57 protein-coding genes (2 of these 57 only partly in view) are annotated in these 57,671 nt (G+C 45.9%); all 57 read right to left on the bottom strand.

All coding sequences use genetic code 11. The features are described 5' to 3' along the window. A protein-coding gene (gene rny / locus MKY66_RS11500) for a ribonuclease Y (protein ID WP_036670418.1) crosses the window boundary here: on the bottom strand, positions 1-415 show its start. The gene continues 1,127 nt to the left of window position 1, outside the view; only the first 415 of its 1,542 coding nucleotides appear in the window; its start codon is at positions 413-415; its stop codon lies off the left edge, out of view. A gap of 310 nt (positions 416-725) precedes the next feature. Beyond that, entirely contained in the window at positions 726-1,463 is a 738-nt protein-coding gene (locus tag MKY66_RS11495) for a regulatory protein RecX (protein ID WP_076208863.1), read from the bottom strand. Positions 1,464-1,742: 279 nt separating this feature from the next. Then, positions 1,743-2,807: a recombinase RecA gene (gene recA / locus MKY66_RS11490; protein ID WP_036609261.1), complete on the bottom strand. Its 1,065-nt coding sequence runs from the start codon at positions 2,805-2,807 to the stop codon at positions 1,743-1,745. Between the two features lie 243 nt (positions 2,808-3,050). Then, positions 3,051-4,307: a competence/damage-inducible protein A gene (locus MKY66_RS11485; protein ID WP_036670416.1), complete on the bottom strand. Its 1,257-nt coding sequence runs from the start codon at positions 4,305-4,307 to the stop codon at positions 3,051-3,053. A 107-nt stretch (positions 4,308-4,414) separates the two neighbouring features. Next, positions 4,415-5,002, bottom strand: a complete 588-nt coding sequence (gene pgsA / locus MKY66_RS11480; protein WP_076209484.1) for a CDP-diacylglycerol--glycerol-3-phosphate 3-phosphatidyltransferase — start codon at positions 5,000-5,002, stop codon at positions 4,415-4,417. A 320-nt stretch (positions 5,003-5,322) separates the two neighbouring features. Beyond that, the gene (locus MKY66_RS11475) at positions 5,323-5,814 is read right to left on the bottom strand and encodes a YajQ family cyclic di-GMP-binding protein (protein WP_017689115.1); all 492 of its coding nucleotides are present in this window, start codon (positions 5,812-5,814) and stop codon (positions 5,323-5,325) included. A 156-nt stretch (positions 5,815-5,970) separates the two neighbouring features. Continuing rightward, positions 5,971-6,135: a hypothetical protein gene (locus MKY66_RS11470; protein ID WP_167350848.1), complete on the bottom strand. Its 165-nt coding sequence runs from the start codon at positions 6,133-6,135 to the stop codon at positions 5,971-5,973. Positions 6,136-6,208: 73 nt separating this feature from the next. Next, positions 6,209-7,270: a RodZ domain-containing protein gene (locus MKY66_RS11465; protein WP_076208864.1), complete on the bottom strand. Its 1,062-nt coding sequence runs from the start codon at positions 7,268-7,270 to the stop codon at positions 6,209-6,211. Between the two features lie 66 nt (positions 7,271-7,336). Next, on the bottom strand, positions 7,337-8,104 hold the full coding sequence (locus MKY66_RS11460; RefSeq protein WP_053783847.1) for a DUF3388 domain-containing protein: 768 nt from the start codon (positions 8,102-8,104) through the stop codon (positions 7,337-7,339). A 197-nt stretch (positions 8,105-8,301) separates the two neighbouring features. Further along, entirely contained in the window at positions 8,302-8,565 is a 264-nt protein-coding gene (locus tag MKY66_RS11455; RefSeq protein WP_076208865.1) for a DUF3243 domain-containing protein, read from the bottom strand. A gap of 161 nt (positions 8,566-8,726) precedes the next feature. Further along, positions 8,727-9,497 carry a 3-oxoacyl-ACP reductase FabG gene (gene fabG / locus MKY66_RS11450; protein WP_026081137.1) on the bottom strand — a complete coding sequence of 257 codons (771 nt, stop codon included), beginning with the start codon at positions 9,495-9,497 and terminating at the stop codon, positions 8,727-8,729. Between the two features lies 1 nt (position 9,498). Then, a complete protein-coding gene (locus MKY66_RS11445; RefSeq protein ID WP_076208866.1) occupies positions 9,499-10,779 on the bottom strand; it encodes a pitrilysin family protein in 1,281 nt (426 codons plus the stop codon). A gap of 3 nt (positions 10,780-10,782) precedes the next feature. Then, positions 10,783-12,063, bottom strand: coding sequence for a pitrilysin family protein (locus tag MKY66_RS11440; RefSeq protein ID WP_074094590.1), 1,281 nt, complete (start codon positions 12,061-12,063; stop codon positions 10,783-10,785). A 126-nt stretch (positions 12,064-12,189) separates the two neighbouring features. After that, positions 12,190-13,017 carry a spore cortex-lytic enzyme gene (gene sleB, locus MKY66_RS11435; protein ID WP_076208867.1) on the bottom strand — a complete coding sequence of 276 codons (828 nt, stop codon included), beginning with the start codon at positions 13,015-13,017 and terminating at the stop codon, positions 12,190-12,192. A 198-nt stretch (positions 13,018-13,215) separates the two neighbouring features. Beyond that, positions 13,216-15,954: a DNA translocase FtsK gene (locus MKY66_RS11430; protein ID WP_076208868.1), complete on the bottom strand. Its 2,739-nt coding sequence runs from the start codon at positions 15,952-15,954 to the stop codon at positions 13,216-13,218. Positions 15,955-16,044: 90 nt separating this feature from the next. After that, complete coding sequence (locus MKY66_RS11425; protein ID WP_076208869.1) at positions 16,045-16,275, bottom strand: YlzJ-like family protein; 231 nt, start codon at positions 16,273-16,275, stop codon at positions 16,045-16,047. Further along, positions 16,272-17,045 (bottom strand): ATP-dependent Clp protease proteolytic subunit, encoded by a 774-nt coding sequence (locus MKY66_RS11420; protein ID WP_256704107.1) that lies wholly within the window; start codon positions 17,043-17,045, stop codon positions 16,272-16,274. Before MKY66_RS11420 ends, MKY66_RS11425 begins: the two co-directional genes overlap by 4 nt. A gap of 221 nt (positions 17,046-17,266) precedes the next feature. Then, entirely contained in the window at positions 17,267-18,946 is a 1,680-nt protein-coding gene (locus tag MKY66_RS11415) for a ribonuclease J (protein WP_076208870.1), read from the bottom strand. A 476-nt stretch (positions 18,947-19,422) separates the two neighbouring features. Then, the gene (gene dapA / locus MKY66_RS11410) at positions 19,423-20,301 is read right to left on the bottom strand and encodes a 4-hydroxy-tetrahydrodipicolinate synthase (RefSeq protein WP_076208871.1); all 879 of its coding nucleotides are present in this window, start codon (positions 20,299-20,301) and stop codon (positions 19,423-19,425) included. Positions 20,302-20,348: 47 nt separating this feature from the next. Further along, the gene (gene dapG, locus MKY66_RS11405) at positions 20,349-21,569 is read right to left on the bottom strand and encodes an aspartate kinase (RefSeq protein WP_036670402.1); all 1,221 of its coding nucleotides are present in this window, start codon (positions 21,567-21,569) and stop codon (positions 20,349-20,351) included. 303 nt (positions 21,570-21,872) lie between these two features. Then, positions 21,873-22,469, bottom strand: coding sequence for a dipicolinate synthase subunit B (locus MKY66_RS11400; protein ID WP_076208872.1), 597 nt, complete (start codon positions 22,467-22,469; stop codon positions 21,873-21,875). Then, positions 22,466-23,365 (bottom strand): dipicolinate synthase subunit DpsA, encoded by a 900-nt coding sequence (gene dpsA / locus MKY66_RS11395; RefSeq protein ID WP_076208873.1) that lies wholly within the window; start codon positions 23,363-23,365, stop codon positions 22,466-22,468. Before dpsA ends, MKY66_RS11400 begins: the two co-directional genes overlap by 4 nt. Before the next feature lie 157 nt (positions 23,366-23,522). Further along, the gene (dut, locus tag MKY66_RS11390) at positions 23,523-23,969 is read right to left on the bottom strand and encodes a dUTP diphosphatase (protein WP_017689132.1); all 447 of its coding nucleotides are present in this window, start codon (positions 23,967-23,969) and stop codon (positions 23,523-23,525) included. Beyond that, positions 23,929-25,212: a pitrilysin family protein gene (locus tag MKY66_RS11385; RefSeq protein ID WP_062833834.1), complete on the bottom strand. Its 1,284-nt coding sequence runs from the start codon at positions 25,210-25,212 to the stop codon at positions 23,929-23,931. Before MKY66_RS11385 ends, dut begins: the two co-directional genes overlap by 41 nt. 99 nt (positions 25,213-25,311) lie before the next feature. Next, a complete protein-coding gene (locus MKY66_RS11380) occupies positions 25,312-26,307 on the bottom strand; it encodes a polysaccharide deacetylase family protein (RefSeq protein ID WP_076208874.1) in 996 nt (331 codons plus the stop codon). 175 nt (positions 26,308-26,482) lie between these two features. Further along, complete coding sequence (gene pnp / locus MKY66_RS11375) at positions 26,483-28,585, bottom strand: polyribonucleotide nucleotidyltransferase (protein ID WP_036670397.1); 2,103 nt, start codon at positions 28,583-28,585, stop codon at positions 26,483-26,485. A gap of 259 nt (positions 28,586-28,844) precedes the next feature. Continuing rightward, positions 28,845-29,114, bottom strand: coding sequence for a 30S ribosomal protein S15 (gene rpsO / locus MKY66_RS11370; protein WP_036609297.1), 270 nt, complete (start codon positions 29,112-29,114; stop codon positions 28,845-28,847). After that, a complete protein-coding gene (locus MKY66_RS11365; protein ID WP_268745224.1) occupies positions 29,092-29,226 on the bottom strand; it encodes a hypothetical protein in 135 nt (44 codons plus the stop codon). Before MKY66_RS11365 ends, rpsO begins: the two co-directional genes overlap by 23 nt. 47 nt (positions 29,227-29,273) lie before the next feature. Further along, complete coding sequence (locus tag MKY66_RS11360) at positions 29,274-30,200, bottom strand: bifunctional riboflavin kinase/FAD synthetase (protein WP_143760269.1); 927 nt, start codon at positions 30,198-30,200, stop codon at positions 29,274-29,276. An 82-nt stretch (positions 30,201-30,282) separates the two neighbouring features. Next, a complete protein-coding gene (gene truB / locus MKY66_RS11355; RefSeq protein WP_076208875.1) occupies positions 30,283-31,206 on the bottom strand; it encodes a tRNA pseudouridine(55) synthase TruB in 924 nt (307 codons plus the stop codon). Continuing rightward, positions 31,200-32,177, bottom strand: coding sequence for a bifunctional oligoribonuclease/PAP phosphatase NrnA (locus MKY66_RS11350; protein ID WP_076208876.1), 978 nt, complete (start codon positions 32,175-32,177; stop codon positions 31,200-31,202). The genes truB and MKY66_RS11350 overlap by 7 nt, the downstream gene beginning before the upstream one ends. Before the next feature lie 19 nt (positions 32,178-32,196). Beyond that, entirely contained in the window at positions 32,197-32,556 is a 360-nt protein-coding gene (gene rbfA, locus MKY66_RS11345) for a 30S ribosome-binding factor RbfA (protein WP_017689140.1), read from the bottom strand. 25 nt (positions 32,557-32,581) lie between these two features. Beyond that, positions 32,582-35,167, bottom strand: a complete 2,586-nt coding sequence (gene infB, locus MKY66_RS11340) for a translation initiation factor IF-2 (protein WP_076208877.1) — start codon at positions 35,165-35,167, stop codon at positions 32,582-32,584. Beyond that, positions 35,160-35,489, bottom strand: coding sequence for a ribosomal L7Ae/L30e/S12e/Gadd45 family protein (locus MKY66_RS11335; RefSeq protein ID WP_017689142.1), 330 nt, complete (start codon positions 35,487-35,489; stop codon positions 35,160-35,162). Before MKY66_RS11335 ends, infB begins: the two co-directional genes overlap by 8 nt. Further along, complete coding sequence (locus tag MKY66_RS11330; protein WP_017689143.1) at positions 35,482-35,787, bottom strand: YlxR family protein; 306 nt, start codon at positions 35,785-35,787, stop codon at positions 35,482-35,484. Before MKY66_RS11330 ends, MKY66_RS11335 begins: the two co-directional genes overlap by 8 nt. 25 nt (positions 35,788-35,812) lie before the next feature. Further along, complete coding sequence (gene nusA / locus MKY66_RS11325; RefSeq protein ID WP_062833827.1) at positions 35,813-36,910, bottom strand: transcription termination factor NusA; 1,098 nt, start codon at positions 36,908-36,910, stop codon at positions 35,813-35,815. A gap of 123 nt (positions 36,911-37,033) precedes the next feature. Next, the gene (gene rimP / locus MKY66_RS11320) at positions 37,034-37,495 is read right to left on the bottom strand and encodes a ribosome maturation factor RimP (RefSeq protein ID WP_047842499.1); all 462 of its coding nucleotides are present in this window, start codon (positions 37,493-37,495) and stop codon (positions 37,034-37,036) included. A gap of 256 nt (positions 37,496-37,751) precedes the next feature. Beyond that, entirely contained in the window at positions 37,752-42,071 is a 4,320-nt protein-coding gene (locus MKY66_RS11315) for a PolC-type DNA polymerase III (RefSeq protein ID WP_076208878.1), read from the bottom strand. Positions 42,072-42,414: 343 nt separating this feature from the next. Further along, positions 42,415-43,869, bottom strand: coding sequence for a proline--tRNA ligase (proS, locus tag MKY66_RS11310; protein ID WP_076208879.1), 1,455 nt, complete (start codon positions 43,867-43,869; stop codon positions 42,415-42,417). A gap of 62 nt (positions 43,870-43,931) precedes the next feature. Continuing rightward, positions 43,932-45,203 (bottom strand): RIP metalloprotease RseP, encoded by a 1,272-nt coding sequence (gene rseP / locus MKY66_RS11305; protein ID WP_076208880.1) that lies wholly within the window; start codon positions 45,201-45,203, stop codon positions 43,932-43,934. 113 nt (positions 45,204-45,316) lie between these two features. Further along, entirely contained in the window at positions 45,317-46,456 is a 1,140-nt protein-coding gene (locus MKY66_RS11300; protein ID WP_076208881.1) for a 1-deoxy-D-xylulose-5-phosphate reductoisomerase, read from the bottom strand. Positions 46,457-46,526: 70 nt separating this feature from the next. Beyond that, positions 46,527-47,321 (bottom strand): phosphatidate cytidylyltransferase, encoded by a 795-nt coding sequence (locus MKY66_RS11295; RefSeq protein WP_076208882.1) that lies wholly within the window; start codon positions 47,319-47,321, stop codon positions 46,527-46,529. A gap of 16 nt (positions 47,322-47,337) precedes the next feature. Further along, positions 47,338-48,105, bottom strand: a complete 768-nt coding sequence (locus tag MKY66_RS11290; protein WP_017689151.1) for an isoprenyl transferase — start codon at positions 48,103-48,105, stop codon at positions 47,338-47,340. 89 nt (positions 48,106-48,194) lie between these two features. After that, a complete protein-coding gene (gene frr, locus MKY66_RS11285) occupies positions 48,195-48,749 on the bottom strand; it encodes a ribosome recycling factor (protein WP_017689152.1) in 555 nt (184 codons plus the stop codon). Beyond that, positions 48,749-49,477, bottom strand: coding sequence for a UMP kinase (gene pyrH / locus MKY66_RS11280; RefSeq protein ID WP_076208883.1), 729 nt, complete (start codon positions 49,475-49,477; stop codon positions 48,749-48,751). The genes frr and pyrH overlap by 1 nt, the downstream gene beginning before the upstream one ends. 232 nt (positions 49,478-49,709) lie before the next feature. After that, the gene (gene tsf / locus MKY66_RS11275) at positions 49,710-50,360 is read right to left on the bottom strand and encodes a translation elongation factor Ts (protein WP_036609326.1); all 651 of its coding nucleotides are present in this window, start codon (positions 50,358-50,360) and stop codon (positions 49,710-49,712) included. 115 nt (positions 50,361-50,475) lie between these two features. Further along, positions 50,476-51,174, bottom strand: a complete 699-nt coding sequence (gene rpsB, locus MKY66_RS11270) for a 30S ribosomal protein S2 (protein WP_017689155.1) — start codon at positions 51,172-51,174, stop codon at positions 50,476-50,478. A 296-nt stretch (positions 51,175-51,470) separates the two neighbouring features. Then, positions 51,471-52,097 carry an endolytic transglycosylase MltG gene (locus tag MKY66_RS11265; protein ID WP_076208884.1) on the bottom strand — a complete coding sequence of 209 codons (627 nt, stop codon included), beginning with the start codon at positions 52,095-52,097 and terminating at the stop codon, positions 51,471-51,473. Between the two features lie 3 nt (positions 52,098-52,100). Next, positions 52,101-52,685 carry a hypothetical protein gene (locus MKY66_RS11260; protein WP_076208885.1) on the bottom strand — a complete coding sequence of 195 codons (585 nt, stop codon included), beginning with the start codon at positions 52,683-52,685 and terminating at the stop codon, positions 52,101-52,103. Positions 52,686-52,750: 65 nt separating this feature from the next. Beyond that, complete coding sequence (locus MKY66_RS11255; RefSeq protein ID WP_076208886.1) at positions 52,751-53,065, bottom strand: hypothetical protein; 315 nt, start codon at positions 53,063-53,065, stop codon at positions 52,751-52,753. A gap of 52 nt (positions 53,066-53,117) precedes the next feature. Then, complete coding sequence (locus MKY66_RS11250; protein ID WP_076208887.1) at positions 53,118-54,527, bottom strand: FapA family protein; 1,410 nt, start codon at positions 54,525-54,527, stop codon at positions 53,118-53,120. A 62-nt stretch (positions 54,528-54,589) separates the two neighbouring features. Next, positions 54,590-55,378, bottom strand: a complete 789-nt coding sequence (locus MKY66_RS11245) for a FliA/WhiG family RNA polymerase sigma factor (protein ID WP_017689160.1) — start codon at positions 55,376-55,378, stop codon at positions 54,590-54,592. Positions 55,379-55,393: 15 nt separating this feature from the next. After that, the gene (locus MKY66_RS11240) at positions 55,394-55,837 is read right to left on the bottom strand and encodes a hypothetical protein (protein WP_076208888.1); all 444 of its coding nucleotides are present in this window, start codon (positions 55,835-55,837) and stop codon (positions 55,394-55,396) included. 4 nt (positions 55,838-55,841) lie between these two features. Then, the gene (locus MKY66_RS11235) at positions 55,842-56,339 is read right to left on the bottom strand and encodes a chemotaxis protein CheD (RefSeq protein ID WP_017689162.1); all 498 of its coding nucleotides are present in this window, start codon (positions 56,337-56,339) and stop codon (positions 55,842-55,844) included. Continuing rightward, on the bottom strand, positions 56,332-56,952 hold the full coding sequence (locus MKY66_RS11230) for a chemotaxis protein CheC (RefSeq protein ID WP_091034987.1): 621 nt from the start codon (positions 56,950-56,952) through the stop codon (positions 56,332-56,334). The genes MKY66_RS11235 and MKY66_RS11230 overlap by 8 nt, the downstream gene beginning before the upstream one ends. A gap of 10 nt (positions 56,953-56,962) precedes the next feature. Further along, on the bottom strand, positions 56,963-57,424 hold the full coding sequence (locus tag MKY66_RS11225; RefSeq protein ID WP_036609340.1) for a chemotaxis protein CheW: 462 nt from the start codon (positions 57,422-57,424) through the stop codon (positions 56,963-56,965). Positions 57,425-57,465: 41 nt separating this feature from the next. Then, positions 57,466-57,671, bottom strand: partial view of a chemotaxis protein CheA gene (locus MKY66_RS11220; protein ID WP_076208889.1) — the 3' end only. It continues 1,867 nt past the right edge of the window; 206 of the gene's 2,073 nt are visible here — the last part of the coding sequence; its start codon lies beyond the right edge, outside the window — the gene reads right to left on this strand; it ends in the stop codon at positions 57,466-57,468.

Genomic DNA, 57,671 nt, shown 5'->3' with positions numbered 1-57,671 from the left:
GTTCCAACTCTGTCACCTGGTTTTTGTAAATCATTTCGATCTGCTGCTGAGTCTCATCAATTCGTTTCTCTTTGTTAGCCACTTGCTCTTCTTTACGTTCGAGTGATTCCAATTTTTTATCCAGCGACTCTTCTTTTTGCAACAATCGTCTTTCTTGTCGTTGAATTTCATTCCGACGTTCACGAGTGTCTTTTTCAGCTTCAGCGCGAATGCGATGGATTTCATCCTTCGCCTCCAGCACCGTTTCTTTCTTCAGTGCTTCTGCCTCTTTCTTCGCGTTCTCCACGATTTGTACGGCAGCTTGTTCCGCACTAGAGATTTTAGCCTCTGCAAGAGATTTGCGAATAAAATATCCTACTCCGAACCCAATGAATAGCGCGGCTGCAACGAGAGCGATCGTGATTGCAATTTCCATACTGTTCACCTCCTCGTTGGTTCCTCCAAGGCATTCCTTGGGTCAATTTGCAGTTTTCAAACCTTACATATGTTTGGGAATAACGAATACTCACGGCGATCCCCCGCCGATTTTCATTTCACATGTACATGTTTCCACGTACTATTCACTGTTTCCAGCGAACCCATAATTAAGAATGGTATAAATCTTAAGAAACCGAAACCGCTTTTTTGGAAGGAAAAAGGGTTGTCCATTTCTTACAGACTCATGTCCATTTTAGTATTTGACGAAAGAAATTGTCAAGAGAATGCAGTATAGAGACTCTAGTCTGCTAATCCCATAACAACGCTTCGTCATCTTCAGGGTCCCCAGCCTCATCTTCTTCAATTAAACAATTCACGACCCGGCGCACCATATCCATTGAAAAACCACGTCTCATTAGGAAGGGAAGCGTTTTATTTTTCTTCTCTTTGACGTCCCCTTTGACCTGATTCCATTTTTTGCGTCCTGCACTCAAGGCAGTCTCAAATTCCGCATCTGTACTGATCCCTTCTAGTGCCTCAACAATGAGATCATTGGCAATGCCCTTTTGCCGCAGCTCTTGCCTTATCCACAGTTTTCCCTTCCGCTTGCCCTCCATACGCTGTCTTGTCCATTCCTTCGCAAATAGATCGTCATCCACCAGGTTCTCCCGCTCAAGCCGATCCAGCGCCTCTTCAATCAAAGGTGCAGCAAACTCCTTCTGACGAAGTTTCTGACTTAATTCATGGCGTGTGCGCGGTTTATGCTCCAAAAAACGCAGAGACTGTGCATACGTCCGCTGTCGCTCGTCAGCTACAATGATTTCCTCCAGATCCTTCTTCATAAACGTATTACCTTGAGTCATCCTGTATTTAATCATCACATCTTCAAGAACCGTAATGGAGTGGATGCCAAAAGTGATTCGATAACGAGCTTGCCTGCTCTTCGTTCGTTCTACACGTGTAATAATAAGTTCTTCGTTGTCCGGAAATTGGGATAGGCCGTCCTGTTCTGCTTCTTCATATAAATCCTCGTCATGTTGATCCATTCTGGTCTCCCCTTTCATAACATTTTCATTCTGACTACGCCAAGCACACCTTCACATAGACAAAGAACACCAATAACACAAAAGACCGGGAACTCTGCCCGGCCTTTACTCCACAGTTAGCGTGCTAACAGCCCCTGTCCATTGGGACAGGGGCTGTTAGCACGAGTACTCCCACACTACAATCCATTATCCAGATTGATCCAAGCTCAATCAGATAAGTTTACGGAGTCCAGTGGGGAACACCCTCAGGATCCCTCCCTACAAGGAGGTTTCGAGAGATTACTCGTTGATTTCAAACAATTCTTGTTCTTCTGCTGCTTCTTTTTGTTGCTCTTCACTAGTTGGCGCAGGAACTGCAGTAACCAAGTTACTGGCTACACGAATTTTTTGTTCAATGATGTCAGCAATATCTTTATGCTCTTTCATGAACTGCTTTGCGTTCTCACGGCCTTGTCCTAAACGCTCGCCTTCGTAGGAGTACCATGCACCACTTTTATTAACGATGTCCAGCTCTGTACCAATGTCAATGATACTACCTTCTCTCGAGATACCCTCGCCATACATGATATCCACTTCCGCTTGTTTAAACGGAGGTGCCACTTTGTTTTTCACAACTTTAATACGAGTACGATTACCAATCATGTCATTGCCTGATTTGATACTCTCAATACGACGCACATCCAGACGTACTGTAGAATAAAACTTCAGAGCACGACCACCAGGTGTTGTTTCCGGGTTACCAAACATAACGCCGACTTTCTCACGAAGCTGGTTAATGAAGATTGCGATTGTTTTGGATTTGCTGATTGCACCAGACAGTTTACGCAGCGCCTGAGACATCAAACGCGCTTGCAAACCAACGTGTGAATCACCCATTTCGCCTTCAATCTCTGCTTTTGGAACCAATGCGGCTACAGAGTCAATAACGACGATATCTACTGCACCACTGCGAACAAGAGCTTCTGCAATTTCCAGCCCTTGCTCACCCGTATCTGGCTGAGACAGAAGCAATTCATCAATATTAACACCAAGTTTGCTTGCGTATTGTGGGTCAAGAGCATGCTCGGCATCGATAAATGCAGCTTGTCCACCCGCTCTTTGTACTTCAGCGATAGCATGCAATGCTACGGTTGTTTTACCAGAGGATTCAGGTCCATATATTTCAACAATACGGCCTTTAGGCAAGCCGCCTGTTCCTAATGCAATATCCAAAGCCAAGGAACCGCTGGGAATAATTTCCACATTCATATGAGTGGACTCACCCAGTTTCATGATGGATCCTTTACCAAATTGCTTCTCTATTTGACGGAGCGCCATATCAAGCGCGGCACGACGGTCTGACAATAAGCTCACACCCTTTACTGTTTATAAGATAATGATACCTTGTTTTAACACGTTTGCCAAGCTTTTTTTCGAACATACATTCGTTTTTTTTGTAAAGGCCGAGGCGCCTCTTCCTCAAGGAAACTTTCCATTAAACAGAAAAAAGAACCGTAAACAAGGCTGTAAAGCCTAATTCTACGGTTCTTCCGTCTTCCTTAATTATACTTGCTTGGAACTGTAAATGCAATCGAAGCGATTAACTAATCAATCCATCGCCACAAGTTTTTGCCATAAGCGATAGAGAATCGCTTTGGCTGAACGAATGCGAACCGTCTCGCGATTACCATTAATACGCAGCTCATGAATTTCCGTCTCTTTTCCACGTTCAGCAAGAGCGATGAAGACAAGTCCGGGTGGTTTGCGTTCCGAATATCCCGGTCCAGCTACACCGGTAACAGCCAAGCCAAAATCAGCATCGCCAATCATGCGGATCTGCTCAGCAAGCACTTTTGCAACCTCAGGGCTTACCGCCCCAGGTGCATCTTCACCTTCCAGATAATCATGAGGCACATTCAGCAGCTTTTCTTTAATTTCATTGGAGTAACAAACAATTCCACCTTTGAGCATTGATGCACTTCCGGGTACAGAGGTCAGACTTTGCATGACAAGCCCTCCTGTACAGCTCTCAGCAGCGCTCAGCGTCAGCCCCATGTCAGACATCATGGTTACAATCGTGTACTCTATAGGCACATCCTCGTTCGCGTAGAGATGTTCTGTCAAACGCTCCCGAATCTGAACCTCCATCGCATCCAGCTTCAGCTTCGCCTCTCCCTCACTCGCAGCCTTTGTGGAGACACGTACCGTAACTTCGCCTTCACTCGCGTAAGGAGCAATCGTAGGGTCTGTCTGCGCGTCAATCAGATCCAGAAGTCGATCTTCCAGAGCAGATTCACCAATACCTGCGAATTTCAGCATTCGGGAATAGATCGGCATCTCTTCAGTGAGTACATGCTGGAACAGCCAAGGTTTGACTTCCTGTTCAAACATTGGAATCAACTCTTTAGGTGGTCCAGGCATCACAACATAATATTTGTCATTGTCAGAAATCGCATTTCCAGCCGCAAGGCCTGTTTCGTTGGCCAGAGGTGTTCCGCCATCAATAACGATCGCCTGACGTCGGTTATTCTCTGTCATGTCCACATTACGATCTCTGAAAAAGCTCTCAATTTTGTCCATTGCCATTCGATCTGTATGCAGTTTCCGGTTAAGAACAGCTGCGAGCGCATCCTTGGTCAGATCATCTTGGGTAGGTCCGATGCCACCGGAAAATAAAATAACGTCTGCACGGCTCTGCGCAATGCGAATAGCTTCACTAAGCCGGTTCAGGTTATCCCCAACCACCGTTTGGAAATATACATCGATCCCCATCGCAGCCAATTCACGGGATAGGTATCTGGCATTGGTATTGACGATTTGTCCAAGCAGTAGCTCTGTGCCAACTGCAATGATTTCTGCCTTCATTGAGCATCCTCCTGTACACGTGGTGAGTGATCAAAGGGCAATAGGATAATTTCCTATTGCCCCTGACCCAATGCTTCCTTCATGATTACCCATTTAAGAACAAACCATTATGCTTTTGTAAAATGAAGCAGGTTTTTGTTTTTGATAAAGTAATCGATACCCGACCAGATGGTAATAAGCGCTGCTGCCCATACCGCGATAATATCAACGTGAATACCCGTGTATGAAAACGGGAAATTGTTCAACAGCAACAGCACAATCGCCACAATCTGCACTACAGTCTTCAGCTTGCCCCAAGCACTGGCGGCAACAACCGAACCATCCAGCAATGCAATTTGACGCAAGCCGGTAACTGCAAATTCACGACTAATAATCACAACTGCAATCCAGGAATCCAGCTTGCCCATCTCCACAAGCGAGATCAAAACTGCAGTAACCAGCAGCTTGTCTGCGAGTGGATCGAGCAGTTTCCCCAGATTGGTAACCATGTTATTTTTCCGCGCAAGGTATCCGTCAATTCCATCTGTGCTTGCGGCGATGATAAAAATAACAGCAGCAATCAGTTGATTATACGGAAGCGAAAAGCTTCCAAGCTGCAACGGCTCTGGATAAAATGGAAAATCCACGAGCAGGAACACCATCAAAAAAGGGATTAAGCAAATTCGTGCAAGCGTAATCCGGTTGGGTAAATTCACAAGACGCCCTCCCTCATATCCTCCATTACTCCAAACAATCATCATAATCCCGTTATCATCATCCGGAACATGAAATGTACAAGTTTCAATGTCAATCCATATTAACATGATCCCACTATGTAGAAACGCAAAAAATAAAGTCAACCGCTCAAAAGCAAAACGCTTTAAACGTTCCGGTGACTTCCAGAAGATGTACTGCTTTTCACAAAGTCAGCAAACGATGAGGACTGGACTTGATGCTTGACTGCCAGCAATGCACACTTAGTATAATATACGCCCAATACCGTGTCAAAAAACACTTTTGCTACAAAAAGGCCATATTACTTGAAATTTGTATATTGCAAATCCAGAGGCAGGTTAGCACCATTTAGCAGCTGCATGACAGCTTGCAAATCATTTTTACTCTTACCAGTTACCCGGAGTTGGTCTCCCTGAATCTGACTCTTTACCTTCATCTTGGAATCCCGAATCAGGATATTGATTTTCTTGGCGATGTCCTGATCAATCCCCTGTTTAAAATTCAAACGCTGGCGGACTGTACCAGAAGACGCTGGCTCTACCTTTGCGTAATCGATGTTTTTCAATGGTAGACCACGCTTCGCCATTTTGGATTGCAGCACGTCAATAACAGCCTTGAGTTTGGTCTCATCATCAGATACGATCGTTAACGCATCCTTATCCAGTTTCAGGCTGCTCTTGCTGCCCTTGAAGTCATAACGAGTGCCAATTTCCTTCTCGGTTTGTGTAACGGCATTTGTCAGTTCTTGCAAGTCCATTTTGGACACGATATCAAATGAATTTTCTGAACTCAAACCAGTCACCCTTTCAGTTAATCGTATGTTCTGTAACATTATAGAGGATACCTTAAGCAAAAGTCTAATTTCAAGCTGTTTTACACAAAGAGAAAAAGCATTTTTGGCTTCCACTTGAAGTGGCTGCCAAAAATGCTTTGCTGGTCCATCCTCCAACTAGTAGCGGCTCCGGTTGGGCTGTCTGAACATATCGAGCACACCCAAAAGTACATGTGCAAGTCCAAAACCCAATATTCCGTAACCCCAAGCACTTGGAGTCAAGTAATAACCCAGGAGGCTGACAATGATCCCTAAACCTGTTACGATCCAGCTGACTGTCACAGCCATCCACCTCACTTCACCAAAAGTTAACTGCAAGTTAAGACACGATTATTGTCTCCTGCAGTTGACTGGGTTATTCGCTACCCGTGGTCCCCCCTGTAGCATCCGTTGATCCATTTTCAACACCTGTGGAAGAAGTAGTGCTACTACTGTCTTCACCAAGCTTCAAACGAATCCGATTGGTCGCCTTGCCATCCGTTACAACTTGCCCGCCAACCTCAATCGTGGTCGCTGCAGCGTAACCGGACTTAATATACATACCTGCACTATCCAACTCAAAGGTATAGCTGTCACCTTCGGCTGTGTTACCATACTCCAACTTCTCTCCACTGGAGTTTTCGCCTTTGTACACTTCAAGCCAGCTATTACCTGTTGCTTTGATCGTAACCGTTACAGGTTGCCCTGCACTACCGTTAACTTTAAAGTTCGTAATATTCCCTGATTTCCCATCTTCTGCAACAGTCACATTAGACGGTGAATTGTCAGTTGGTTCTTCCTCAGTTTCATCCGTCTGTCCGTCCGTTTGACCATCAGTTTGGCCATCAGTTTGACCGTCCGTCTGTCCTTCTGTGTCAGTACCGCCACCGTTACCGCCAGCGTCGCCTTCACCAGTACCGTCTGTACCTGAATCTGTCGCAGGCGGATTAGATGCCTGTCCGTTGTCGGCAGGTTGATCCGGTTTATCCTCAGGCTGTTGTTGACTGTCTGTGATTTTGACCTGATCAAGACCCGGATTATCTGATTCATCACCATTGTTATACACCACGTATACATACAACAGTACTACGATCAAAACAGGGAATGTCCACATCAACGCGACAGACATCCACCGATTACTACGCTCAACCGGACGGCTGGAACGCTTCTGAATAACCGGTTCCATCGTTGCTTCCGTCTCTTCTGCGGGTACGTCTTTTTTGTGTCCCTCCAGCAGCTCATCAGGGTTCAGTCCCACGGTCTCCGCATAGGTTTTGATGAAAGCACGCACATAGAAGCTGCCCGGCAGCACTTTGTAGTCTCCTGCTTCTATGGCCTCCAGATACCTCTTGCGAATTTTTGTCATTTCCTGTACATCGTCAAGACTCATCCCTTTTTGCAGCCGGGCCTCCCTTAACTGCTGACCCAGTTCAGACATGCCATCTCCTCCTTATGTTTATCTCTTGAGTTGTTGCTAATCTATTCCATGATTCCGTACGGTTCCTTACAATTCATCGGTGTAGCTAGCCGTAAACGTATCATAAATAATTTCTTCATTCGGATTGTTGCGAAGTTCAATAATAATATCAAAATCATTAAAATCATATTCGGATTCCTGAACAAAAATATCCGGATGTTCAATAACTTTGGTGCTAGGCATGGTCATAATATCCTGCAACAGGTTATAATGCCGCTCACTGGAGCGAATCGTGCTAACAATACCATCGATAATGAACACATTGTTTGGGTTCAATTCGTCCTCGGAGAGTTGGCTCCTTATGGTCTGACGAAGAAGTGTGGAGGAAACAAACGTCCATCGCTTCATTGCACATACGCTGCCCGCAATAATGGACTCCGTTTTGCCAACACGAGGCATTCCGCGCAAACCGATGACCTGATTGCCTTCCCTCTTAAATACTTCACCCAAAAAGTCCACAAGTAACCCAAGTTCATCTCGTGTGAAACGAAATGTCTTGCGATCATCCGAGTCACGGTCAATGTATCTGCCATGACGCACGGCCAGAATATCCACCAATTTAGGTTGACGCAAAGCCGAGACGGTGATGCTGTTTACTTTGCCAAGCATTTCACCAAGCAAACGGATCTTTTCATCATCATCCGATTCAAGCAGCATGCCTCGAGTTTTGCCTTCAACACCGTTAATGGTCAATATATTCACTTCAAGCATCCCCAGCATAGAGGCAATATCGCCTAACAAACCGGGTCTGTTCTTATGTATTTTATATTCCATGTACCATTGTTTAGATTCCATTTCAACACCCCGTAATGCATTATTCCACATTATTCGACAGCAACAGAACGTGTCCACTGGACAACAATCTGAGACATCTTCTAAAAATGGGTCACGTTAATGATATATAAAATGAAAATGAATTACAAGAACAGCTCTGTAATCCGTTTGTAATCATTAGAGAAAAGCCCCCTTGCGGGAGCTCTTCATCTGTAATCTTATGCGTTTTGTTTGGCCAATTTGACCATCAGGGTCGCAATCGTACGACGCTCATCTGCATCGCCGACATCCCATAACTCTTTCAATGCCCGGTTGGAATGGTTCGCCGGATCGACTTTCTCATCAAGGAAGTCGCCGATTTCATACGCAAGTTTGTTGATGGTTTCTTCACTCATCCCCATCTTCTCTGCTTGCAGTACGCGGTCACCCAGGAACTTCTTCCATGTGTCAAAACTGGAGAGCACTGTTTTTTCTGTTGACATGATAAATCCTCCTTAGATGACGCATGAGATTTAAAATCAACAGTTGTAATATGTGCTTTCCAGGCATTTTATATACGAGCTTTTGAAAATAATCCGAAAGACGGCAGCTTCTCAGCAATGTTCACCTATTTCGTTCACAGCCAGTCGAGTTTTCTTGCTTTTTACGTTAACCAACCGCCATTTGGACTGATAATCTGCCCATTGATATAACCCGATTCAGGGAGGGCAAGAAAATAAACCAGTGATGAGATTTCATCAGGTTGAGCAAGTCTTCCTGCCGGAATTTCCTCTTCCAGCATCTTCAGTTCACTCTGATCCAGATGGTTCAGCATGGATGTCTGAACGGCGCCAGGAGCAACGGCATTTACGGTTACTCCGGAAGGTGCGAGTTCTTTCGCAAGCGCTTTGGTGAATGCATTCACCCCACCCTTGGTTGTGGAATACAGCACCTCACAAGAAGCACCAGACAGTCCCCAGATCGACGATACATTAATGATTCGGCCATACCTTTGGGAGATCATGTGAGGCATCATTTCCTGTGTACACATAAACGTGCCTTTGAGATTAATCGCCATCACTTCATCCCAAATCTCCTCTGTAACATCAGACAACATCCCATAGTGCGAGATTCCTGCATTGTTCACAAGGATATCTGGCATGAGATTATGCGACTCGAGCTTCTCACGCATGCGCTCAATCTGTTCCCGGCTGCGAAGATCCGCAGACACGGTCATGATTTTTCCACTGCCCTGCTCCATGCACCGTCTGGCGGCTTCATTCGCTGCTTCATGCGATTTCATATAGTGTATAACAACATTCATTCCCACTCTGGCGAAGCGTTCTGCGATAGCAGCTCCAATGCCACCGCTTGCACCAGTTACCAGTACAGTCATTTCCCCGATTGCCTTCAATTGTCCTGTTCCCCTCTCCATATCAAGGACTCACGACTAGCGATACAGCCAGTTGATCCCAGCGAATATGCTCTCTCAGTCTGAGATTTACATCTTCCAGTGTAATCGATTCATAGAGCGGGAGCATATTGAAAAAATCACCGCCACGGAATTGCTGACGTGTAAATTCATGCGCAATGTTCTCCGGAGAATTGAGCATACGCAAATATCCGCCTATTTTCTTTTTGCGTGCACGTTCAAAATCCGTAGAATCAAACCCTTTTTCTACAATGGCATCCACTTCTTCGCGTATACGCGCGAGCAGTTGATCAGGGTCTTTTGTATCACCACCAATAGCTGAAAACGCATATTGCGGCGAACTGTTATACTCATGTCCAAAGCTGTCCGAGATCAGATCTTCATCGTAGAGCTTCTGGAATAAACGTGTGCTTGAGCCAAATAAAAGATCCATCATCAGTTGTGTTGTCATATCTCGCCGTAACAATTGTTCCCCGGTAAGTCCAACGTCCGTCTCCTTGAATCCAAACAGACATTTGGGCAGTGAAACAGCCAGTTTTGATTCCCGTCTGGCTTCTCCTACCTGCTCAGGCTCCGGTTCGAAGAAACGTTGAATGCTCCCCTGTGGCTTATAATCCTTCTGCTCCTGGTTCGATCGAACCATATCAATGACTTCCTGTGGATCTACACCACCCACCACAAACAAGAGCATATTACTCGGGTGATAGAAGGTGTTATAACACTCATACAACATCTCTTTGGTAATCGTACGGATGGATTCCACCGTTCCTGCAATATCGATATGCACCGGATGTTTCTGATACATGGCTTCGATCAATCCAAAATAAACACGCCAATCCGGATTATCAGCATACATGTCAATTTCCTGTCCAATAATGCCTTTTTCCTTTTCCACGTTTTGATCGGTGAAGTAAGGATTTTGCACAAAGTCGACTAATGTTTGTATATTTTCATTCACATATTCGGTCGCTGAAAACAAATAAACCGTCTGATCAAAGCTCGTAAACGCGTTAGCTGAAGCACCATGAGACGCAAATGTTGCAAAAATATCACCTGTTGGTTCTTCAAACATTTTATGCTCCAGAAAATGGGCAATCCCATCCGGGACCTTCACTTCTTCCTGCCCTTCAACCTGAAAATGATTATCCACCGATCCATACTTGGTTGCAAACGTAGCATACGTTTTCTGGAATCCCGGTTTAGGCAAAATATAGACATGCAGTCCGTTATCCATTACTCCGTAATATAGTGTCTCCTGCAAATGCTCATACCGAATGCTCTCCACCGATTATTCCTCCTTCTCATCCCGCAAGAAATAAATCGTATCCAGACGGAATTGTTCTGCCGCCTCACGCACATCTTCCTTGCTAATATGTTCTACTTGAGCCAACAGTTCTTCAGCCGTTCTTTCTTTGCCAGACAACTGTCGATTGAAGTCATAAGCGATCATCTCAAAAGCAGAATCCTGCATTTCCTTAAGCAGGTTACGGATCATCGCTTTGGTCTGGGACATTTCAAGGTCACTGATTGTACCGCTTTTCATTTCTTCCAGCTGCTGCTTGATGATCGTGACGGCCTTCTCATAATTCGGGATTTCAATCCCGGATTGAATTGTTGCAATGCCCTTATGTCCGTCATATCGCGAAGATGCGTAATACGCGAGGCTTTCTTTTTCACGAACATTGACAAACAGTTTGGAATGAGGATAACCACCGAGGATCCCGTTGTACATTAGTGCTGCTGCATACTGAGGATCTCCATAAGTGATAGATGTACGGAGTCCCATATTGAGTTTTCCCTGACTCACATTCAGTCGCTCAACAACGGTCTCTACTTCCTTATCTCCTCGAACCGCTGCCTGTGTCTGGTAATCAGAGGAGGACGTTCGATCTACATTGAAATGACGCTGAACAAGGTTCTCGACCTCCTCCAGTGTCGTATCCCCTACCACGTACAGATCCATACTCGCCTGCTGCAGCCACTCCTGATAAGATGCAGTCAGTGTGTCGGGCTCTATCCCGGGCAGATCCTTTCGCTCACCCAGTGGGTGAAGACGGTACGGCTCGTTCTTGCACATTTCCTCAATACTGCGTTCTGCGGCATAGCGCATTTTATCATTCACGATGGACTCCAGCTTTTTACGAACCGTCTCTCGCTCTGCTTGTACATAAGACGTCCTGAAATGTCCATTTTCCTGTGCAGGTCGTGTAAGAACCTCTCCAAGGAAGGCAAATGAACGATCCAGTAGCTGCTCATCCCCTCCAACAAAGGAATCATTAATGGTATCCATTCGGAACTGTACAATCTGGTAATCCCCGCGTTTATAGACGTCAAAACCAAAACCTGCTCCATACAGATGCTCCAGTTGCTCACGAAATTGCGTTGTTTCCGGATAGGACTCCGTGCCGCGTCGCAGAACAAAAGGTGTCAGCGCTACTTTGGTTACTGTATCTTCCCGTAAGGGAACTCCTGCATATAGCGATATAGCAAACGTTTTGAAACGTTTAGTCGGAAGCACATGTATACGAAACTCTCTCTTGCTACCTCGTTCGAATCCTGATGTATTCAAATGTCAAAACCCCTTTACGGCGTCATTTATCATGCAATCGTATTAAGCTAAACGTAACAACCATTTTAACCCATTCAAAAGGCAAGAAGCAACCGAAGTCACGCCTTCTGGTTGCTTCCAACATCATCACATACAAAAGATATGCTGTCCGATTGTTTTCACTTGTGGGCGGGTCCAGATCCATTTGGATGTTGCTGTCTTCGGGTTAAAATAATAGAGACATCCACCGGACGGATCCCAACCATTCAGGGCCTGCTCAACTGCCTTTTTGGCTTGTGCGTTTGGTTCCAGATAGATCTGTCCGTCCGCTACAGCCGTAAATGCACCTGGTTGAAAAATTACACCAGAAGGCGTACTTGGAAAGCTAGGTGAATTTACGCGATTCAAAATTACTGCTGCTACTGCGACTTGACCTTCAAACGGTTCACCCCGGGCTTCACCATATACTGCGTTAGCCATAATCTTGAGTTCATTCTCTGAGAGACCAAGGGCATTGGCAGATCCCATATTGTCTTGCTCTTTATCTGCCGTATTGTTGCTGCCTCCACCCCCTCCTGAGGATTCCTTGTGTAGTGGGGGCTCTGTTGGCGACCATTTGGTTGACGCATTGTACAGCTTGAGCTTGGTCTCAGCTCCAACCACACCATCTGCCTTCATGCCAAACTCGGATTGAAACCATTTGACGGCTTTCAGCGTGCTGCTGCCAAAATTACTGTCGATTTTACCATTGTAAAATCCCAGGTACTTCAGACGCCCCTGAAGCTCATATACATCCTGACCGTAACTTCCATATTTCACTGTATTGCTGCTAAACGTAGGCAAGGCCTTTTCTTCTACCTGTGGTGTACGCTCGGCTGAACTTTCAGTTGCTGTATTCCCAGGAAGCAAATAACGAATTCCCAATGCGGATATCAGCAAAATAGCAGTGAAAAGCCATAGGTTCATTTTTCGCATCGACTGTGCTCTACCTTTCTCTTGTGGGATTAACAGAATCGCTAAGGTTATTATGACAAGCCTGCTTGTTTCCTATGCACCAAATCATCCGATCTTTGGAGTAGATGGCAAAACTTCAGTCTGCTGAGCAAGCAAAAAGCCCTCAACCAATAAGGTTGAGGGCTTAAACGATTCGTTGTAACCATGTTTCATATTACACTACGAGCTTATTTTATTCTGCTGATACTGTTCAAGTGAAACCAGTACTTCCCTTGGTTTGCTGCCCTCGTAAGGACCGATTACACCACGGGCTTCCATGGAGTCAATTAAACGCGCTGCACGTGTGTAGCCAACCCGCATACGACGTTGCAACAGGGAGACTGAAGCTTGTTTTGCCTCCAAAATAATCTGTACAGCTTGCTCATATAACTCATCCTGCACTTCATCTGCTGCCTGAATGGAATCATCCACTTCAGGTACAAGGGACTCATCATACTGCGCTTCACCTTGACCACGTACATAATTCACAATATTCTCGACTTCTTCATCGCTCATAAATGCACCTTGTACACGAACCGGTTTTGATGCGCCCATTGGCATGAATAACATGTCTCCACGACCCAACAGCTTCTCAGCCCCACCCATATCCAGAATTGTTCGGGAATCGACTTGGGAGGATACGCCGAAGGCAATCCGCGATGGAATGTTAGCCTTGATTACCCCGGTAATAACATCAACCGAAGGACGTTGTGTGGCAATAATCAGATGGATTCCGGCTGCACGAGCCATCTGAGCGAGTCGTGCAATGGCATCCTCCACATCTCCGGCTGCAACCATCATCAGATCTGCAAGCTCATCCACAATGACAACGATATAAGGCAGAACAGCCGCAGGATTATCTTTCATCAGATTATTGTAACCCTCGACGTTACGCGTGCCTGATTTGGAGAACAGTTCATATCGTTTCTCCATCTCAACCACAATCTTTTTGAGAGCAAGTGACGCTCGTTTAGGATCAGTTACTACTGGTGCCATCAGATGTGGAATTCCGTTATATACGTTCAACTCAACCATCTTGGGATCAACCATCAGGAACTTCACTTCATCCGGCTTGGCTTTGTACAATATGCTGGTAATAATTCCGTTAATACACACCGACTTACCGGAACCTGTAGCACCTGCGACCAGCAAATGGGGCATACGAGCCAAGTTACCAATGATTGTCTGTCCCGAGATATCTCGGCCAAATGCAATGGTCACTTTGGATTCTGCATCCTGGAACGTTGCTGTCTCCATTACCTCACGCATCGTTACAACCGATACCTCGCCATTAGGTACTTCGATACCTATAGCAGACTTTCCGGGAATCGGTGCTTCCATCCGAATATCCTTTGCCGCCAGAGCCAACGCGATATCATCAGTCAGGCTGACAATCCTGCTGACCTTAACACCAATATCAGGCTGAATTTCATACCTTGTAACGGCAGGGCCCCGGACCACTTCAAGCACCTTGGCGCGAACACCGAAACTCTCCAGTGTAGCTTCCAGCTTGCGTGCTGTCTGCATATAATCCTTCTGGTCACCCGCCTTACCCCCATTGTTTGGCTTGGCAAGGAGACGGAATGACGGCAGCTTGTACGGCTTAGGAGGTGGCGGTGGTGGTTTCACCGATTGTGTTTCCTGCCCTTCAGGAGTAAGAGTATCTGTTCCCTGCATTGCATCATTAGGGACTTCTTCTCCACTCTGAATCTCATCCACAGCATTCAACCCGTTCGTACCCGCATCGGATGCAGACCACTCTGTCTCTACCAGTTCATCCGTTATTTTAATGGCATGCTCGCCCTGTTGTACTACGTTTGGATCGGCCAGATCATCCGGGAAAGGATAAGCATCGTCCAGATCATCTTCAATGCTTGCCTCTTCTGCTCTAACGTGCTCGAAAAAGTCTCGAATGATTGGCGCTGAGTTAGGTTTAGCCTGAACAGGAACACGTGATGAAGCTGATTTGTTCACTACGTCTTCAGTTGGATCCTGCCACACCTCTAGATTGTGATCTTGTTCGGCGCGGTATACAATCTGTTCTGTTTCTGCCGATTCGACCTCATCCATTTCACGTCCTGATGTCGCCTGTTCCCGTTTAGCTCCCCATTTTCCGAAGAGTTGAAAGAATATTGGCGCTTTTCGTTTTGGCAGATGCTGTTCCTCTAATTCATCCTCATACTCGTCTTCGTCATCTTCAACAGGCACAGGCACCACTTTACGAGCGTTACCTTTCTTCCTTCCATCAGATGCTGAAACAGAACGTGCAGAGGGCCTCGACTCCAGCTTCTTGTACATTGAACTCCCGGCATCCCAGATCTTGGTTCGGAATATTCGAATCAGATCCACATAAGATAGACTTGTAATCAGCATAAAACTGATGATAAACATGACAATCATGATAAGTCTCGCCCCAAGGCTGCCGAACAACCACAGGAAAAGAGCAAATTGCCCAGCTCCGAGATAACCACCGCTGATGTCCTTGTTAAGCATGGAGTCCCTCTCCCCTGGCGCAGCAGGTGTTAGCAACTCGGTTTGCATATCATTATGTACCTGCGTAATCACAGCACCAGGCTCAAGCGCACCAACCGGAATGAGCTTCTGGTGCATTGCAGAGACAGTACTCATCAAGGTTAAGGCAAAGACCAGCAATACCAGTCCTGTTTTGCGTGTGGTCCAGCCACTCGGCCATTTCCGGTGAATCATCACCATGAGACCATAATAAATACCAACAAGCGGAATCGCAAAATAAAACTTACCAAGCATCAGTCCGAACATCTTGGAAAGCGAACGTCCAACGGTGGCTTCACCCGATAATGCTATGACAGCAAGGGTAATAAGCACAATTCCGTAAATTTCATATTTTAAAACGCCGCTAAAACCAGCGCCCTTTTTTTTCCTCTTTTTTCTTCTGGCCAAAATCAGGTCACCCCCAGAAGAATATTATACCATACAAATATAATCCGTACATATGTTCTTTTTCTGCTCAATTTGTCTGAATTCGTCGCGTTATGCTGGTCCCAAGTTACCCGAAAGCGGGATGGTCGAACCGGGCATATTATCAGGATTCAGATAGGCTTCAAGTGGACAATCCAGCAAACGTACAATAACGGCTTCATTGTCATTAACAGGTCTCACCTGCATCAATAAACCATTCATCTTGATCTCCTTTGTATCTTCTCCCTCTCTCCACATTCCCGACCAGAGTTGTTCCGGGGGCATCACGGTATATAACGTCATTGGGTATAACCTCCCGAATGCAGAGTCTGTCTCTTGTCTCCTATGAGCTGATTTAACTGAGCAATAGCCTGCCCAATCCCGCCTACTGCATCCATCAATCCATATTTCACTGCATCTGCGCTTCCTACAGCTGTACCAATATCCCTATTTAACTCACCGGTCTTAAACATCAGTTCTTTGAACATCTCCTCAGAGATATTTGAATGAGAAGTCACGAACCGAACAACCCGTTCCTGCATTTTCTCCATATACTCAAACGTTTGAGGTACACCAATGACAAGGCCGTTCATCCGAATCGGATGGATCGTCATCGTTGCACTTCCCGCAATCAGGGAATATGTTGAAGCTACAGCAATCGGTACTCCAATGCTATGCCCGCCTCCAATGACCACAGTCACCGTAGGTTTGCTTAGAGAAGCAATCATCTCTGCAATGGCCAGACCCGCCTCTACATCTCCACCTACCGTGTTCAAAATGATCAGTATACCTTCAATGCGCTGATTCTGTTCCGCGGCCACCAGCTGTGGAATGATATGCTCATACTTTGTTGTTTTATTTTGTGGCGGCAAAATCAAATGCCCTTCGACCTGTCCAATAATGGTCATACAGAAAATATTCGATTCACCTGCAGGCGACTGTGTCTGCCCAAATTGCTGAATAGTCTCTGTCACGGGAGAGATGGCCTTTTCCTCCTGAATCGGAATTTCCGGCGCTTCAACTTCCGGTTGATTGGATCTTGACGCCTGCTTGCCATTCATACGTTCATTCATTTCAACAATCCCCTTCTCCAGAAACATTTAATGTATTTCCTTAGTATGGGGATTTTTCCAACCGCCTTATACCCGCTAGCATCAAATTGCTTCACATATTGACCTATTGCAGATCTTCCTGAAAACGCAAAAAAAGCCCCTTCTCTACGAGGAACCGTCCAATATTACTCGTAGAGAAGGGGCGACTGTGTGCCTGAATATATGTTTTTGTTTAGCTTATTTTAAACTTCCATAATGATTGGCAAAATCATCGGTCTACGACGAGTTTGCTCATACAGGAAGCGTCCCAGTGCATCTTTAACATTTGTTTTGAGTGAAGCCCACTCGTTAACGTTCTCACTCATCAACTTCTGCAATGTGCTGCTAACGATCCGGTTGGCCTCATCCAGTAGTCCTTCCGATTCACGTACATACACAAATCCGCGAGAGATGATGTCAGGACCGGAAACAATTTTTCCATCCTGTTTGCTCAGTGTTACCACAACAACAAGGATACCATCTTGTGACAACAATTTGCGGTCACGAAGTACAATGTTACCCACATCGCCTACACCCAAGCCGTCGATCAACACATTACCTGCAGTAACTTTACCTGCTCTACGTGCTGCTCCACCTTGAATTTCAATCACTTCACCGATATCCGTGATGAAAATGTTCTCAGGTTCTACCCCTACAGATTCAGCAAGAACCGCGTGGCGACGCTGCATACGGAATTCACCGTGAATCGGCAAGAAGAATTTCGGTTTCATCAGGTTGAGCATCAGTTTCAGCTCTTCCTGGCTACCGTGACCAGATACGTGGACGCCACTGTTAGCACCGCTGTAATGCACGTTAGCACCCAAACGGAACAGTTCATCAATCGTACGGCCTACATATTTTTCATTACCTGGAACCGGTGTTGCTGCGATAATGACGGTGTCACCTGGCAGGATGTCCACTTTACGGTGTGTGGAACGAGCCATACGTGTCAGTGCTGACATTGGCTCTCCTTGACTTCCTGTGCAGAGAATCACGACACGATCAGCGGCCATCTTGCCTACTTCTTCAGGTTCAATGATCATGCCATCCGGAATCTCAAGATAACCCAGTTCTGAAGCAATACCAACCACATTCACCATGCTGCGTCCGATAACTGCAACTTTACGTCCAGTCACTTCTGCTGCATTGATCACCTGTTGGATACGGTGTACGTTGGAAGCAAATGTCGCTACAACAACACGTTGACTCGCTTTACGGAAGATATCTTCCAAAACGATACCCACATTTTTCTCCGATGGTGTGAATCCAGGTTTCTCAGCGTTTGTACTGTCGGACAACAGCGCTAACACGCCATTTGTTCCGATCTGTGCCATACGCTGAAGATCTGCATATTGACCATTGACTGGAGTATGGTCGAATTTGAAGTCACCTGTGTGAACAACTGCACCTTCCGGTGTTTCGACACATACACCAACAGAATCCGGAATACTATGGTTAGTAGCGAAGAACGATGCTTTCAGAACAGATCCAAGTTGGATCTCGGAATCAGCATCAATCAGAATACGTTTTGTTTCACCCAGCAGATTCGCTTCTTTCAACTTGTTTTCTACAAGTCCAAGCGTAAGTCTTGTTCCGTATACAGGAACATTCAGATGTTTGAGAACATATGGCAGACCACCAATGTGATCCTCATGTCCGTGAGTAAGGATAATTCCTCTTACTTTGTCACGGTTCTCAGTCAGGTAAGAAATGTCAGGGATGACAATATCAATACCAAGCATATCTTCTTCCGGGAATTTAAGACCAGCATCTACGACTACAATGTCGTTGGCGTATTGGATGACGTACATATTTTTACCAATCTCGCCTACGCCGCCCAAAGCAAAAATCATCAGTTTATCGTTATTATTTTTCTTAGACAAATGAATCTAAACCTCCTATGGTAGTTGGACGTCGTACCTTATTATTTATTGTAAGTTAAGAAAAGTAGTCCATACATTACATACCCACCTATCGGGATGAATGCAAAAGAACACCTTTATTCACGATATTTGGAAGAAGTTCTTCGAAGTTATTCCCTTTGACCAACAAGTTGGATTTGAAATTCCCTCTTAGCCGTTCCTTCCTTTTTCACCGCAAAGCTACACCACGAAACGATGTCGCTTTCAATTTCAAAAAAATACCGCACCCAGTCACTTGACATCATTATACATGATTAAAAACAAAAAAAACAAGTCACTCTCTCGTTAACCTGTAGGTTTCCCTTTAGCATTCGAAAAGAAACCTCACATTACTCGTAAAAAAAAGAACCGCAGCCTCGACGAAGAGGAGCGGTTCTTTTGCTGATCTGAAGGATATTCCCATGATTAATAAAATAGTCCATATACAACCAAAATGATTACAAATTAAGCAAACCTTTGATATAAACCTGCTCCTCTTCCGTTGGCGGAATAAGGGGCAATCGTACAGAACCAACGTCTAGACCACGCAATGTCAGCGCATATTTCACCGCTACCGGGTTTGGTAGAGGCTGTGGACACTCAAACAGGCCTTTGAACACTGGGAACAACTGCTGATGAATCTGAGCAGCCTCATGAGGTGCTCCGCCATAGAAGGCATCAATCATTTTCTTCATTTCTGCCCCTACGACATGACTGGCCACACTGACAATTCCATGTGCTCCAACCGCAATCGCCGGTAAGCCTGAAGCATCATCACCGGAATAAACTCTGAAATTCTCTGGAGCACTTGCTGCAATCAGCGTAACCTGCTCCATAGACGCACATTCCTTCGTAGCGACGATATTAGGTATCTGAGCAAGACGAAGTGTTGTCGCTGCTGACAGGCTGGTTACAGTACGCCCAGGCACGTTGTAGAGCATAATTGGCAGCTTGGTGGAGCCTGCAATCGCTTCAAAATGTTTGAACAAACCTTCTTGGCTAGGTTTGTTGTAATACGGAACAACCAACAATATGCCATCCACTCCGGCACGTTCAGCTTCCTGTGTCAAATGGATGGAATGTGCCGTGTTATTGCTTCCCGTTCCGGCTATAATTTTGCACCGACCGGCCGCATGTTTCACTGCAAATTCGAATAATTGAACTTTCTCAGTATCACTAAGTGTTGGAGACTCCCCTGTTGTTCCAGAAACCACAAGCGTCTCCGACTTTTGATCTGCAATCAGATAGTCGATTAGACGTGCCGTTTCCTCCCAATGAATCTCTCCTTGTTCATTGAACGGAGTGACCATTGCTGTAATCAATCTTCCAAAGTCCAATTCGATTCCTCCTTCAAAACAGGTTTGGCTCCTCTAACTTCAGTTATTTACAAATGAAGTTCGAATGAGGCGTGAAGTGCCCTCAGGGCCTGAACCATATCTTCTTTTTTTACGAGCACCCAGATCGTTGTATTCGAATCTGCCGATTGCAGGATCTGAATGTCTGCCAGTGTCAAGGACTCCACGATTCGAGCCATGATTCCAGGTACACCATTAATGCCTCCGCCAATGACGGACACTTTGGCACAACCGGACAGGCTTTGTGGCTTGAGACCTATCTCCTGCAATACCTGTATGGCTTTCTCGGAATCACTGTCAAAAACCGTATAGACAACTCCCGAGGGGGTAACATTAATAAAATCAACGCTGATTGAATTCTCAGCCATGGTTTTGAACACTTTTAGTTGCAATCGATCTGCACCACCACCAGGCACATCCACCGTAATTTGCGTTACATTGCTCACGTAGGCGATGCCTGTTACATAACGGTCAACAATGCCTGTCTGCACATCCTGGAATCCTTCCGGATGCGTAACCAGCGTTCCTTCCGTGTCTGCAAAAGTAGATCTTACCCGCACTGGAATCTGGGATTGCATCGCAATCTCAACCGCACGTGGATGGATTACCTTGGCCCCGTGGTGGGCCATGTTACAGATCTCTGCATAACTCACAACAGTCAGTGGACGTGCATCCTCAACAATTCGCGGATCAGCGGTGAGTATCCCGTTCACATCTGTGTAGATATCCACCATTTCAGCACGTAATGCTGCACCGAGAGCTGTAGCAGACGTATCGCTTCCCCCACGACCCAGTGTCGTGAAGTCTCCGTTCTCTGTCTGCCCCTGGAATCCGGTTACAACAACGACACGGCCGAGCTGAAGCTGCTCCAACACACGAACAGGACGGACATCCAATATCCGGGCATTCCCGAAATTGTCGTCCGTCACAAAACCTGCTTGTGCACCGGTCAGCACTGTAGTTGGAATGCCTTCATGTTCGAGTAAACTGCTCAACGTTGTCGCAGATATGATTTCACCACAGCACAGCAGTAAATCCTTTTCGCGTGCGGATAGTGCGTTTCCGTTCTGTGCAGCCCAGTCCAGCAACGTATCGGTCGCATATGGCTCGCCGCGGCGGCCCATCGCAGACACAACGATGACCAGACTCAATCCTGCTTCAAGTTCACGTTTAACATGACGGAGCACATGCTCTCTCGCCTGAACAGTGGAGAGAGACGTGCCTCCGAATTTCTGTACCATGATACGCATCTTTATTCCTCCATTTGTGTACGCAAGAAGACTGGACACGGGTCAAATCAACAAATGGATCACTCTAGGGAGCGTTCTGATGCGATAATTTCAGCATTTTATACGAGGTCATGACGCATACATTCACAATAGACCCCTCCCGCTTGCTTAACCTGTACTGCCCGCAAGCAGGAATGCCTTATATACAGGAACGTGGACATAGTAGCTGTTCAATCCAGCATATCGTCCCCCATGATTTTCTTTGTCTCTCGAACCCCTTCATTTCTCCAAGCGCATAAACGTTGTCACCAAATCATTGTTCCATCAAGCCTGTGAAGAACGCTCCACAATCATCGGCTGCAACTGTTTGCCCTCAAGAGCACTCCAGCAAGCCTCTGGAATCAATTCCATTTTGGCGACTAACGAGTTTGGTTTTTTCATTGGATCGTCCTGCCCAAATGGCACAAAATACAAGTATTTGGCCACGAGCAATTTGGCGATATTCGCAGCATTCAAGCCCAGACCGTCATTCGTGGAAATCGCGAGCACTAGCGGACGCTGATTGCGCATCTGCGCTTTGGCGGCCATTAGCACTGGACTGTCGGTCATCGCATTAGCCAGCTTGCTTGTTGTATTCCCTGTGCATGGAGCAATCACCAGCACATCAAGCAGCTTGGAAGGCCCTAGTGGCTCCGCTTCAACAATTGTAGAAATGATATCATTACCTGTTATATCTTTCAACTGTTTTTGCCAATTTTGCGCCGTACCAAAGCGTGTATCCGTCGTCAGAACCGAATTCGAAATAATCGGAATGACGTTGGCACCTTCAGCTACGAAGCGGCTAATTACCGGCATAACCTCTTCAAACGTACAATGAGAACCCGTAATTGCATAACCTACCGTTTTTCCCTGCCAGTTCATGATTTAACCTCCCGTGCGTTCTGTTCTTCCAAAAGCAAACGGATCAACGCGTCGGCAATAATGCCGCCAGCCGTTTTGGGAGCAACAATGCCGGGGAGGCCAGGCGCAAGTAGCGCTTTGATACCGCGTTTGTCAGCATACCTGAAATCACAGCCGCCAGGAGCGGATGCGAGGTCGATAATGACAGCCTTTTGCGGCATTCTGGACAGGATTTGTGCTGTGATTATCATAGTCGGTATCGTATTAAAAAGCAAGTCAACTTCCCCGGTCTGAGCGGCCAAATCCGTTGTCATGAAAGGCTTCCAGCCCATTATTGTAGCGCGGGCAGCATCCTCTTCCCGCCTGATTCCCACCCGTACATTTGCTCCAAGTCCCTGCAATGTTTTGGCCATTGTGAATCCTGTTCGACCAATGCCCAGCACAATGCATTCCGAACCATGGATTGTGAAGTCCGTCTCCCGAATAGCTATGGCGATGGCTCCCTCAGCTGTTGGAATAGAGTTGTAAAGTGCAATATCATCACGATCAAGTACTTCAACAAGTCGCAGCCCATTTTCAAGACAAAGTTCGCGCAGGAACGGCTTTGCCATCCCTGTGAACACAATACAATGCTCCGGTAATGCTGCAATATGTTCCTTTTTCAAATAGATCGGTGTGTCACTGAATGAAGTACTTACTTTTCCCTGGTCATCGCAACCGACGACAGGCAGTACCAGTACATCTGCAGAAGCAAACACTTCATCCTCCAGTTCCTGGTGCTCGATCCCTGGAATGGAACGCTCTATTTTATCGAAACCCACCACACTTACCGTTGCATCCAGCTCAGCGCACTTTTGAATGACTTCAAGCTGCCGCGCATCTCCGCCCAGGACTACAATCCGGACTCCGGTCAGCATCGGGACGTCACTCCTTTCACCACATGTATGCCTTATCGTATGCAGGGGCCCACAGGGGGGTGAAAACAATAATTGCATTCCACCGTCCGTTCCTCAAATGTAAAAAAGAGCCGCCCCTTTCAGGGACGACTCTAAAGAATAGGTATATTTACGCTACTTATTTCCCGGTATGACCAAATCCGCCTTCGCCACGTACCGTTTCCGAAAGTTCATTCACTTCCGTCAATTCAACTGCAGGCACGGTCTGGAAGACGATCTGTGCGATGCGCTCTCCCCGTACAATCGTGAACGGTTCCTGACCCAGATTAATCAACAGCACTTTAACTTCTCCGCGATAATCCGCATCAATGGTCCCCGGTGTGTTGAGGCAGGTAATTCCATGTTTGAAAGCCAGTCCGCTCCGAGGACGGATCTGTGCTTCCAATCCAGCTGGCATTGCCATCGCAAGTCCGGTAGGAATCAGCGTACGCTGACCCGGCTGCAATACAACATCTTCCTGAAGTGCAGCTACTACATCAAAGCCGGATGCCAGCTCCGACATTTTTTGAGGCAGTTTAATATCTTCATTGCCCGGCAGTTTCTGTATTTGAACGTAATGCAACAAAATCATCCCTTCTCAATCCAGCGATCGTCTTATCTGAAGCGCCAACCATAGCAAGTGCAAAAGGCTCAGCAAACATCAGATCAAGTACCGCGTTAATATCGTCCATGGTAACTTGCTCAATTTTGGTGATCATCTCATCCAGCGTATGGTGTCTGCCCAGCATGAGTTCGTTTTTACCCAGACGATTCATGCGACTGCCTGTGCTTTCCAAGCTCAGAATCAAGCTGCCTTTCAGCTGTTCTTTTCCTTTACGAAGTTCATCTTCGGACAAGCCGTTAACAGCCAGGTCGCGCAGAACCTCTTTGGTCAGATCGAGCACTTCTTTGGTCTGTTTTGGTGCTGTACCCGCATATATCGTGAAAAGTCCGCTGTCCGCATGAGAGCTATGATAGGAATACACGGAGTACGCAAGACCCCGTTTCTCACGAATTTCCTGGAACAGTCTGGAGCTCATGCCTCCACCAATGGCGTTATTCAGAACAACCATAGCGAATTGCAGCGGATCACCGATTTTACAGCCCGGGAACGAAATACAGATATGATTCTGTTCCGTTTTCTTTTTGTGAAAGAGCTGTCCACTTTGGAAGGCTGGCATCGTGACTGCTTCCGTTACCCCATTTACATCAAAAGCACCAAAATGCTTCTCCATCAGATCGATTACACTGTCATCAATATTACCCGCGATACTAATGACCGTGTTCTCAATCGTGTAGTGCTCCTTCATATATGCACGCAGATGACTGGAATCCATCGCTTTGAGACGTTCTTCCGTACCCAGGATTGGGTATGCGAGTGGATGCTCACCATAGGCGGCCAAGGCCATCAGATCATGAACCATATCATCCGGCGTATCTTCATACATTGAGATTTCTTCCAGAATGACGTTTTTCTCCTTGATCAATTCACCATCATCCATTTTGGAGCGGAAAAACATATCAGACAATACATCAACCGCAATCGGCAAATGTTCATCCAACACTTTAGCATAATAACACGTGTATTCTTTGGAAGTGAACGCATTCACATTACCGCCAATCGCATCGAACTGCTCTGCAATCGCCTTGGCATCATAACGATCTGTTCCTTTGAACAACATGTGTTCAATAAAATGTGATACTCCGTTACTTGCAGGTTGCTCATTGCGCGAACCTGTCTTGACCCATATTCCGAAAGACACAGAACGGCAGGTCGGTATCTGTTCCATGACAACTCTGAGGCCATTGCCCAGCTGAATTTTTTTCATGGTTGGCCCTCCTACATCTCTATAATTGCCTTGATCTCAACCTTGAAATTGAAATCGACATTTGGTTCCAACTGTTTGATATTAACAAAAAAACAACGTTCACTCAACCGCAGACGTATTTACACGTTCCGAAGACAACGTCTCACTTACTGTTCCGAGCACCAGACCTTTGGCCCGTATGGATTGAATCATGCCCTTTAAAGCTCCCGAAGAAGCAGCTGTAGGGTGCATTAGAATTAACGTGCCTGCCTCGGTATTTTTTGCAATTTTAGCAACAACGGCATCCGGGCTTGGCTTACGCCAATCCACAGTATCTACTGTCCATAACACGGTTTGCAGCCCCATGGATGAAGCAATGTCAACGGTCTTCTGATTAAAGTCACCGGAAGGCGGAGCAAACCAACGATTCTCTACACCCAGTGTTTTATGGAGCAGATCCTGGGTTTTGCTAATTTCCAGCTTGGCCCGTTCTGCGCTCAATCGACTCATATTCGGGTGAGAATACGCATGATTGGACATCTCATGCCCACGCTTCTGAATTTCTTTGGCCAGTTCAACGTTTTTGCTTAACCAACTTCCATCCAGAAAAAAAGTAGCCTTCACTTTCTCGGCATCGAGCGTATCCAGCATCGGTTTAATGTATTCGTTCCCCCAGGCCACATTAATCATAAATGAAACCATCGGTTTGTTTGCATTCCCCCGATAGATCGGATGTGCACCCAAATCCTTAAGCTGGATCTCCGGCTCAATCTGACGGTAGACATACGCTATTTTGGTATTCAACGTTCCACTCAGCGCCTTACGGTATGTCGCTTCCACATCAATCTCCATGCCATTATAACCAGGAATTGCTTTCCATACCCGATCTACTCTGGCATTCACCGGAGCAATTTTCGTTTCAGCCGCTTTATCCCGAATCGCAGACAACAGCGCCTCTTCCCCAGTTGCTTCCTTAAACATGTCAAAAGCATTTTGCGTACCTGGCCCATCACGGATCTCCGTAATGTATGTACGTACACTGCCAACTTGTCCGATCAATATGACCGCAGTCACACCCGCCAGAACAGCCGCCAGCTTTTTGGATTGGTTTCCCACAGCTCCATCCTCCCGCCGTCTTTGTCCCCATCATATGAGGACAAGGGCAAAAATATGAATGCTGAGCCATGGTTTCATCCTTGATTTACGTATTTAAACGTTAAAAAAAGAGCCAGAAATTCACATTCTGTCTCTTCATTCAATCTATCCATTTATAACCTGTCGCTTCGGTATCCTAGGATTGAGCCGGGGCTTCAGCAGTCAAAACTGCTTTACGGGACAAGTTGATTCGACCTTGTGGGTCAATTTCCGTTACTTTTACCGTAATGGAATCACCGATAGCTACAACATCTTCCACTTTGGCAACACGTTCAGTTGACAGTTGCGAGATGTGTACCAGACCTTCTTTGTTCGGAAGTACTTCAACAAATGCACCGAATTTCTCTACGCGTTTTACTTTGCCGACATAAATCTCGCCGACCAATACTTCGCGCACAATACCTTCGATGATCGCTTTGGCTTTATCATTCATCTCCTGGTTGGAAGAAGCGATAAAGACACGTCCATCCTGTTCAATATCAATTTTAACACCGGTTTCTTCGATGATTTTATTGATAATTTTACCACCTGCACCAATAACATCACGGATTTTGTCCGGATTGATATGCATCGTTGTAATTTTAGGCGCATATTGTGATAACTGCTCACGTGGAGTTTTCAAAATTTCGTTCATTTTGCCCAAAATGTGCATACGACCTTCTTTGGCTTGCGCCAATGCATCAGACAAAATTTGACGATTAATACCAGCAATTTTAATGTCCATTTGAATTGCAGTTACACCTTCAGGTGTTCCAGCTACTTTAAAGTCCATGTCACCAAGGTGATCTTCCATACCTTGAATATCACTCAGAATGGATACATGATCTCCATCTTTGATCAGACCCATAGCTACACCCGCAACTGGAGCTTTGATTGGTACACCTGCATCCATCATAGCTAAAGTGCTGGCACAGATACTTGCCTGAGATGATGAGCCGTTGGATTCCAGAACTTCAGATACCAAACGAATCGTGTATGGGAAATCCGTTTCGGAAGGGATCACTTTGGAAAGAGCGCGCTCACCCAGAGCACCATGTCCGATTTCGCGACGGCCTGGAGCACGTAATGGACGCGCTTCACCTACGCTGAATGGTGGGAAGTTATAGTGATGCATGAATCGTTTCGTTTCTTCAAGACTGATTCCGTCCAAAATCTGAACATCACCCAGTGCACCAAGTGTACAAACGCTAAGTGCTTGCGTTTGACCGCGCGTAAACAGTCCTGTACCATGCGCACGTGGCAGCAGAGATGTATCACATTCAATTGGGCGAATTTCAGCAAGTCCACGTCCATCCGGACGAACTTTATCATGCGTGATCAGACGACGCACTTCTTCTTTGACGATATCGTGCAGAACTTCCTTCACGTCTTTGAACAATTCCGGACTTTCAATATATTTCTCTTCAAAGTGAGCAACGGTTTCGTCATTCACTACATCGATTGCATCTTGACGAGCATGTTTCTCGGCGATTTTAACCGCTTCGACCAGACGAGCGCTGGCGAATTCACGCACACTGCTGTTAACTTCAGCATTAACGGTACGCAACTTAACAGCCATTTTTTCTTTTCCAGCAACTTGCACAAGCTGTTCGATTACAGCAATAATATTTTGGATCTCATCATGTCCAAACATGATTGCTTCGAGCATCACTTCTTCCGGCACTTCGTTTGCTTCGGCCTCAACCATCATGATGGCATCTTTGGTTCCTGCAACGACCAGTTCAATATCACTGACTTCAAGCTGTGCAATCGTTGGGTTAATGATGAACTCGCCATCAATACGTCCAACTTTCACGCCACCAATCGGTCCGCTGAATGGAACATCCGAAATGCTCAATGCTGCCGATGTACCAATCATTGCAGCGATTTGCGGTTCGCAATCCTGATCCACACTCATAACGATATTCAGAACTTGTACATCATTCCGGAAGCCTTCCGGGAACAAAGGACGAATTGGACGGTCTGTCAGACGGCTTGAAAGAATGGCTTTCTCACTTGGTCTGCCTTCACGTTTAATAAATCCTCCCGGGATTTTACCTACAGCGTACAATCTTTCTTCATAGTTCACCGTTAATGGGAAAAAGTCCAGATCTTTCGGCTCACTTGATGCTGTCACGGTACACAATACCACGGTATCCCCGTATGTTACCTTAACGGCAGCATTAGCCTGCTTGGCCAAACGCCCGGTCTCAAGCGTAAGCTTTCTTCCACCAAGCTGCATTTCAACACGCTGTTCCATGAAACCCCTCCTTTTATTCGTTCCTAATTCAATGGATTCTGCATATTCACAGTATTTCCTGCTTGTCCTGCATTCATTAGCTATGTATGGAACTTTCAACATGCTAACCTGCACAACAAAAGCTCCTCACGGAGCCCCATCTACAAATATATGGCAACATGTTCATCTACAAAACAACCCGGCTGTAAGTTCCGCTTGTCCTTTTAGACAAAAGAATGACGGATAACAGCCAGGTTGATTTTGAAAACATGTACGATAATTAACGACGCAATCCGAGTTTTTCGATCAGTGCGCTGTAACGTTTAACATCTTTGTTTTTCACGTAAGCCAAAAGCTTACGACGTTGACCTACCATTTTCAAAAGTCCACGACGTGAGTGGTGGTCTTTCTTATGCGTACGCAAGTGGTTTGTCAAACTTGTGATGTTTTCCGTAAGGATAGCAACTTGCACCTCTGGAGATCCTGTATCGGACTCGTGAGTTTTGTGCTCGTCGATCAGTTGTTGTTTACGTTCTTGAGTCAATGCCATCCTGTTCACCTCCTTCAATATAATCGCCATTAGCCTCGTCACCGCCGGTGAGAGCAAGCAACCAAGCCAAGGTTAATGTTGCCTCAATCGACAACGTAGTACAGTATATCATAATTGCCTAGTTAAAGTAAATGTAAACATGCATTTAATCCTGAACCTTTAAGATAACAGGCGGCCGGCAGTTAATGCATCTTCACGAATCTGGCTAATCAATGCCTCAATGGAGTCAAACTTTCGTTCTGCACGAATATAGTGAACGAGCTCAACCTTTAGTTCCTGGTCATACAAGTGTCCATCAAAATCAAGCAGGTGCACTTCAAACGTAGGTTTCATCCCGCTTTCGTGAAACGTAGGTTTCACACCAAGATTCATTACGCCATGCAGTTCCTGTTCGCCATATTGCACACGAACAGCGTAAACACCCTTCGACGGGGTAACGTAATGATCCGTGAGTTCAAGGTTGGCTGTAGGAAATCCAATCGTTCGTCCACGCTTCTCCCCGTGAATGACGGTTCCTCTGATGCTGTAAGGTCGGCCAAGCCACTGACTGGCCTCATCCATCTCCCCACGCTTCAACAGGCCACGAATGAGAGAACTGCTCACTTTTTCACCATTTAACAAGAAAGGAGGAACGGTTTCCACCGTCATCTCTCCTTCTCCCAAAGTACGAAGAAGTTGTTCATCCCCTGCACCCTTGTGACCAAAACGGAAGTCAAAACCAACCACCGCTGTTCGTGTCTGAAGAGGAATCAACAAGTCGTGTACGAATTGTTGCGGCGTCAACCGTGAGAAATCTTCATTGAACTCAACCACATAGAGTACATCAACGCCCATTCCTGCCAAGATGTCTTCTTTATCTCTCAAGGGAGTTAAATAACCCTCGTAATCCCCTTTGCGCATAACTTCCTTCGGATGTGGATGAAAGGTCATGACCGCTGCCTGCATGCCCGTTTCCCGCGCAATGCGGACAGCTGATAAAATGACACTTGCATGTCCGAGATGCAGTCCGTCGAATTGACCAATCGCAAGCACTTGGGGCAGTGTGCTCAGCTCAGTCGAATGTAACGTCTGCGGATAGGTTAGCATTACGGTTTTCACAATCATTCACCTGCATTTCACTAGATAGGCCAAGCTTGAGCATCACCACAACTCCAAGCCCGAAACCTCTTTATTCCGGCAAAAAGACTTTAACTGCCCTCACCGTTGGTTTTAGTTCATCCCGTTCAAATATCCCCAGAAACGTACCATCCTGAGCATACAACCGCAATAAACCAGGTTGCTCTACAGGCGGTTCCAGAAGACGTGCAGACAGTTTCTGACCTTGAAGTGCTCCTTTGGTCTGTTCTTCTCCAACCCTATGGGCCGGAATTGAAGCAATAGCCTCGTCAACAGGAATCAGCGCCTCCGCCAAAGTCCCGTCAGCCATAAGTTGTTCCACTTCTTCAATTCGAAGACAACGATCTGCAGAGATACCTGCCGATATCGTACGCTCCAGTTGAACCATGGTTGATGGATATCCGAGTTGCCGGCCAATGTCTACACACAATGTCCGAATATAAGTACCTTTTGAACATAATGCCCGGAAAGATATATCGGTGGTCTCACCCTGAGTCTCAATCCCTGTAAGTTCGAGCTCATAGATTGTGACCTCACGACTCTTACGCTCTACCGTCTTACCTTCACGAGCAAGCTCATAAAGACGTTTGCCGTCTACCTTTACTGCAGAATACATGGGGGGTACCTGAGAGATCGTGCCCAGAAACTGCTCTAGCACCTGTTGAACCTGTTCCTGTGTTACTTCCACAGTCGTTTCAGCCCGCTCAATGACTTCCCCTGTCATATCCTCTGTGTCAGTAGAGAGTCCCAATCTGAGCGTAGCCAGATATTCCTTCGGAAGCTCCTGCATGTACTCCACCACACGTGTCGCCCGTCCAAGACAGAGCGGCAGAACGCCTGTAACTTGTGGGTCAAGTGTGCCCGTATGCCCAATGCGCTTCATTTTGAGAATGCGACGCATTTTGGCTACAACATCATGAGAAGTAAATCCCGCCGGTTTATATACCGGAAGTACACCTTCAAATGGCTTTACCATTGTGAATTCACCTGCTTCAGTACTTTTACGACAATATCATCAAGTCTGCCTTCCAGACGACATCCGGCTGCGAGCACATGCCCGCCTCCACCAAAGGTCTGGGCTAGTGCAGCAACATCAATTTTACCTGCTGAACGCAAAGAAACCTTGACTGCATTCTCGTTGATGACTTTGAAAAAGATACCAACTTCCACGCCCTGAATGTTGCGCGGATAGTTCACTACCCCTTCAAGATCTTCATTAGCCGCTCCACAAGCCACCATATCATCTGGTGTAATAACAACCCAGGCTATCTTTCCATCATCCGTCATCTGCAGGCTTGATAGTGCCTGATTCAAAATCCGAACCTGCGGAAGAGTCACCTGCTCCAACAAGGTCTGGGCGAGATAGGGTCCATCCACGCCATGTTCAAGCAGTCTGGAGGCCGTTGTCATTACATTTGGGCTGGTGTTGGCATAGCGGAAGCCACCTGTATCCGTAAGCAATCCTGTATAAACTGCCGTCGCAACATCTTTATCCCATGTTACTTGGAACAGGTTAAGAAAATCGAACAAAATTTCAGCCGTTGCAGCAGCATCTGACTTAATGATGTTGACTGTACCATAACCGTCATTTGTAGGGTGATGATCAATATTCAAAATAACAGCATCGTCTTCGAAATAATGACGTGTCAAACCTACTCTGGCAAAGTCTGCACAATCCACACAAATAACAGCTTTATATTTTCGCTGCGGTGGTTGTTCGGTCATGTTCACAATGTTGCCTGCTTCCCACAAAAAATGCATACGCCCGGGGATTTCGCCTTCATTAATCATCGTGAATGTCTTACCCAGACATGACAGCAGCCAGCCCACCGTTACCGTCGAGCTGACTGCGTCACCGTCCGGCTGTACATGCGACACGACCAGGTAATCATCATGCTCCAGCAGAAATTGCTTTCCGGCCTGGAGCGCCTGTTCATAAGTGTGCATTGCCGTCTCCTCTATTCTGTTACTGGGATTCGTTCTTGTCGGAACCAATATCGCCAAGCAGCTTCTCAATTCGGCTGCCATAAGCGATGGATTCGTCAATCTTAAATATCAACTCGGGAACATGCCGGAACCGGATACGTTTGCCCAGCTCGGAACGCAAAAATCCATTTGCTTTTGCCAGAGCTTTGAGCGTGTTATCTTTTTGTTCCTGCTCACCGAAGACACTCAGATAAACTTTGGCTTGCGACAAGTCACCTGTCACTTCGACTCCCGTTACCGTAATAAAGCCGATACGTGGATCTTTCAGTTCAGACTGGATGAGCAGACTGATTTCTTTCTTGATCTGCTCGCCCACTCTACCTGTACGAATCTTAGCCATCGTTGTTCACCTCATGCTTCCTTGCTTATCGTTGTACTGTCTCCATAATGAAGGCTTCGATAACGTCGCCCTCTTTGAGATCATTATATTTATCCAGTGTGATACCGCACTCGTAACCTTGGGCTACTTCTTTGGCATCATCTTTATAACGTTTCAGGGAATCCAGCTTACCTTCGTAAAGGACAATGCCATCACGAATCAGGCGTGCTTCCGCAGAACGCGTAATTTTACCTGAGGTAACCATACAACCAGCGATGGTACCCACTTTACTGATGGAGAACGTGCTCCGAACTTCAGCATGACCGATAACTTTTTCTTTGTAGATCGGATCAAGCATACCTTTCATCGCTTGTTCAATTTCTTCGATAACACTGTAGATTACGCGATGCAGACGAATGTCTACTTGCTCTTGATCTGCAGTTGCTTTCGCCTGGTTATCAGGACGAACGTTGAAACCAATCACGATGGCATTGGATGCTGCCGCCAAAATGATGTCGGACTCCGTGATTGCACCAGCGCCGCTATGAATGATTTTCACGCGTACACCTTCAACTTCGATCTTCGCAAGGGAACCTTTCAATGCTTCAACCGAACCTTGTACGTCACCTTTGATGATTACGTTCAGATCTTTGATCTCGCCATCTTTGATGTGTTGGAACAGATCATCCAACGTTACGCGAGTATGTGTACCCAGATCGGATTCACGTTGCGTAATCGCACGTTTGTCAGCGATGGAACGCGCTTTGCGCTCATCTTCAAACACCATGAATGGATCTCCCGCACCTGGAACTTCAGTCAAACCTGTGATTTCAACAGGTGTTGAAGGTCCAGCCTCTTTCAGACGACGACCTTTGTCATTGACCATCGCACGGACACGACCGAAGCAGTTACCTGCTACGAAAGCATCGCCGACTTTCAATGTACCGTGCTGTACGAGGATACGTGCAACTGGGCCACGTCCTTTATCCAGCTCGGCTTCAATCACTGTACCACGGGCACGTTTGTCCGGGTTCGCTTTGTATTCGTTCACTTCTGCAACCAGCAGAATCATTTCAAGCAGACCTTCCAGACCCATTCTTTGTTTCGCTGACACGTTAACAAAGATGGTATCTCCGCCCCACTCTTCCGGAACGAGTTCATAGCTAGTTAGTTCTTGTTTCACTTTGTCTGGATCAGCGCCCGGCTTGTCAATTTTATTGACAGCCACGATGATTGGTAGTCCAGCAGCTTTGGCATGGTTAATCGCCTCAATGGTCTGTGGCATAACACCGTCATCCGCAGCTACGACAATAATCGTCATATCCGTAACTTGTGCGCCCCGTGCACGCATCGCTGTAAATGCTTCGTGACCCGGAGTATCCAGGAACGTGATCTTTTTGTGGTTGATTTCAACTTGATATGCACCGATATGTTGCGTGATTCCGCCTGCTTCGCCATCGGATACATTCGTGGAACGAATAGCATCCAGCAAAGTAGTTTTACCATGGTCAACGTGACCCATGATCGTAACTACTGGTGGACGAGCTTGCAAGTCAGCAGCATCATCATTCTCTTCCAGTGTTTCGAAACGGTCATCTTCAAGCACAATCTTCACTTCAACCTCAACACCGAATTCACCTGAAAGCAGAAGGATCGTTTCGATATCAAGCTCTTGGTTGATTGTTGCCATAACGCCCATAGCGATGAGCTTTTTGATAACTTCGGAAGCATCCTTATGGAGCAACTTCGCTGTTTCACCAACAGTCATATCACCACGAACGATGATTTTCTTAGGTGTGTTATCAATTTTTTCACGTTGTTGGTACTGTTGTTGATTTCTGTTGCGGTTGTTCTTGCCACCACGGTTACCACGGAAGTTGCCGCCACGGTTGTCATCATAACGACGTCCACCGCCACCGCTGTTCGAACGGTTACCACTATTGTTGTTGCTGCCAGTAGTGCCACCTGGGCCGCTTCTACGTTGGCCTTGTCCTTGGCTCTGACCTTGGCCACTGCTACGGTTGCCAGCAGTACCTGTATTACCACCGCTGTTAGGTCCTGAAGTTCTTACCTGACCGCCACCGCTGTTATTCGGACGTTGACCCGATCCTTGCGGACGGGATGCAGTACTGCTTTGTCCACCTTGAGCTGGTCTTGGGCGGTTAGTTGATTGTCCTCCTTGGCTTGAGCCTTGGGAAGAGTTCGTTCTGTTGCGGCTGTCTTGGCCGCTGGGTCTTTGGGTGCCATTGTTATTGTTGGAATTTGGTCTATTGTTCATACCTACCTGCTTTTCCTGTTGTATTTTTGTTGGTACGGGACTACCGGATGGGTTACTGCTCTTCGGCGTGTTCACTCCGCCGGCCGGCTTGTTGCTGTCCACTGGTTTGTCACTGCGCACTGCCGAAGTAGCAACTGGTTTTGCATCGTTGCCTTGTTTCGAAGCAGCAGTGGATTTTATATCTTTAAAAAATTGTTCCACCTTACCGACTGAACCATTCTCCATGACACTCATATGATTGTTTACGGGAATTTCCAGTTTTTTAAGAATGGTTATAATTTCTTTACTACTCATATTAAGGGACTTCGCATATTCATAAACTCGCAATTTATCCTTGTTTTCCTGTTTACTCAATATACTCCACCTCCGACATTATACCGACTTGCTTGGAGATCATTTTTGCAAACCCTCGATCCGTTACTGCAAGAACAACACGCGTGTCTTTACCGATACTTGAACCCAGACTATCCCGGTCAAATCCGATTAACAGAGGAACCTTATAAGTTCCGCATTTATCGCGAAATTTCTTTTGTGTATTGGCTGAGGCGTCACCCGCAACAATAACCATTTTAGCTTCGGAAGAACGGATCGCTTTAAGTACAATTTCTTCACCTGTTACAAGTTTACCTGCACGCATAGAGAGTCCCAAATAAGACAGCGTTTTAATATTAGTCATGTTCACGCTCCTGTGCTGCTTTGAATTCATCCTCAACCGCGATGAAGTCAGCTGCTAATTGCTCGTAAATTTCAGGTGAGACTTTGCCTTTCAACGCCCGATCCAAAGCCCGGTTTTTGAGTGCGAGCTTAAAACAGGACTCTTTGCCGCATAAATAGGCACCACGTCCGGATTTTTTGCCAGTCAAATCGATCAGCACTTCATCCTCTGGCGTTTTAACAATGCGAATCAGCTGCTTTTTGGGCATCATTTCTTGGCATGCCACACATTTGCGCAGCGGCACTTTTTTTGGTTTCATACGTCAGCGCCCCCCGTACTTTACTTTAGTCGACGGAGACGGAATCCTGATGCATTTCAGAAGAAGAATCTTTTTCTCTGCCGAATTCCTGTTCCGCCTGGCTCTCGCTCTTAATGTCGATTTTCCAGCCGGTTAATTTGGCTGCCAATCTGGCATTTTGGCCTTTGATACCAATTGCGAGCGACAGTTGATAGTCCGGAACGATAACCCGAGCCATCTTTTCTTCCTCAAATACATGAACTTCCAATACTTTGGAAGGACTCAGTGCATTAGCAACATATTCGTCTACCTGATCGGAGAAACGAACGATGTCGATTTTTTCACCGCGCAGCTCACCCACAATGGTCTGCACGCGCATTCCCTTAGGACCTACACAAGATCCAACTGGATCAACTTCCTCGTTGCGGGAATGAACGGCAATCTTGGAGCGGAACCCTGCTTCGCGAGCGACGGAGCGAATTTCAACTACACCGTCAAAGATCTCAGGCACTTCCAGTTCAAAGAGACGTTTCAAGAGGCCCGGATGGGTACGGGACAAAATGATTTGCGGCCCTTTCGTCGTATTCTCGACCTTGGTGATATACGCCTTAATACGGTCACCATGAACAAACTTCTCGTTCGGCATCAATTCGGTCAGCGGTAAAGCCGCTTCGATTTTGCCCAGATCGATGTAGATATTGCGCAAATCCTGACGCTGCACCACTCCCGTAACGATATCTTCTTCCTTATCTACGAAAGCGTTGTAGATCAGGCCGCGTTCGGCTTCACGAATCCGCTGGGTCACTACCTGTTTGGCAGTTTGTGCCGCGATACGTCCGAAATCACGCGGCGTAACTTCAATCTCCGCAATATCTTCCAGCTGGAAGTGTGGGTTGATTTCTCGTGCAGCAGGCAATGAAATTTCGGTACGTGAATCCAGGACTTCTTCCACGATCAATTTACGGGCATACACTCGAATAACTCCCGTATTACGGTTCATGTCAACACGCACATTCTGGGCCGTGTTGAAATTCCGCTTGTAGCTGGAAATTAGTGCAGCCTCGATCGCTTCAAACAGCACATCCTTGCTGATCCCTTTTTCCCGTTCCAATTCATTCATTGCTTCAATAAAATCCATACTCATGAATGTTGATCCCCCTTTCAAACATGGCATCTCATACGTAAAACGGCGAAAGGCTCTGAACTCATGAGCACCTTGCCGTTATCGTGAGATGTGTCTTTTTCATTAATAAAGTGAACAAGGCACTTAAAACAAAATAGCTAGGCGCGCACTGGCAACCTTATCATAAGAAATGGCATGCTGTTTTTTGCCTGCTTCAATCACGAGTTCCTCGTCATCAAAGGAAAGCAGCTTGCCTTCAAATTCCTTCAATCCGTTCACCGGCTCGTAGGTTGTAACAAAAACATTTTTGCCTACAGCTTTGGTAACGTCCTCAGGTTTTTTCAGTGGACGCTCCGCACCGGGAGAAGACACTTCAAGGAAATAGATGGTTGGAATCGGATCGTTCTCATCCAGCTTGGCGCTCAGCTTTTCGCTGATCAAGACGCAATCGTCGATGTCGATGCCACCCTCTTTGTCGACATACACCCGTAAAAACCAGTTGCTGCCTTCTTTGACGTATTCGATGTCAACCAGCTCGAAGCCTTGTTCGTTCAAGTAGGGTTGGATCATTTCTTCCACGGTAGATTTAATGTTCGTTGTGCTCAAAACCAATAACCTCCAACTTAGGTTACACCAGCAAAAAAGCACTGGCAGATTATTCAATACCCAAGATTCTTGTATACCAAAGACTAAAGAGTGGGTTTCCCCACTCTTTAGAAATTCGTACTATCTCGTTCACTTCAAAAATTATAACATAGTCTGGTAATAGTGACAAGTAAGCGATGGTTCTGGCAGTTTACTTACTAATGAAGGAAAAATTACGTTCCGCCAGCAATCGCTATGTTTAGATCCAAATTCAATCCTAGAAAAGGGAAAGCTGATTGCTCTCTGGCAAGCCACGGAAACATCCCATATTGGACAGGAGTTCAACAATGGTCTTACTTGCTTTCGACTTCTGTTGGAAGTCCTCAACCGATAGAAACTCACCATGATCTCTTGCTGCAGCAATATTGCGAGCAGCATTATCCCCGATTCCTGCCAACGCCGAAAATGGAGGGATTAGTGATTTTCCGTCAACGATGAACTTTGTCGCTTCCGAACGGTATAAGTCAATGGATTTCAGCGAGAATCCGCGTGCTGCCATTTCCAGACCCATTTCCAGGACAGGTAACATGTTTTTCTCTTTTGGAGGTGCCTGGAAACCTAATTGCTCAATCTCCGTAATTTTGCGATAGATCGCATCATATCCCTGACACATCAGTTCGATATCAATCTCATCCGCCCGAACGGTAAAGTAAGTTGCGTAATATTCAATCGGATGATACAGCTTGAAGAACGCCGTACGTACTGCCGAAATAACATAAGCGGCCGCGTGAGCCTTCGGGAACATGTACTGGATTTTGAGACACGAATCAATGTACCATTGAGGCACTTTACAATTCTTCATCTCGTCAATCCATTCCTGTGGCAGCCCCCGTCCCTTACGAACACTCTCGGTAATCTTAAAGGCAAGACTTGCGTCCATTCCCGTTTTATAGATCAGGAATAACATGATATCATCCCGACAACCAATTACCGTCTTAATATTACACGTTCCGTTCTTAATCAGATCCTGAGCGTTTCCAAGCCATACCCCTGTACCATGGGACAATCCGGAAATCTGCAGTAAATCGGCAAAAGACGTCGGCTGGGATTCAACAAGCATCTGACGTACAAACTTCGTTCCCATCTCCGGCACGCCAAACGTCGCCACTGGCGACCTAATCTGTTCCGGTGTAACACCCAGAGCTTCGGTTGAGTTAAACATGCTCATGACTTTGGGATCATTCATCGGAATGGTCGTTGGATCGACACCTGTCAAATCCTGTAACATCCGCATCATAGTTGGATCATCGTGCCCCAGAATATCAAGTTTCAGCAAGTTTTCTTCAAAAGCATGATAATCAAAGTGTGTCGTTTTCCACTCCGCATTAACGTCATCAGCTGGGAACTGAACAGGTGTAACGTCTTCGACCTCGATATAATCAGGTACCACGACAATACCGCCGGGATGCTGTCCAGTACTCCGTTTCACCCCAGTACATCCCGAAGCCAAACGATTCAATTCAGCTCCGCGCCATTTCTTGTGATGTTCTTCCTCATATTTCTTGGCAAAACCAAATGCTGTTTTCTCAGCCACCGTACCAATGGTCCCCGCACGGAAAACACTCTTCTCACTAAATAGTACTTTCGTATAGTTATGAGCATGAGGCTGATAATCACCAGAGAAGTTCAAGTCAATATCGGGAACTTTATCTCCTTTAAATCCAAGGAAGGTCTCAAACGGAATATCCTGGCCTTCTCCTTTAAGTGTGCCACCACAATCCGGACACTCTTTCTCTGGAAGGTCAAATCCACTCCGAACACTGCCGTCCAGGAACCACTCGCTGTGTTTGCATTCCGAATTCACACAAATATAATGAGCAGGTAGTGGATTAACCTCGGATATACCCAGGAATGTAGCAACAACAGAGGAGCCTACCGATCCCCGTGAACCTACGAGGTAACCATCCTGATTCGATTTTTTAACCAAGCGCTCTGAGATCAGATAGTTGGCAGAAAAACCGTATTTAATAATTGGAATGAGTTCTTTCTCTAATCGTGCCACGATTACTTCCGGTAATTCCTCGCCATAGATGGACTTGGCAGTTTCATAACAGGTATTACGGATTTCTTCGTCTGCACCTTCCAGAATCGGAGTAAACAGTTTGTCCGGGAATAACTTAATTTCCTCAAATCGATCAGACAACTCCACCGTATTTGTAACAACAACTTCGTAAGCTTTATCTTGGCCCAGGAACTGGAACTCTTCCAGCATTTCCTCTGTCGTTCTAAAATGTGCATCCGGTTTACGCTGATCTTTCAGTGGACTAAAACCTGTAATTCCGTGAATGGTGATATCCCGATATAACTTGTCACGTGGTTCCAAATAGTGCACGTTACCTGTGGCTATGACCGGTTTATTCAGTTTTGCACCTATATCGATGACTTTACGGATCGCTGTTTTGATTTCTTCGGGTGTAGCCACCAATCCTTTATCCACCAAATGCATATACATGGTAAGTGGTTGGATCTCCAGTATGTCGTAGAACTCAGCGATCTCTTCCGCTTCTTCGAGCGATTTGTTAAGCACCGCTTCGAAAAATTCCCCTTTTTCACAGCCCGATATAATAACAAGGCCTTCACGCAAATTAATCAGTTTTGATTTGGGAATGCACGGTACCCGCTTGAAATGTTCCGTATGAGAGAGAGATACCAGCTTATATAGATTTTTCTTGCCGACATCATTCAATGCATAGATTCCACAATGGAAAGGTCTTGTATTCGACAAGTCGACACCTACATAATCATTCAAGCGATCGAGCCTCGTTAAACCTTTCATCTGAGCAGCATCATTTAATAATCCGATCAGTATACCCGCGAGTGCAACCGTATCATCTATGGCACGGTGATGACTTTCGAGTCCAACCTTATATTTATCCGCCATCGTATTCAGACGGTGGTTCTTATTTTTGGGAAATAACAATCGCGCTAGTTCCAATGTATCAAGGACCGGGTTAGGAAGCTCTGGCAATCCAATTTGCTTCAGGGAAGCCTGGATAAAGCCCATGTCAAAACGTGCATTATGCGCAACAAGCACACCATCACCAGCAAACTGCACAAAGTCACGGATAACAGGCTCCAGCTCAGGTGCGTCTTTTACCATGTCATCATTAATATTGGTCAACTGCTGAATGTTGTAGGGAATGCGTTCATGCGGATTCACAAATGTTGCAAACCGGTCAATTTCTTTACCATCTTGCATCTTCACGGCAGCAATCTCAATAATTTTGTTCTGTGTTACCGACAGACCTGTGGTCTCGATATCAAATACGATGTATGTCGCTGTTTGCAGATCCAATGGCTGAGGAGCCATTACAACGGCAACAGAGTCATTCACAACATTCGCCTCAAGGCCGTAGATCATTTTAATCCCGTTTTTCTTAGCAGCCTTGGAAGCCTCGGGATATACCTGCACCCCACCATGATCACTGACAGCAATCGCCTTATGTCCCCACTCCGCTGCCATTTTCACGTATTTGTCAATTGAAGTTACAGCATCCATCGTACTCATCGTAGAGTGCAAATGGAACTCCACCCGTTTCTCTGGTGCATTATCTTTGCGAGACGGTGGTGCTTTAACTTCAACCAGGTCCGAAGGAATCATGGCAAGTTCAGGAATTTGCATAAACCGGTCATATTCTACACGACCACGCACTTTCACCCATTTACCGTTAGCCAACAAACTGAGAATTTTTACATCCTCTTTTGTTTTGGCAAACATCTTCATTTGCATGGAATCCGTGAAGTCAGTCAGGTAGAAGGTAAACAATGTGTTTCCGTTTCGCAGTTCTTTACGATCCAGTCCAAACACCGAACCTTGAAGCGTGACCTTTTTCTCTTCATCCTGAATTTCCTGCATAGGTACCGCAGGTTCCTTGATGTCATAACCCATTTGCAAACGCAGATCACCCTGCTCCTCATCCACCGGGATTTCTGTGTCCACTTCACTCATCATCTTCTCGATGACCTCAAGTTCTTCTACACGTTTTTGGGCCTGGAACTGTTCCATGGCCTCTTTATTGCTTCCCACTTCACCCACTTGCATCTTGATGCGAAGAGGTAGATGAAAGTATTTTTCATAGAATTTCGTAATAGCCTGATCAATCTGTTTCTTACGAGCCAATTCCATCGACGTTGCATCACTCATTGTCAGTTGTAGAAGATCCTCTTCACATTCAAAGGTTGTCCGGTTCATCCAACCATTTACAGATGGAATCTCACGGGTAACCCACTCCAGAAACAGATTCCAATATTCACTGACGATATCACCATTTTGTACTTGATCCGTGTATTTGAAGCCAAATGAAATTTTGGCAATATGATTCATCTTCTCTTGAATATGCAGGCAAAATGTGCGATAGATTGGAGCGGGTACCAACGTATCCTTTGCAATCAGAATATTCCATTCCCGATTACTTCGATTGGTCTCTACTTGTTCAATCCATCCATCCAAAAAATAGGGCTCTAACAGACCAGCCGGAAGCTCTGCCTGTTTCATCAACAACTCAAACCGTTTTCTCTTCTCCTCGAATCCGCTCATCGTGTTCCTCCTTGTACCCCCTTAAAGCATGAAAAGCCCCTGCATTCAAAAATGTCACCGATCCGAACTCGCACCGACTCATTTTATCCGACAGAAGCTCTCCATTCATTACTCTTACAGTCCGTACGTGCCGTTATATAAATTGAACAAAAAGATATTTACACTTGCCACTCCGATAACAGAACAACCTTCCGATCGCTGTTATCCCCAGATTTTTTGATTCCCTTTTACAAAGGGGAAAATCCGGGGATAAAGGCGAACGCTCCGCTTCTTCAGCTTATTTCTGTTCTCTACGTTCTCATGTAAATGTTTAGTTCAATGTATATCGTCAAGTGATTCTGACTTAGTATGCTCTTGCAAACACAACCGTGTGTTCTGCCTGTTCACCACAAGCCAGGCACGTATGCTTTTCTTCCGCAGGCTTGAACGGGATGTTCCGGCTTGTTGCACCTGTGACTTCTCTTACTTTATCTTCGCAAGTTTCTGAACCGCACCATCCAGCCAGTGTAAACCCGCGTTTATTTTCCATCAGTTCTTTCATCTCATCGAGTGTATCCACGGAGTAGAAGTTATCCGACATAAATGTGCGAGCACGCTCTAACATATCTGCCTGAATCTGTGTCAGCATAGCCTGGATCTCTTCTACCAGGTTCGCTTGTTCTACCACTTTCTTCTCACCTGTGATCCGTGATACGAGTACACAAACGCCATTTTCCATATCACGTGGACCAATCTCCAGACGAATCGGAACACCGCGCATCTCGTATTCATTGAACTTCCAACCTGGGCGAACATCGCTGCGATCATCCATTTTCACACGAACTCCAGCTTTTTTCAACTCAGTGAACAACTCATCTGCACGCCCAACAACAGCATCACGCGTTTTCGGAGGCCCAATTGGAATCATGACCACTTGTGTTGGTGCTACTTTAGGAGGAAGTACGAGACCACGGTCATCACCGTGAACCATAATTAATGCACCGATCAAACGTGTGCTTACTCCCCATGAAGTAGTGTAAGCCAGCTCCAGCACATTATTGCGGCTAAGATACTGGATTTCAAATGCTTTTGCAAAGTTCGTCCCCATATAGTGAGATGTACCCGCTTGTACAGCACGTCCATCCTTCATCATGGCTTCGATCGAGTACGTATCCACCGCACCCGCAAACTTCTCGGACTTGGTTTTCTGACCCACAATTACAGGAATAGCCAAGTATTCCTCAACCACTTCACGATAAATCTCAAGCATTTTCATCGTTTCTTCACGTGCTTCTTCTTCTGTCTCATGCGCTGTATGACCTTCCTGCCACAGGAACTCACTAGTGCGAAGGAAAGGCAACGTTCTTTTTTCCCAACGAACTACGTTAGCCCACTGGTTGATCAGTACCGGAAGATCCCGATAAGACTGAATCCACTTGGAATACATGTGACCGATAATCGTTTCGGATGTAGGACGGATTGCCAGACGTTCTTCCAGCTTCTCTCCGCCAGCTTCCGTAACCCATGGTAATTCAGGGTTAAAACCTTCCACGTGCTCTTTTTCCTTTTGAAAGAAGCTCTCAGGAATGAACATCGGGAAGTAGGCATTGCGATGACCCGTTTCCCGGAAACGACGATCCAACTCATCCTTAATATGTTCCCAGATTTCAAATCCGTCTGGTTTAAACACAATACAACCGCGTACGGGTGCATAGTCCATGAGATCAGCTTTTTTGATAACATCAATGTACCAGCGTGAGAAATCCTCACCCTGTGGTGTGATTTCAGTCACGAACTGTTTATCATTTTCCTTTGACATAAGACTCCAGCGTCCTCCCATAACGACTATCTCTGAATGTCCAGAGCGTAGTCCAACCGTAATTATCCGTTAATTAAACGTAATATATCATTGTAAGTTACTGCCAGCATCAACACAAACAACATCGCAAATCCGATGAAATGCACCATGCCTTCGCGATTGGGATCAACAGGTCTGCCGCGCAGCGCTTCAATTCCCAAAAATACCAGACGGCTACCGTCCAGTGCAGGTATTGGTAGCAGGTTAAATATCCCAAGATATAGACTCAAAATCGCTGCCCATCTCGTTAACTGCTCAATCCCTTGTTTAGCAATTTGTCCTGTCACTTCAAATGTACGAACTGGACCACCAATATCATCCATGTTGAATTGATTGATCAGATGTTTGAAACCTTCAAATATTATTTTGGTTGTATCAACCATGGCCACGCCTGAGACTTTAAATGTCTCTACAAATCCAACAGATCGGGTTGGTAACGTAGGTACGATTCCCACTTTACCGCCCTCTTGTCCTTCTACAGCACGTGGAGTAATCGTTATATTAAACGTATCCGAACCCCGGCGCAGCGTCCATTCCATCGGCTTGTCTTTGGAATCGGCAATCATCGACACCATTTTTTGTGAATCCGTACCAATTGCAGTACCATTGATGGTTTCGATAATATCGCCCTTTTGCAGGTTCGCCTGATCGGCTGCCCCACCTTCAAGCACTTCACCAATTTGAAGATTTTTTGGATTTTCCACCGGAACTCCTGCCATCTGCGCATATACAGCAAACAGCACAAAGGCCAAGATAAAGTTCATGAGTGGGCCCGCAAAAATAGCTAATGCACGCTGTCCAACGGTTTTGCTGCCGAATTGACGATCTTTCGGTGCAATCTGCGTTTGTTTACCACGACTTACCAACATTGCTTGAGGATGAATACGATACTCCTGAATCTCACCATCTACATCCAGTTGAAGCTTCAGGGCGTTCTCCATATCAATGGAGATGACTTCACCACGTATTACATTTTTACGGTTATCCAACTGATCCAGATAGATCATCTTCACCTGGTCATCCGCTGATCTTACCGCGATGGTCTGTCCTTCCTGGATCTCTACCAGTTCCGGATCTTCCCCTGCCATTCGTGCATATCCACCAAAAGGCAACAAACGCAATGTAAACTGGGTCTCGTTTCTTTTATATGAGAACAATTTGGGACCAAAACCGATCGCAAACTCCCGTACAAGAATACCGGCGCGTTTGGCAAAATAATAATGCCCCCATTCATGAACCGTCACGATGACAAAGAACATGAGCACCGTTAGAAATACCACTTGTATGGTTTCCAATCCCTATCCATCCTCCTTCACGGCACATACCGCAGTCTGTCCCTCTAGATTATCATTATTCTCTGATGCCGCACAAGAGAATCACTTCTTCCAATTTGTTATGAAAAAAGAGATTACAGACTGGCCGCAAGCTTACGGCTCTCCTGATCACAACGCGCGATCTCCTGCAGATCAGGCTCGTCCACATTGTGGTGTGCTTCCAGCACAGAAGCAATAATATCTTCTATTTTAAGGAATGAAATCTCTTTACGCAAGAAACGGGCTACAGCAACCTCGTTGGCTGCATTAAACGCCGTTGTTGCGGTTCCTCCCATTTTACCACACTCATACGCCATTCTTAAACACGGGAACCGTTCCATATCCATCTCACGGAAATGTAATTTCCCAGCCTGAGCAAGAGACAGACGCTGTGCTGGTGATGGCAAGCGGTCAGGGTAAGTCAGTGCATATTGAATGGGAACTCGCATATCCGGATTCCCCAGTTGTGCGATGATGCTGGTGTCATCAAATTCCACATATGAATGAATAACACTCTCTGGGTGAAGCAATACATTAATCTGATCATATCGAAGACCAAATAACCAATGTGCTTCAATGACCTCAAGCCCTTTGTTAACCATCGTTGCCGAGTCTATCGTGATTTTGGAGCCCATTGACCAATTTGGATGTTTAAGTGCATCCTCTATAGTCACGTTCTTCAACTGTTCACGGGTAAGATCACGGAATGATCCGCCTGAAGCGGTGAGCGTGATGCCTGTCAGGCGTTCTCTGTTTTCACCATTCAAGCATTGGAATATCGCAGAGTGCTCACTATCAACGGGCAGTAAAGAGACTCCTTTGGCAGCCGCTCTTGTCGTAACGATATGCCCCGCTGTAACCAATGTCTCCTTGTTGGCCAGTCCGATCTGTTTGCCTGCGTCTATGGCAGCAAGCGTTGACTCCAATCCAACACTGCCCACCACCGCTGTAACAACCGTATGCGCATCGGTTCCTGCCGCAACTTCTACGAGTCCTTCATTGCCATAAAATAGTTGCGTTCCTGCTGGCAAATGTGGAGCTACCTTCTCCGCCAATTCTTTGGACCCCACCGATACCTTCTTCGGCCGGTAACGTTTGGTTTGTTCGATCAGCAGGTCTGTATTGCCTCCGGCAGCCAGTCCCTCCACTTGAAAGAGTTCAGGATGCATGTCAACTACATCCAGTGTCTGGGTTCCAATGGAACCGGTTGACCCGAGAATCGCAATTTTTTTCATGCTGCACCTCATTTTTAATTATCCAATGCCTACGGCGAACAATGTTGTTATCTCAGACTCAAGTTCTTCTTTAGTAGGGCAATAGCATTAGTATATGTACGAATGGAAAAACAACAATCCAGCTGTCGCACCGATCAAGAATGCCTCCATGCCCTGGGAGAAGACTGCCTGAATCCTTGATATTATATACACGTTTGTATGCAGACTGGATCAAGTCACCCATCTGACCTACAACTGCACAGGCAATTCCAATCACAATCGCTCTCTGCCACGAAAGCAAACCATCTGATACTAATGCAAAAATAACAGAAGTAACAATTGCAATTACGATGCCACCCAGTGCACCCTCTATGGTCTTGTTTGGACTGATGGAAGGCCACAGTTTGTTTTTACCAATTAGTTTCCCTACAAAATAAGCTCCTGCATCACTGGCCCATATGGAGCCCAGCAACAGGAACGTCCAGAACAATCCATGATGCAGATGTCTGGATTCTGCAATGTAATAGAAACCGATCCCTATATACAACACGCCGAGGAAAAGCATCGCCACTGTATTCACGGGAAGCTTATTTTTGGTGACAACCGAAGCTGTCATCAGTACAAGCATTACAATCCAGATGACCTGGAATAAGGATAGCGGTCTTGCCTCCCAAAGCATTTCCCAAGGAAACACAATGGCAAAAACACCAGCATATCCAATCAGGGCCACACCTGAAAAAGGCATCACCCCGGTCATTTTCACAAATTCATAATAACCGATGAGAGCCATAAGCAATACCAAACCATGGTACCAGGGTCCGCCCAGCATGCAAAAACCTAAAAACAACACACCTGCTATGATTCCTGTCGTTAATCGCTGTTTCAACGGCTTCATCCTCCATCTATTTCAAACCGCCGTAACGCCTTGTTCTGCGCTGATATTCGGCTACTGCTTCAAGCAAATGCTTTTTGCCAAATTCGGGCCAGTATATATCCGTAAACCATAATTCACTATATGCAAGCTGCCAGAGCATAAAGTTGCTTAATCTCAACTCTCCGCTCGTCCGGATCAGCAGATCCGGATCGGGCATGTCAACCGTCAGCATATGTCTATCAATGAGTTCAGGTGTTATGTCTTCTGCCGATAGTTCCCCCGATTTCACCTGCAGAGCGATCTGTTTAACACAGTCCGTCATTTCACGACGACTTCCATAGTTCATTGCAAAGTTTAAAACGAGACCTGTATTATGTTCCGTAAGACGAATGGCTTCCCGCAAGGCATTAATGGTATGAGAAGGTAAATGTTCCTCTTGACCCATCATGCGAATGCGCACATTTTTTTCTATAAGTTCATCCAGCTCTATGGCTAGAAATTCTTGCGGAAGTCGCATCAGAAAATCCACTTCTTCTTTTGGACGCGTCCAGTTTTCTGTCGAAAAAGCGTACATCGTCAGATATTTGATGCCCAGTTCATCCGCCGCGATGGTCGCACGTTTGACCGCCTTCATGCCATTTTGGTGCCCGGCTATACGCGGGAGTCCCAAACGTTTGGCCCATCGTCCATTGCCGTCCATGATGATGGCGACGTGCTGCGGGATATTGTCCTCGGATATAGTCAGCGTTTCCTGCTTGTCAGCCCCATTCCACCACGACCGAACCCGTTTGATCATTCCTGTTCCTCCAAAATCCCTGAAGTTTCTTTATCTGAAGCTTGGAAAAAGAGACAAAACCCCACCGTATTGGAGGGGCTGCGCTTGTCTTACACTTCCATGATTTCTTTTTCTTTGGCAGCGAGTACCTTATCGACTTCAGCAATAAATTTGTCGGTCGATTTTTGGATATCGTCCTGATGTCTCCGGGATTCATCCTCGGAAATATCTGACTTTTCCATTTTCTTGATGTCATCATTCGCGTCACGGCGAATGTTACGAATCGCTACTTTACCTTCTTCACCGAACTTCTTCGTCAGCTTAACAAGTTCCGCTCTACGTTCTTCCGTCAATGCCGGAATAGACAAACGAATCATGCTACCATCATTGGCTGGAGTAAGACCCAGATCCGATTTCATGATGGCACGCTCGATGTCACCCATGGAGGATTTGTCCCAAGGCTGAATCATCAGTGTACGGGAATCCGGAGTACTGATATTAGCGAGTTGATTCAATGGCGTCATTGCTCCATAATACTCTACCTGGATTCGGTCCAGAAGAGCTGGAGTTGCACGGCCTGCACGCAAAGTAGCCAAGTCACGACGCAATGCTTGAATAGCTTTTTCCATACGCTCTTCGGCATGTTGTTTAACCGCTTGTGGCATTAATCTACACTCCCTTTAACGATTGTTCCGATACGTTCGCCCAGAACAACACGTTTGATGTTACCTTGTTCCGTAATGGCAAATACGATCAACGGGATGTTGTTGTCCTTACAAAGCGAGGATGCCGTCGAATCCATTACACCAAGGTCTTTGTTAAGAATATCCATGTAAGTCAACTGATCAAATTTCACAGCTGTACTGTCCTTAAACGGATCTGCTGAGTATACACCATCAACTTTATTTTTGGCCATCAAGATAACTTCTGCTTCAATCTCCGCTGCGCGCAGTGCTGCTGTTGTATCCGTGGAAAAGAACGGGTTACCTGTACCTGCTGCAAAAATAACGACCCGGCCTTTCTCCAGATGGCGAATAGCTCTACGACGAATATAAGGCTCTGCAATCTGTTGCATTGCAATAGATGTCTGTACACGCGTAGGCACTTCAATCTGTTCCAAAGCATCCTGCAGTGCCAGCGAGTTCATCACTGTCGCCAGCATACCCATATAATCGGCAGTTGCACGATCGATGCCTTTTTCGCTACCGGCAATTCCACGCCAGATGTTTCCGCCGCCACAAACAATAGCAACCTGTACACCAAGTGCAACAACCTCTTTTACCTGTTGGGCAATCGACGAGATCGTATCTGCATCAATACCGTAGCCGTTTTGACCGGAAAGAGACTCTCCGCTGACCTTTAAGACAACACGTTTAAATACTGGCTGTTCCAATTATTCACCCTCCACTTTGAATTGAACACGCTTGGTGTTCAACCAACAAAACTCCTCGCGCATGGCCTCCTGCTTAAAAAGAAAGGAACACAGTTGTGTTCCGCTCTTTTAGGAAAAACGTTTAACCGGTAAGGCACTGTTTTCCTGAGATATAAGGGAGTTTACGCTTCGAAGTTTCATCATTCTTATATCTTCGAAAATCAATTTTGCTCGCCGGTTTATAGAAACCGTCTTATTTGTTTACTTGGGACATTACTTCTTCTACGAAGTTGTCTACTTTTTTCTCAAGACCTTCACCCAGTTCATAACGAACGAAACGACGGATGGAGATGTTTTCCCCAATTTGGCTGATTTTTTCGTTCAGCAATTGAGAGATCGTTTTGTCTGGATCTTTAACAAAAGTTTGTTCCAGCAGGCAGTACTCTTCGTAGTATTTACCGATACGGCCTTCAACCATTTTTTCAATGATTTTCTCTGGTTTGCCTTCGTTAAGAGCTTGAGCTTTCAGGATTTCTTTTTCTTTTTCCAGCTCATCTGCAGGAACTTCTTCGCGTGTAACGAATTTAGGATTAGCTGCAGCGATTTGCATAGCTACATCTTTAACGAAATCCTTAAATTGATCCGTTTTACCAACGAAGTCAGTTTCACAGTTAACTTCAACCAAGACACCAATACGTCCACCAGCGTGAATGTAAGATTCTACAACGCCTTCAGTTGCTGCACGGCCTGCTTTGCTTGCTGCAGCAGAAAGACCTTTCTCACGCAACAATTCAGCTGCTTTTGTTACATCACCGTTTGCTTCTTCCAGTGCTTTTTTGCAATCGAGCATACCAGCGCCCGTTCTTTCGCGAAGTTCTTTTACCGCACTCGCATTAACTGCCATTATAAATTCCCTCCAACATTAAGTATTGTACGTACACTCTAAAAAAAGGGCAGTGAGAGGTTATCCACCTGCCAACCACCCTTTTCATTTAGTTTATAACATATGTTCGAATCTATTAAGCGGAAGTTTCTTCGCCTTGGTTAGCTTCGATTACTGCGTCAGCCATTTTACCTGTCAGCAATTTAACAGCGCGGATCGCGTCGTCATTACCTGGGATAACATAATCGATCTCGTCCGGATCGCAGTTAGTATCAACGATACCTACAATTGGGATACCCAATTTGCGAGCTTCCGCAACAGCGATACGCTCTTTGCGTGGATCGATGATGAACAGGGCGCTTGGCAGGCCTTTCATATTTTTAATACCGCCCAAGAATTTCTCCAGACGATCTTTTTCTTTGCGAAGCAAGATAACTTCTTTTTTAGGCAATACAGCGAATGTACCGTCTTCTTCCCAAGCTTCCAACTGTTTCAAACGATCAATACGTTTTTGAATCGTTTGGAAGTTAGTCAGGGTACCGCCAAGCCAGCGTTGGTTAATGTAGAATTGACCAGCACGTTCAGCTTCTTCTTTAACGGAATCTTGAGCTTGTTTCTTAGTACCCACGAAAAGAATTTTACCATTCTCTCCTGCGATTCCTTTAACGAAGTTGTAAGCCTCTTCGACTTTTTTCACCGTCTTTTGCAAGTCGATGATATAAATTCCGTTTCTTTCAGTGAAGATATAACGATCCATTTTTGGGTTCCAACGACGAGTCTGGTGACCGAAGTGTACCCCAGCTTCGAGAAGCTGCTTCATGGAGATTACTGCCATCTTCACACACCTCCTAATATGGTTTTTATTGTGTCCTCCGCCGGCATCATTTTTCGCCAAGACTCTCCATAAGGAAAGCACCCTCAACAAAATTAGCACATGCGTGTGTTTTAACACCGTTATCTAATATATCATAACTGACTGTCCGATGCAACAGTCTTTAAAGCTAAAATCTACTTTTCGTTTTTTGCTAGTATCGAATCATTTTAAACTTGATATGTAACTCAGGCGCTAATTATTATCAAGCTTTGAAAATGCACCGTTTAATACGCAAAAACCGTCCTGTCCGAGCATGCTCAGTTTGACGGTTCTTTCGTAATTTTTGCGATAATGGATTTGAAACTTTCGCCTTTTTCAAGCGCATAGGTGCCCACTTGGATTTTCGTATTGATTCGCTCAGCTTTGCCAGCCTTGATGAACGCTTGAGCATCATCTACGATTCCCGCGGTTTTTAGGTTTGCTGCAACGATCGCCAGACTATTGCCTGAACGTACCTTGAATGATACTGTTGCGCCTTTCGGATTGCTCGGCGTTACAGGTTCTGTTGTCTTCGGCTCAGTTATCTCTTTTTGCCCTTCACCTTCACTTGCAGCAGGCTCTTGTGGCTTCTCAGGCTCTGCGGGTGTTTCCGTAGAGGTTACTGTCTCAGGCGGTGTTGCTGTTTCCCCTTGCAACTCACTGCTTTCCTGCTTTTTCTTCTCTACCCACTCCGCTTCTGTGTACAATTCCTCTTCAGAACCGACCACCTTCATATCCAGGCTTTTTGCGGCTGTTTCAAGTTTTTCTTTGGTTATATTGGCAGTCTGCTCGGAGTCCAGATTACTATCCGACAATGCATTTTGTCCAACTGTGGCCAGTTGAAGCAAAACCGCACCAATAATCATGCCGCTCCCCAGACCAATCCATAAGGATCGCTTGTCCATGACTTAGCTTTCCTCCCGTTCTGCCAGTTGCAGTATTAACTGTACCTCACCTCGCTGAATGCCTGTCTGCTTGGATATGGCATCCATCGACTTACCTTCAGCATGTAGATTAAAGAGTTCTGCATATCGATCTTTAATCGATTCACGCCCAGGCAAAGATTCGACTTCACTGGTCTGTTGGTCTGCTTCCAACGCCTGCTGGGCCGCCTCTGCTTGTACACTTTTCACGAGCGCTTGTGCTTGCAAACCTTCGGAAGATTGTACGGATACATTACCAGAGTGTGGAGCAGGTGATGCGACAGGTTCATTCTTTTTGCTCTGTTCCAGCTGATCCAACCGCTGCTGTAATTCCTGAAGTTGCAATTGCATACGTTGATCGGCTGCTGTCGCTTCTCCCTTCATTTCAGCCACACGTTGAATAAGAGCATCATTATCATTTTCGATCTCGGTCATGTAGTGTTCAAGCGTAGATTCCATCTCCTGCACCAGTTGATGCCCAGGCTCTTGCACCTTGTTTTTCCGAGGCATAATACAAGCGTATGCGATGGCGCAGGCCCCTAATATGACAATAATGATCCATGGTGACAAATTGGGTTCTCTCCTTCTGATTCAACCATCGGTGCGCAAGACTCCATGTCCATAACAACCATTTATTATAAAGACAGATCTATGTGTTTTCCCTTGTACGGGTGCTCTGCAGGTTTGACAGTCTCTTGAGCCTGAGCAGACTCCTGTCCATCGGAACCACTCTGCTGATCCCCATCATGGTTATGACCATCACGCACCGAAGTCTGTGAAGTTTCGTCCATTGCTTCACTTCGTTGCCTTGCTTCATTTGCTTCTTTCGACGTTTGCTCTGCCAAAAGATTCTGATCCGTAATCGGTCGCTGCTGGGCTTCACTTTGATAACGTCCCGCTTCACTTGTTCGTGGTACCGCAATCTGCAACTCCACTGCTTTGAAACTCATACGCTCACCTCACGGTTTCGAATGGATTTCTTCCTGTGCCTGAATGCTGTACTTAAACGTATGGAACCATCGTAATATCACCATCGTGATAATAAAATGAAATTCGACTCACCGGATCTTTAATAAATTTCGTGTATCTGCCGATAACTATTTTAGAGCCTCCATAAATCATCTTCAGAATATCAACACGAGCCTTACTTGTATCTTCAAGTGCCTTTTCAATTTCAAAGATACGCATTTTCGTTTCTTCACTTATACGAAGAGCAGATTTCTGCGTAGCATTCAGCTTGATTCGCATCGACATCTTATCTGGAGTGAGTTGTCCAGCGGCAGCTAATTGATCCAGCAATGTCAAAGCTTTCTTCGTTTTATCCAAGGAATCCATCTGCTCTCTGACTTCCTTGCGCAAATCATTGAGTTCGTTACGCAGCTTTGGTAGCACACCAACTTCAATGGAAGTGACCGTGGACATGCTGTTGCCTACAACACGCGCTGAGACGTTCTGACCAGCCTGGATGGAGCCACCAACGATTAGACCTTTGGTGCCCGCACAGATGACACCATGACCAGCACGAATATTGGAATGCATAATACTTTGGGAAACCAGAACATCTTCACCTGCATCTACGTTACCTTCTTGAATGAAAGTACATTTAACATTATGGCCTGCTTGTACCAGTCCTTTGTTATAACCAATAATACCACCGGTAATTTCGATTGAGCCACCTGCTTCCAGTTCAGCTCCTTCGACACCTCCGACGACACGAATGTCACCTGCTGCTTTGACTTTAAATCCGGTAAGTACATTGCCTCGTATGACAACTGTGCCTACAAAGTCGATATTACCGTTATTGTAGTCAACGTCACCATTGACTTCATAGACCGGAAACACATTCAGTTTGTTACCGTCCGTTTTGGTAACCAGCCCATCCAGTGCAGCATACATCGCAGAACCATCCGGGTTAATCACAACGTTTTTCCCAACTTTAAACCGAGCTTCTTTTCCCGGACGATAAGGAATTTCCTCACCCGTTACTGCCCTGCCTGGTATGCCCTCGCTAGGAGCGATCCGCTCTGCAATGATCTGACCACTACGGACATTGTTTAACCGGGTCACTTCTTTGTAATCGACAGTTCCATCTTCCGATTCCAGTGGTCGTCGTTCATTCGTATCGTCCATTCCAACCAGAACCTTGATGAAGCCATCTGTTCCTTGGATGGGAGCGATACCTTCTGCAATTTTGTATTTTTCTTTCAAATAGGTTTCAGGGTTGTTCACAAAAAGTAATAATGCCTCTCGCGATACACCTTGTTTGATGCTCTTGTTTGCCACAAATTGTTCAAGTTCATCGATCGTGCAGGCAAAGCCTTCTTCCTCTTTGGAAAATTCAAGGTAGGCTGTGCATTTGTCGTCCGATAAAACAATGTTTAAACATTGTTCCAAAGCAGTCCGCTGTGTCACCGCAATTCTTCCCCCTTTTAGACTTTCCACTCCCCAAACTCCAATGATATTACTTCTCTCTATTAATCTTTACGCATCAACAAATCTTTCTGTTTGTCCAACGTGCCGCGTAATCGTAATATTGCCTTGGAATGTAACTGGGATATACGAGACGGAGAAAGAGACATAACCTCAGCAATTTCACTAAGAGAAAGATCTTCGTAATACAAGAGTGAAACAACCGTTCTCTCTTTTACCGTCAACTTGTCAAGCCCTTGCACCAAAGCTTCCTTCAAATAAAACTCATTCACTTTATAATCCGGATTTTTGGCTTTCTCATCCACCATCAAGGACAGACGAGTCTCAGACTCTTCCTCACGAATGGGGTCCTCCAACGAGCAAAGTGACATGACTGCCACTTCCTGAAGCATATGTTGAAAATCTTTAGTGGACACGTCCAGGTACTCGCTCATTTCCTCATCACTAACAGACCTCAGATAACTTTGTTCCAGCTGTTGGTAGGCGTCTTCAATTCGCTTGGCCTTCTCCCGCACAGAACGCGGAACCCAATCACCTTGACGCAGACCGTCAAGAATGGCTCCGCGGACCCTCCATGATGCATAAGTTTCAAATTGCAGACCACGTTCATAGTCGAACTTCTCCAATGCATCAATTAACCCCATAACGCCATTGCTCTCCAAGTCATCCTTGGGAACATTTTTAGGCAGACCGACAGCCAGTCGACCGGATACATAATTTACAATATGAAGATACTTTTCAATCAACGTTTTCTTGGCTTCAAGATCTCCATGTTCTTTCCACTTTTCCCACAGATCAGAATGGTTCAAATGTGAAGCTTTACGCTCGTTCAATTGCTTTCACCCTCCTTATTTGTCTGTCAGGTGACGAACGGCCTGCGCCAATTCCTCCGGATCCTTGGTCCGGACAAGTTTAGGCGGATCCAAAGGGGCGAATCCCGTTGGAGCTTTCGTCTCAGATGGCGGAAGATCGTCCCCAGATGAAGCGTTCTGTCCACTCTTGAGCAAATCATTCAGCTCTTGTCCATCGTCTTCGATTTTAATGTCCACCTGTGAACCTCTTTGATCTTGAGCATTTGGTGAATCATAACCATACCCATTTCCCTCGATCTGAGGGTTCAGCAGCAATCCCAATCCCCAGCGTAAACCATATGCAAGGACAAACCAGGCTACGAATCCGATCAATCCGCGAATTAAACTGGTCATCAGCACATTGCTGCTGTATGCTACAAAAAAAGTAAGAATAAACCCAACGATGCCTGCTCCAAGATTAATGCGGTAGTTTCCTATCATAGTCTTATAGTTCCTTTACACCCATTTGTACACTTCGAATAGTCAAAAGTCCAGTTTCACAGTCCATCTCAATCGTTCGTCCATAATTCCCACCCGTATCTTCTGCTAGAAGAGGGATATTGAGTTTTTGAAGCCACTCTCGACAAGAATCTGCATTCCTTGGTCCAATGCGCATTGTATCTCCAGCGCCAGCAAAGGCAAACATCTGAGAGCCCCCGGCCATTTTAGACACAATACGTGAGTGAGAAGCGCCTAGTTTTATCATCTTTTCCAAAAGCTCAGGCAACGCCGTATCCGCATATTTCGCAGTGTTCAGTTTCCCTTCACGGGCGATCTCTGAAGTAGGAAGCATGACATGCGCCATTCCAGCCAGCTTCAAATGTGGGTCATACATTGTTAATCCCACACACGAGCCCAAGCCTGTCGTACGGATTACACCAGGAAGATGAGCGATGTTTAAATCCGCCATACCGACTTTAACGACGCTTTTGTCCTCAATCATGGCTCAGTGGCACCCCTAGCGATTCAAATATCTTTGCAAAGGATGGTGGATCCGGAATGAGGAAAAACTGACCCTCAACTTGATCTTCACCTTCAAAGAAAGATGTGTCAATCAACAATGCAGCGTCACCCATCTCGCCAAATTGCAGCAAGCCATAACTTAGAATGGCACCTGCCATGTCGATGGCAAGTCCAGGAACAGTTGGATACATAGACAACTTCGTGAAATCTGCCAAAGAAGAAAGATAAGATCCAGCCAAAATATTTCCAATCTCGGAAAGCGCTGATTGTTCCATATCTGTAAAAGCCAGTCCTTCTTTCAGATCAAACCCGGCAAGTCTATTCAACAACATTTTAGCAGCCTCTGGTGTCATCATAAAGAAAAGATTTCCCGGTGCTTCGCCTTCTACACGAAGAAACACGGTAACCACGATGCGTTCATCTCCGCCCACTTTTTCGGCAACTTCTTCAAAAGGGAGCATTTGTACTGTAGGTACACCCATGTCAATCGGTCTGTTGAGGAGTTGAGACAACGCCGTTGCGGCGTTGCCTGCTCCAATGTTACCGACCTCTTTGAGCACATCCATCTGGAATACCTCAAATCGGTTGAACATCTCCACGGTACTAGCCCTCAACACTTTCCAGCTGTACAATCTCGCTTTTATTTAATACTTCGTTTAGGTTGAGCATAATCAACAAGCGTGAATCCTCCAATTTAGCAACACCTCGCAGGTATCTTGCTTTGACGCCACCAACCACTTCTGGTGGGCTATCGATTGCACTGCTCTTGATATCAATAACATCATTGGCAGAATCTACGATAAAGCCAACTTGCATGTCGTCTACACCTACGATAACAATACGAGTCTGATCCGTGTATTCCGTTTCCGGAAGGGAGAAACGACCGCGTAGATCAATGACCGGAATTACAACACCGCGTAGATTAATAACTCCTTTTACAAAGGAAAGTGTCTTGGGAACACGGGTAATTGGCATCATGCGCTCAATCGTCTGAACCTTATCTACCTCAATACCATACTCTTCGGAACCCAATTTAAAGACGATGACTTTCAACTCTTCTTCCATGTAAAAAACCTCCCTATTAAATGTAAGACTTAGCTCTATGCTTATTTAATAAATGCATTAGGATCAAGAATCAGGGCTACTTGTCCATCTCCGAGAATGGTTGCTCCAGAGATTCCTTCAATAGCAGGAAGATAGGTTCCCATTGATTTGAGAACAATCTCACTTTGTCCAATAAATTCTTCAACAGCTACGGCTGCAAGACGGTCGCCTTTGCGAATCACGACAATTTCTGTTTCCTGCTCATCAG

This window comes from Paenibacillus sp. FSL R5-0766 (assembly GCF_037971845.1).
In the GTDB taxonomy this organism is placed as follows: domain Bacteria; phylum Bacillota; class Bacilli; order Paenibacillales; family Paenibacillaceae; genus Paenibacillus.
This window is presented reverse-complemented; position numbering and strand designations above follow the sequence as displayed.

Excerpts from the sequence above, each read along its gene's own strand:
- proS (WP_076208879.1), bottom strand. The coding sequence starts at position 43,869 with ATGTCAAAGGAAAATGATAAACAGTTCGTGACTGAAATCACACCACAG.
- rpsB (WP_017689155.1), bottom strand. The coding sequence starts at position 51,174 with ATGGCAGTAATCTCCATGAAGCAGCTTCTCGAAGCTGGGGTACACTTC.
- MKY66_RS11235 (WP_017689162.1), bottom strand. The coding sequence starts at position 56,339 with ATGATTGAGGACAAAAGCGTCGTTAAAGTCGGTATGGCGGATTTAAAC.
- fabG (WP_026081137.1), bottom strand. The coding sequence starts at position 9,497 with ATGGAGAGGGGAACAGGACAATTGAAGGCAATCGGGGAAATGACTGTA.
- MKY66_RS11240 (WP_076208888.1), bottom strand. The coding sequence starts at position 55,837 with ATGATAGGAAACTACCGCATTAATCTTGGAGCAGGCATCGTTGGGTTT.
- MKY66_RS11460 (WP_053783847.1), bottom strand. The coding sequence starts at position 8,104 with ATGGAATCTAAACAATGGTACATGGAATATAAAATACATAAGAACAGA.
- MKY66_RS11495 (WP_076208863.1), bottom strand. The coding sequence starts at position 1,463 with ATGGATCAACATGACGAGGATTTATATGAAGAAGCAGAACAGGACGGC.
- MKY66_RS11300 (WP_076208881.1), bottom strand. The coding sequence starts at position 46,456 with ATGAAAAAAATTGCGATTCTCGGGTCAACCGGTTCCATTGGAACCCAG.
- dpsA (WP_076208873.1), bottom strand. The coding sequence starts at position 23,365 with ATGCTGACCGGAGTCCGGATTGTAGTCCTGGGCGGAGATGCGCGGCAG.
- pnp (WP_036670397.1), bottom strand. The coding sequence starts at position 28,585 with ATGGAACAGCGTGTTGAAATGCAGCTTGGTGGAAGAAAGCTTACGCTT.
- sleB (WP_076208867.1), bottom strand. The coding sequence starts at position 13,017 with ATGCGAAAAATGAACCTATGGCTTTTCACTGCTATTTTGCTGATATCC.
- MKY66_RS11315 (WP_076208878.1), bottom strand. The coding sequence starts at position 42,071 with ATGAGCGGATTCGAGGAGAAGAGAAAACGGTTTGAGTTGTTGATGAAA.
- MKY66_RS11365 (WP_268745224.1), bottom strand. The coding sequence starts at position 29,226 with ATGATATACTGTACTACGTTGTCGATTGAGGCAACATTAACCTTGGCT.
- frr (WP_017689152.1), bottom strand. The coding sequence starts at position 48,749 with ATGCCACAAGCGGTTAAACAACATGCCGAAGAGCGTATGGAAAAAGCT.
- MKY66_RS11255 (WP_076208886.1), bottom strand. The coding sequence starts at position 53,065 with ATGAGTTTCAAAGCAGTGGAGTTGCAGATTGCGGTACCACGAACAAGT.
- MKY66_RS11455 (WP_076208865.1), bottom strand. The coding sequence starts at position 8,565 with ATGTCAACAGAAAAAACAGTGCTCTCCAGTTTTGACACATGGAAGAAG.
- dapG (WP_036670402.1), bottom strand. The coding sequence starts at position 21,569 with ATGCGTATCATGGTACAGAAATTCGGAGGCACGTCTCTCTCCACTGTT.
- MKY66_RS11225 (WP_036609340.1), bottom strand. The coding sequence starts at position 57,424 with ATGGAAGAAGAGTTGAAAGTCATCGTCTTTAAATTGGGTTCCGAAGAG.
- MKY66_RS11335 (WP_017689142.1), bottom strand. The coding sequence starts at position 35,489 with ATGACTAATATTAAAACGCTGTCTTATTTGGGACTCTCTATGCGTGCA.
- nusA (WP_062833827.1), bottom strand. The coding sequence starts at position 36,910 with ATGAGTATGGATTTTATTGAAGCAATGAATGAATTGGAACGGGAAAAA.
- MKY66_RS11360 (WP_143760269.1), bottom strand. The coding sequence starts at position 30,200 with ATGCTAACCTATCCGCAGACGTTACATTCGACTGAGCTGAGCACACTG.
- MKY66_RS11425 (WP_076208869.1), bottom strand. The coding sequence starts at position 16,275 with ATGACGTTATATACCGTGATGCCCCCGGAACAACTCTGGTCGGGAATG.
- MKY66_RS11465 (WP_076208864.1), bottom strand. The coding sequence starts at position 7,270 with ATGTCTGAACTGGGTCAGCAGTTAAGGGAGGCCCGGCTGCAAAAAGGG.
- MKY66_RS11485 (WP_036670416.1), bottom strand. The coding sequence starts at position 4,307 with ATGAAGGCAGAAATCATTGCAGTTGGCACAGAGCTACTGCTTGGACAA.
- MKY66_RS11420 (WP_256704107.1), bottom strand. The coding sequence starts at position 17,045 with ATGAATGAACGTATGAATGGCAAGCAGGCGTCAAGATCCAATCAACCG.
- MKY66_RS11400 (WP_076208872.1), bottom strand. The coding sequence starts at position 22,469 with ATGAACTGGCAGGGAAAAACGGTAGGTTATGCAATTACGGGTTCTCAT.
- MKY66_RS11290 (WP_017689151.1), bottom strand. The coding sequence starts at position 48,105 with ATGATCAAACGGGTTCGGTCGTGGTGGAATGGGGCTGACAAGCAGGAA.
- truB (WP_076208875.1), bottom strand. The coding sequence starts at position 31,206 with ATGGTAAAGCCATTTGAAGGTGTACTTCCGGTATATAAACCGGCGGGA.
- rbfA (WP_017689140.1), bottom strand. The coding sequence starts at position 32,556 with ATGGCTAAGATTCGTACAGGTAGAGTGGGCGAGCAGATCAAGAAAGAA.
- tsf (WP_036609326.1), bottom strand. The coding sequence starts at position 50,360 with ATGGCAGTTAATGCGAGTGCGGTAAAAGAACTTCGCGAAAGAACGGGC.
- MKY66_RS11350 (WP_076208876.1), bottom strand. The coding sequence starts at position 32,177 with ATGCACACTTATGAACAGGCGCTCCAGGCCGGAAAGCAATTTCTGCTG.
- rpsO (WP_036609297.1), bottom strand. The coding sequence starts at position 29,114 with ATGGCATTGACTCAAGAACGTAAACAACAACTGATCGACGAGCACAAA.
- MKY66_RS11385 (WP_062833834.1), bottom strand. The coding sequence starts at position 25,212 with ATGAAAAAAATTCAGCTGGGCAATGGCCTCAGAGTTGTCATGGAACAG.
- MKY66_RS11265 (WP_076208884.1), bottom strand. The coding sequence starts at position 52,097 with ATGGACAAGCGATCCTTATGGATTGGTCTGGGGAGCGGCATGATTATT.
- MKY66_RS11330 (WP_017689143.1), bottom strand. The coding sequence starts at position 35,787 with ATGAAACCAAAAAAAGTGCCGCTGCGCAAATGTGTGGCATGCCAAGAA.
- MKY66_RS11230 (WP_091034987.1), bottom strand. The coding sequence starts at position 56,952 with ATGTTCAACCGATTTGAGGTATTCCAGATGGATGTGCTCAAAGAGGTC.